Origin of the sequence: Shewanella acanthi, from assembly GCF_019457475.1 — a bacterium.
Taxonomy (GTDB): Bacteria; Pseudomonadota; Gammaproteobacteria; order Enterobacterales; family Shewanellaceae; genus Shewanella; species Shewanella acanthi.
In genome coordinates this window covers 461,374-519,044 of sequence record NZ_CP080413.1, presented here as the reverse complement: position 1 = coordinate 519,044, position 57,671 = coordinate 461,374, and the positions used below count along the sequence as shown (strand labels likewise).

The window sequence follows — 57,671 nt, the reverse complement described above, 5'->3', positions numbered from 1 at the left end:
GTCATTTCGAGATCGATCCAAATTAGATTGCTTGCATCTGCTGCCATAATTGCGCCTTAACATGTCAGATAGCCTAAAGTCAGGCTTTTTTATTCAAGAGCGTGTATCATACTGCTTTTTAAAACACAAAAAATCCTCTAATTGACGAAGACAACGCAGTGACTAAGAAGAAACCCCTAAGCCAAGGTCAATTACGCCGTATGCGTGCCAATCACGAGAAACGCTTAAATCGTGATAGTCGTGACACAAATACGCCTGAGTTACAGGATAGCTCACTCGGCCCGGAACAGAGCGGCACTGTGATTTCCCGTTTCGGTCAACACGCCGATATCGAAACCGAAGAGGGACAAATTGTACGCTGCAATATTCGCCGTACCATTAAAAGCTTAGTCACCGGCGACAAGGTCGTTGTACGTTTAGCCATTGAAACTCAAGCTAATAGTGGTATCGCAGGTATTGTTGAGGCGGTACATCCAAGACGCTCTTCGCTATCTCGCCCGGATCTCTACGATGGCGTAAAAATTATCGCCTCGAATATCGACCAAATTTTAATTGTGTCTTCGGTACTGCCAAGCTTTACCACTCAAATTATCGACCGTTATTTAGTCGCGGCCGAAGATACCGATATTCCGCCGATCATTATTTTAAATAAAATCGATCTGTTAACCCCAGAAGAAGCGCCGGCCATCGAAGCCGCATTAAAGCGCTACGAGGCCATTGGTTATCCGGTTTATAAAGTCAGTAGCAAATTAGGTGAAGGCTTAGATACCATTAAAGCCTTACTCAAAGACAAGGTCAGCGTATTTGCCGGACAATCCGGTGTCGGTAAATCATCACTGGTCAACGCCCTTCTCCCCGATGCCGACCTCTTAGTGGGCGATGTCTCCGACAACTCAGGGCTAGGGCAACACACCACCACCACAGCTAAATTATTACACCTCCCAAGTGGCGGCGATTTGATTGACTCACCAGGTGTGCGTGAATTTGCCCTCTGGCATTTACCCGCACAACGCGTGGGTTGGTGTTTTATCGAGTTCCGTGACTTTTTAGGTGGCTGTAAATTCCGTGATTGCAAACACTTAGACGATCCTGGCTGTGCCCTTAAAGCCGCCGTGGACCAAGGTAAGATCAGCGAAGATCGCTTCTACAATTACCACAGAATCATCGCCAGCCTCGATGAGCAGCGCCATGCCCGCTATTTCCGTGCGCAGGATGACGAATAAGTACGTATAAATAAGCTTGAAATAACAAAGTCTCAACACAATGAGCAATGGATTAGGAAAGGAATAGAAAGTGGACAAAGTTAAAATAGCGCTGCAGTACATGTTACCTAAGCACTTATTATCTCGTTTAGTCGGTAAATTCGCGGCCTCTGAATCTGGTGCATTAACCACGGCTTTCATCAAGTGGTTTATTAAGCAATACAAGATTGATATGAGCGAAGCTCTCCAAAGCGAGCCGGAAGCCTACAAAACCTTTAACGCCTTCTTCACCCGCGCCCTGAAACCCGGCATTCGCCCAGTAAACCACGCGCCGAACATCATGGTACACCCTGTTGACGGTGCCGTAAGCCAACTCGGTCCGATTAAAGAGGGTCGTATTTTTCAAGCCAAAGGTCATCATTATTCATCAAATACCCTGCTTGGCGATCAAGCCGAAGATGCTAAACGCTTCGAAGGCGGTGACTTTGCGACTATTTACTTAGCGCCTAAGGATTACCACCGTATCCATATGCCTATCAAAGGCACGCTTTCAAAAATGACCTACGTACCGGGTGAACTGTTTTCGGTAAATCCGCTGACAGCCCGTCACGTACCAGGGCTTTTTGCTCGCAACGAACGTGTTGTAGCGATTTTCGAAACCGAACATGGCCCACTGGCCATGGTGCTGGTTGGTGCAACTATTGTTGCGAGCATCGAAACCGTTTGGGCGGGCACTGTTACGCCACCTACAGGTAAGCAAGTATTTACTTGGGAATACCCAACCGAAGGAAGCGAAGCCATCACCTTAGAAAAAGGTGAAGAAATGGGCCGCTTTAAACTGGGGAGTACTGTGGTCATGCTTTTTGCTAAGGACGCCATTGACACCTTCGCCGAAGGCGTTGAAGCAGAAGCGGTGACCCGCATGGGTCAACCCTTTGCCAACCTTAAAAACGTGAGCATTGCAGACTAACTATTAGCGGCGATTTAAGAGTAGATGTCTAAATCCACAGGATTAGTTGAACTCCATTTAGCGGTGCTGATGTTTGGCGGCACCGCACTGTTCTCAAAGTTAATACCTCTGAGTGCGTTAGATATCACGTTTTTACGTTGTATCGTCGCCGCCGTGGTATTGGGACTATTTGTCAATTATCGCCGCAGCTTAACCCTAGGCAGCAAACAAGATTACCTCGTCGCCATTGGACTTGGGGTGATAGTGAGCCTGCACTGGGTGACGTATTTTGCCGCCATGCAGCTGTCATCGGTTGCGATTGGCATGATTGCCTTTTTTACCTATCCGGTAATGACGGTTATCGTTGAACCGTTACTGACGGGCAATAGAATAAAAATGCAGGATATGATTAGCGCTGTGTTGGTACTGTTCGGCGTTATCCTGCTGATCCCAGAAGCAAACTTAGGGAATGATACTACCCTTGGGATAATCGTTGGTATAGTCTCAGCCATGCTGTTCACCGCCCGCAATTTATTGCAGAAGCGCTACTTCTCCCAATATAGCGGCCCCCACGCCATGTTCTACCAAACCTTAGTGGCTGCGGTATTTCTTCTACCTTGGCATCAAACAGAGCTGTCTAGCATCAGCCTTCACACTTGGGGATTATTGGTGTTATTGGGGGTGATTTTTACCGCTGCACCACACGCCCTGTTTACCTCAGCCCTGCGCCAATTAAGTGCTAAAACCGTTGGCCTTGTCTCCTGTCTGCAACCCTTTTATGGCGCGGTGCTTGCGCTGCTTATTCTGGGTGAGGGACTCAATCTAAACACTATGATTGGTGGCACTATTATTGTAGCAACCGCCATTTTTGAGACTCATCAGTCACACCTAGCCCAAAGACGAAAAAAGGGCGTTTAAAACATACCAATTCAAGCGTTAGTTGGCTAAGATTAGCGCGTAATTCGCACTGAGTCTGTATCGCTGATATGTTACGTATTTTATTGTTAGTAGTTGCTTTTTTCTCCTTCTCCCTCTACGCCAACTCGGCACTTCAGTTGGATAAACGCCTTGGCTTAAACAACACAAATTCACAACAAAACCTTAGCATTGAACAACAAATCGCTGAGCTAAAAACCAACATCGATAAACTGGCCGCCAATGCCAATCATTTCCAGCAGTCCCTGCTTGATTTTGAAGATAATAAGAAGACCATTAATCAGGGGCTTATCGAAGCCGCAAAACCCCTTAAGCTAGGTAGCCAAACCGATTTAAACCAGCAGGCCTCAATGGCCTACTTACGACTATCCGAATTAAAAGACAGCGAAACCGCCCTTGGTAATCAGCTCAATGAGCTTTTACAACGCCATAACCAATTACCAAATGTGATAGCACAGGCGCGACAAAATGTGAGTCAAAACAAGAAGAGCGAGCTAGCACCACTGGACACTCCAGCGGGAGAGCTGCAACAGACTCAAAGAATGTTTTTCGAGCAGAGTCTTGCCACCAACGAGGCAGAAATTGCCAGCAGCCAAAAACGTATCGAACTCACCCAACTGCAATTGCAACTGGTGCGCCAGCAGCTTAGTCAACAGGAAGGCTTAATCGAGACAATTAACAAGGCGATGAATATACAGCGCCAACAGCAAACCGATGCGACCTTGGCCAAAAATGTTGTCGACTCCGATAAGGTTGTCGACCCCACGACCCGTAATATTGCCGATACGAATAATATCTATGGGCAAAAACTACAAACCCTGACTTTGCAAATCAACAATGTGGTCGAAGAACAGGAACAGGCTGAACTGCAATACCAATCCCAAGCCAAGCAGCTCGCCAACATTCAAGAGCAAATTACTTGGGTTAAAATGAATTCCGCCTTCGGCGATCGTTTTTTGCAGATGCTGCAATCACTACCCAAACCCCCTAACCATGAAAAATTACAAACCCTGATTGCCGATGCGCGTTTGGACAGATACCACATTGAACAGCAACAGGGTTTAAATGAGCAGGAGCTCGAACAAAATACTTACAACAGTGCCCAACTTAAGTTACTACGCTCGCAGCAAGTACTGCTAAAGCAGCTGTTACAGAGCTACGACCAATACCTCAGTGAGCTTGGCAAACTTAAAGTCAACTACCAGCAGCTCAGTCAGCAAAATCTAACCCTTAAAAACACCCTAAATGAACACTTATTCTGGGTACCCAATGCCGCCAGTATCAACAAACTCTGGTTGACTGATTTGCAACGAAGCACAATCTGGTTATTCCAGAAAGCGCAATGGGGACAATTAAATAAAGCCTGGCAGGAACAATCCGACTATTGGTCTTGGTGGATTATTTTAATGGTGCTGTGCCTCGTGGTGCAGGACCTGATGAGGCCCAAGTTAAACCGCCTGTTGGCCCACTATGTTACCTATGTTGGCAACGTGACCCAGGATAAATTCATCTTTACTCTCAAATCCCTAGGGATCAGTTTAGGCTACGCCCTCATTAAGCCCTTGCCCGTAGTCGCCGCAGGTTGGATTTTCTACCAATCGGAACGAAACTTTGTTCAGGCCATCGGCATGGGGATACTCGCCATTGGTTTGGTTTACTTGCTGTACCGCGTAATGTTTATTTTGGCAATCGATAAAGGGGTATTAGTCGGCCACTTTAAACGTCCCGCCCACCTTATTCAGGCGGGTAAACAGCGCTTAAAGCACTTTGTATTTATTGCTAGCCCCTTACTGGGACTCATGGGATTCACCGAAGTGTTAGACGCCTCGCTTGTACGTAACAGTATTGGTCGCGGTGCGTTTATCTGTTTTTGCATTCTTTTGTTCTTGTTATACAAAGACATTTTAATACTCAGCCGTCAAAACATCGGTAACCACCACAACGGCAAAAATAAACGCTTGATGCAAAAACTGCTGTGGGCATTTTTAATTCTGGTGCCACTCTCAAGTGCGGTACTCGCCTTTAGAGGCTATTACTTCACTGCGTTCCAAATGTTGCTACAACTGCAGCTCTCCATCGTATTAGGACTTGGATTTTTACTGCTGTATCAAGTCATTAAACGCTGGATGTTGATTGAACGCCGCCGCATTGCCTTTGATCGCGCTAAGGCAAAACGGGCCGAGCGACTTGCCCAGCGGGAAAAAGGCGAACATCAGGGCTCGACCAATGATGGCCTAGACACCTATGAAGAGCCCGTGGTCGACCTTGAAACCATTTCTAGCCAATCCCTAGGGATCGTTCGCTCGCTACTATTATTGGCATTTTTAGCGAGCTTAATTGGCCTATGGACCCAAACCCACGTAGCGCTGTTTTCCTTCCTCGACGGCATCACCCTGTGGACGACTAACACCAGCATCAATGGTGTCGAGCAGCAATTGCCAATCACTATGAAATCGGTACTCTTTGGCCTTGTGGTCGTTGGCTTTTCCTTGATGATTGCGACTAATCTTCCCGGTTTGCTCGAACTGATGATCTTGCAAAGGCTCGATCTTTCCCCCGGCACCGGCTTTGCGATTACAACCGTGAGCCGCTATTTAGTGGTCTTCCTTGGTTTACTTATCGGCTTCTCCAGCTTGGGGATGGAATGGTCGAAACTGCAATGGCTCATAGCTGCACTGTCACTGGGTCTGGGTTTTGGTTTGCAGGAAATCTTCGCGAACTTTATTTCGGGCCTGATTATTCTGTTCGAGAAACCCGTGCGGATTGGCGACACAGTCACCATTCGTGAACTCACAGGAACAGTAAGTAAAATTCAAATCCGTGCGACCACCATTATCGACTGGGATAGAAAGGAAATTATCATTCCTAATAAGGCTTTTATTACCGAGCAATTAGTCAACTGGTCACTTTCTGATCCTATTACTCGGGTGCGTGTGAATGTCGCAGTTGCTCGCGATTCCGATCCAGCCAAGGTCGAAGCGGCGCTGTATCAAGCGGTGCAAGAATGTGAAGACGCGCTGCAAAATCCAGAACCTGAAGTCTGGTTTGCAGGCTTTGGCCAACATACTCAAGACTATGAAGTACGCGCCTACGCTAAGGATATGTCGGCACGTTGGCCACTGCGCCATGATTTGCATAAACGCATCACGCGTAAACTCAAAGAAAACAATTTAGAACTGGCCTACCCGCAAATGGAGATCCATGTTAAAAATGGATCTAACCGCGAGCAGACTGGCATCCTTAGAAATTAACAGGTTAAGTTAATGCTTATTTTTGCACACCGTGGCGCCAGCGGTTATGTGGCCGAAAACACTCTAGCAGCAATGGCAAAAGCACTCGAGTTAGGTGCTAAAGCGATTGAGCTCGACGTACACAATGTTGAGGGCGAATTAGTGGTATTCCACGACCGTCGACTCGACAGTAAGAGCTCTGGTCAGGGGCTTATTCACTTAGTTAACCGCGAATATCTTTCGAGTATTCATGTGAAAGGCCATGCGATTCCGACCCTTTGGCAGGTGCTCGAATTGATTGCAGGTCGCTGCATCGTCAATATTGAGCTTAAGGGCATTAACACGGTTGAGCCGCTGCTAACACTTTATCCAAAGGCGATAAACGAACTTCGCTTTACCAGCGAGCAGCTGCTGATATCTTCCTTCAACCATCCCTACCTGCGTGAGGTCAAGCAAGCACTGCCAAATGCCTTAGTGGCACCATTGCTCGCGAGTATTCCCCTTGATGGCGCAGCGGTTGTGAGTGAACTTAATGCCTACTCAATCAACTTAGACATTAGCTTTATCAACCAAGCACTAGTGAATGACGCCCATCAGCGAGGCGCCAAAGTTTTTGTCTATACTGTTGATAATGAAGATGATATTTACGCCCTAAAACAAATGGGCGTTGATGGGGTGTTTAGCAATTTTCCCGATAAATCCGTACAGGCACTCCTTGCAATAACATCCAATGCACCTGCAACGGACTATACGGGATATTTTGAATAAGCCGAGTTAGGCTTGGCTATTACGCTGTGCCCAATAGCCGATAAAGATAAACATCGACACTATTAGTAGGAACATCCAATGGGATGGCATAGCGACAATGTGCCTTGCGACCCATGGGGTAGTCTTAACGATCAGCAGACCATAACCAAAGGCATTAATCAGAATAAATACTAAAGTACGCAGGAAAAACGAATGACCGGTTAATTGGCGCTTAATGAAGCGATTCACATCAGCGGAAAACACTAAAATCAAACAGACCACCATCGCGGTGGCGATATCAAAAGCCCAAGGACGAAGCATATTGCCAAGGTGACCAATAATCGCGACTAACTGTTCAAACATAAAGACTCAACCTTAAAATACTGCTGAACTCAGGGATTAGCTAAAACAGCATATTGAATAATAACAATAACTAAGCATAAAGGGAGACGCCATGGGGCACAAGTTACTCTTACTCACCCGTTCTAATGACGCCTATCGCCAATTAATTGAAGACCAGCAACTGCCGGGGCTTGAGCTGCTCGATGACCATCCAGCCAATATCAGTCTGGCCAATATCTGGCTCGCCGAACCCAAAATGGCTGCACCTCTTCTGCCCCATGCCCATAATTTGCAGTGGTTACAATCTACTTTTGCCGGCATTGAGGGCTTAATCAGCCCGAGGGGGAGAAAGGATTACCAACTGACCAATATTAAGGACATCTTTGGTCCTTTGATGAGTGAGTATCTGTTTGGTTATCTCCTCGCCCACGTTCGCGGCCACGACTTTTATAAGCAGCAGCAACTGCAAAAAGCTTGGCAATCAGAACCAGCAAAACGTCTGTCGACGCTACAGGGCATGAAGCTACTGCTATTAGGTACAGGCTCTATCGCGCAGCATATCGCAAAAACCGCCAAGCATTTTGGGATGCAGGTAACAGGGATTAACCGCAGTGGCAATCAACACCAAGGGTTCGATTACATTCTATCCATCAGTGAGTTAAATACTGCCCTATCTCAGGCCGATGTAGTGACAAACTTATTACCCAGCACTCCCGAAACTCGCGCCCTATTAAACGCTCAAAGATTAGCGGCACTAAAGCAAGACGCCATTTTAGTGAATGTCGGTCGAGGCGATGCCATCGACCTAGATGCACTTAATCAACAACTTATTGATAAACCTCAGCAGCGAGCGATTTTAGATGTGTTCCCACAGGAACCGCTCGATGAGAGTCACCCGATTTGGACGCGCAGCAACGCGATTATCACCCCGCATATTTCGGCGCCGAGTTTACCCGCACAAATAGTCGAGATTTTCAGTGAAAACTATCTCCGTTTCAGTGAGGCAGAGCCGCTTAAGTATCAGATTAATTTTGAAAATGGCTATTAACTGGCACATTTAAATGTCGTGAACAGGGATGTAAGTGATGACTCACATCCCTGAAAATCCCTAATGAATCGCCTCTTTTACTGGTCATTTTGATGGCTAGTTAAACCTACCATCCTCAGAAAATGTGCTCTTGCTAGCAGAATAAATAATCAGAAATCAAAATAGCGCAGCAATATTGCATTTGATAAGCGTTTTCATTTAGAATTAGCCCAATTCATTTTTGGAGTCTAAAAAATGTACGTTTGTCTCTGTCATGCCATTACAGATACGCAGATTAAAAACGCCGTTAGTCAGGGCGATACTAGCCTTGCGGATGTGAAAAAGCGTTTAGGCGTAGCCGATCAATGCGGTAAATGTGCGCGAATGGCAGTACAGATTATCCAAAATCAATTGGAACTCGAACCCAACTACTATGAAGTGGCGTAGGCGTTAAGTCGCTAAAACATACCTTGCCCATTAACATCGACTCAGCTTAACGCCCCACAAAATCCCCCATTCTTACTCTCTGCATCAAACAGTGCGCCGATAAAAAACGCACTGTCGATGATATATGTGACCGACTTAAGTCCTTTTTGCTATTTACGCTTCAACAAATAAGCGGCCTCGTTTAACCAAGGCACGGCCTTATTCACGAAACGCGGATTGTCGGCCAGTACATCTTGGCTCTCAAGAAGTTGGATCTCAAAATCGTCACTCAGATGCTGCTCCACCCAAGTTGGCGATACGGCAAACGGGGGACCGCTCAAGGCTTGTAGCGGGTAATCTAACGTCACTAATAACCCTACGCTCCCCTGAGGCAAAAGCTTGGCTAATTGTTTGGCGTACTTGGCTCGCATCGTTTCGGGCCAAGCGATTAATGCCGCTCTGTCATAGAAAGCATGAACATCTTTGGTTGTCTCGATGGGCAGCGTAAAAATATCACCTTGGTAAAGGCTAATCTGCTCGGTTTGATAGAGCCCATGCTCCCCCAATTTCGACTGCTGCACGGGTAATTGGTTATCGCTGAAAAACTGCTGCACTGCGAGTTCATTTAACTCGCAGCCAATGACTTGATGACCCTGTTCGGCTAAAAAGCACATATCCAAAGACTTACCGCACAGGGGAACAAAAACCTGAGTATCTGCTGCTAAGGCTAATTGGGACCAAAACTTAATGAGGAAAGGATTAATATTTTGTTGATGAAAACCAATCTGTTGCTGCTGCCACTTCTCGTGCCAAAAACCCGGTTCCATAGGACTATCTCATATGACTAAAAATAGCCTTACTCTAATGGGATTAATTAAGGGATGCAAAGCTCATGCGAGTATACTCACCGCGGAAAATGTAAAGACTTGCTGACCGTGCAGGTCATGCCAAGTCAAAGCGCACAAATGCAGTGCATATCTAACAAACTACTGCGACAACGCTTGCTGTACTTTTCGAAGCCATAGACAATTTTCACATTGACACTGACGGCGGGACAAATGATGTGGTGTCAGGGATGAATCGATAAAATCCACCGCTATCAACAGCTGCTGCTTAAGTTCCGCCACTGACTTTTGCTCCACAGCGACTAATTCGTCATTGTGGTTGATCCAGATGCATTCCATGCCCTGATGGCAGGTTAAACACTGTTCATCATTTTGGTTATAAAATACCGCATGTGGGCAATGGCGTACGTCCATCGATTGTAGGATTCGCTTACGCGGAAATTCCAATAATTCAATGAGTAAAGCTTTATTGGTGGGCATAAGCCCTCCTTAACGTCCACGTTAAATTGGGATTAAGAACTGCCGAAAATCCCCTCCGAATTACACTTAAGATTACCTAGACTCTATCTGTTTTAACTTGATATAAATCAAAGTCAGAGACGAAATGATGGGATAGGTGAGCCGTCAGTTGATGCTTATTCCTCGAAGTAAGCTAATCCCACTCCATCTAAGTTGCTTATCGGCACCGCTTATTGTTTAAATAGACAAAACAAGGAGCGTCACAGTGCAAACACCCCAGCTACAACACTTCTATATTTCCGAAGAGCAATCCATTTATCTGCTCAAAGCCAACGATGCCCGTAAACACAGAGCTTGGGTGCGTTTGTGTAAACAACAGCTCAGTAAGCTGGGTTATCGTGATATCGAGTTTATTGGAAAGGGAGCCTATGGGTTTGTGTTTGCAGGAATTAACCAAGCCGACGAGGCCCATGTTTTTAAATTTTCGCGGATCACCCTTCCCCAGCATGTGCAGGACAGGCTCGAAGAAGAAGCCTTTATTCTATCACTTTTAAAACACCCCAATATTCCCGCAGGAATTAAGTTCGAGCGCATCGGCAAACAGGGCATTCTTGTAATGGAGCGCGCCAAGGGGGAAGATCTTGAACAGCTCTGTCGCCGTTTAGGCGCCCTGCCAACGGCCATGGTGATGAGTATCGCCCGCCAATTAGCGGATATTCTCTATTACCTTCGCACCGGTAAACCACTCGTCCACGGTGATATCAAACCCTCCAACTTAGTCTATGATATTGAAACTAATCACTTATCCTTAATTGATTGGGGCTCGGCGGTCTTTGCCCAGCGCAATGAGCATAACAAGCCCGTCGAAGACAACGTGATGACATTAATGTCGAGCGATCAGCAGCACACCAACGCTCGCATGGGCGACGTGTATTTTATTGGCGAAGAGCAACTTAGCGGCGCGCTTTCAAGCCCTCGGTTTGACGAACAGGGCGTCGCGGCGACCCTATATGTGCTCGCCTCAGGTCAAGCGAGCCGATTTGGCTCTCAAGTAATCCCCCCCACCAGCATCGGTCTGCCCATCGAACTCGCCCGCACCCTTGAGGGCATGTTAAGCAGCGATGCCGATACCCGTAATAAAGCGGGAGATTACTTCCTAAAAAGCATGCGCCACAGCCATAGACTGCATTTACCTGAAATCGCCAAAGCCGAACTGCAAGGCGAAATTCCCGTTTGGGTGCAATCCCGTGAAAAGGACGTCGAAACCGTGAGCTACAGCTCTCGTAAGTCCTTCTTAAAGGAGCATAACGTTCAAGAGCCGATAGCTAAAATGGACGATATCCAGCTCGAAAAATACTACCGGAACTTCCTCGCGGGCATGGGGGATACTGAGAAGGGCTTTATTGCCGCCGTCGGGCGCCTCGGTCAATATCCTATTGTGGGTGGGTTAGCCATTCACTGGCAGGAAACCGGCGTCTTTATCGACTCGAATCTGGCAATTTACGATGCTAGCCAAAAGAGCGCACTGATCATCGCGGTTAATAATATGGTGACGCTGGCGCGGGGGATTAAGCGGATTGGGGTATTTAAGGCTTGCTTCTTTAACGCTAAAGACACCTTACATATCGAACGTGAAAACGCCCAAACGCCCTTTACCGCCAGCGCCGATTTACAACTGCCCTTCGAGGTCGGGGATGTGCCAACGCTTGAGGATCAATCCCGCCTACACTCCTACTTCGAGGACGGTAAAGATCCCGACGAGAACCTCGAACTGCCAATTGAAATCATGGATGAACTGGCGCGTATCAACCAAATTCACCATACGGGCTGCATCATTTTCGAGGCACTGCCCGATCACTTAAAAATCCACAGCTACCTAAAACTGCTCAACCCACGCAAACAGGCGGCCTTTAGGGCCAGCCTCGACCGAATACTGCACCATGTGGGTAAAATCCAAGGCCATGGGGTATCGGGCTTTATGAAACTGCCCTATAAAAATACTCGCCAATTTAGCCATATTGAGCGTAAACCCGAGTATTTCTATCCTAAGAATCCAAAGGAAATAAGTGCTTAGCAATAAGCACTTAAGCATAGGCACATAATAATTGGCGCTTAACCAATGCATAGGGAAGCGCCAATTAGGATTGACGAGCCAATTAAATCGGTGAACCCGGCGGCAAACTTAAGGGGTTGGCAATCAACTTAATCTTTTCATCTTCAATGCCTGCGGCTAAACCCTGTTGCAACCAAGTGTAGTGGGCGGCACGTTTAGCATTGGCGCGATTCGCCTTCGCTTTAAGCTGCTTAATCGCAAAATGCACTCGGTCAAGCAGCGCCGCTTTCACTTCGGGAGCAGTATCAGAGTTATGGTAAGTCGCAAGCACCTCGTCGATAACCACAGCGTTCACTCTCATCCACACGCCTTCAACCAACCCCAACTTATCCTCTTGGAATAGCGTCGCCGCAAAGAGTTTATTTAACAGTAACTCGACCGATAACTGCTCATTGTCGGCCATGGCAGCTTGGCTAACGCGATTAAGGCGTTTTGGCATCAGCATCAGGCTAACGGTGTGGCGGCTAAAGACTTCGGCCATCCCCAACGGATCGTTTATCACCCCTAAACCAGACTGGAAGGATTCCCTTGTTGGCTGATAGTTACCCGACTTTGGCACTAGACTGTCCAGTAATGGTTGCGGCAGTGTAAGACTCGCCGCGTCCAAGGTCTTAAGCAAAGCGTCGAGACCTGATGACTGTAACTGCGGCGCCACATAGCTCCAGTGGCTGCCTTCACCAAACGATAGGTAGCTATAGTCAGTGCCGCCGATAAACTTAGCGACCGCATCTATCTGGTATCGCGTTAGCAAATAGATAGGCACAAGGGCATCGGCAAGTTCACCTAAGGGCTCACCATCAAGCAGCGCCGAACTGGAAAAACCTTCAATCGCCTTAGTGCGAATACCATCTAAGATCCCAAGCTGGGCGATGGGATCGCTTCCCGTATCCCACAGACTCGCATAGGCCTGACTGCCGTCCTTCTGCCTTGAATCGGCCTCGCCTATATAGCGCAGTCCCTTTTTTGCCACATCGGCTAGCAATTGAGATTGTAGCGCCTGCTGCGCCTTGGGATCGCCTTCATCGCTATAGCCATAGGCAATCGTAAAGTTATCCCAAGCACCGACTCCCGTAGTGTAAGGGGCTGAAATATCGATGTCGTTTCCATTAAGCTGAATTTTAGGGTGGGGATAATCCATCACGGAAGCATCGCTGTTAGTCGATGCGGCAAAGTTATGATCGAGCCCTAGGGTGTGTCCTACTTCATGGGCCGCTAACTGCCGGATCCGCGCCAGTGCTAAGTCGTTTGCCGCTTTTTCGGCTGCGACTCTATCAGACCAGCCCGCGGTTAACCCCTTAGCAATCAGATAATCCTGACGTACTCTAAGGCTTCCTAGGGTCACTTGCCCTTTGATGATTTCACCGCTGCGTGGATCAGTTAGTGCCGCACCGTATGACCAGCCACGGGTCGCCCTATGCACCCACTGGATCATGTTGTAGCGAATATCTTGAGGGTCAGCGTCGAGCGGCAAAAGCTCAACCTTAAAACCGTTGATAAAGCCTGCTTGAGTAAAGGCGCTCTCCCACCAGCGAGCGCCTTCAAGCAGTGCGGAGCGAATCGGCTCTGGCGCACCCGGGTCTACATAATAGGTAATAGGTTTAACCACTTCGCTTGGCGCTGCACCGGGATTCACCTTCTGCAGGCGGTGGCGCAGAATAAAACGCTGCACCAACGGTTGGTCGATTGCCGTAGCGTAATCGCGGTACTCGTCAGACAGATAACCGCTCATTGGATGATAGGCGCGCGGCTGATAACCCTCCTCCGGTAATTCGATGAAGGAGTAACGCATTCTGACTGTCATTAAGGTGCCATCGGGTGTCACTTGAGCAACTTGCTCACCCGCAGTATCGCCCTTAAAGGTTAACTGCACATCCACATCGGCATTTTTAGGGAAGGATTTAACGCCCTTAGGTAACACCACTGAGCGACTCGAATCGACTCGATAACTCCCCTGCCCAGTGTGCTGCAGTACAGAGCTCACGCCGTGGAGATCGTTTAATACCAGATCGTTTATCGCCACCAGATCGTTGCTGCCATCGAGCAATTTGCCCTGCCACAGCACCGAATCGGCAAAGGCTTCATCGACTGCACGTTTTTCGGCAACATGTTGGGTCTCGGCGCGATATTGGGTATTGAGCTGCTTAAGCTGAATGAAGGGGCCTTGGCGCTCAAACTGCACCATACGGGTCTGCCCCAATTGCCCCCTATCGAGGCCTATATCGTTAGAGCCCACGCCCTCAGGCAGACTGGTGACCAACAGAAAAGGTTGATTGAGGCGACTTACCTCAAGGAATAATTCGCCGGACGCGGACTCGTAGTAAAGATTAAAAAACCCCTTTGCAGCTTGGCTTTGCTTCACTGCCTTGGCGCTTGGTTCACTGGCCGCAAGCCCAATGGTAGGCATTCCTAAAAGAACAATCGCTAAAGCAAGGCTATTGGGTTTCATCTTTCCTCCTGATGTCGCTGTCAAACTGACAACCAAGGGCCATCATTGGCACCAAGCAACTCATTAACTATGTTGATTTTTATGTTTAATCCAGTGGCTTAAGGTTTCAAATAACTCGGTCAGCACTATGGGTTTAGTGATGTGGGCATTCATCCCCGCCGCTAAACTCTTTTCCCTGTCGCCCGACATCGCATGGGCAGTCATGGCGATAATCGGCAATACATCTGCACTATAGCGTTCACGCAGGGCTTTTGCCGCCGTGAGTCCATCCATTACTGGCATTTGGATATCCATTAATACCGCATCGAATGGGCGTGAGTCGATAGTATCGAGGGCGATTTGGCCATTCCCAGCAACCACCACCTCATAACCCGCACTCTTAAGCAGCTCGGTCGCCACCTGCTGGTTGATAAAGTTATCCTCCACCAACAGCACTAGTCCCTTGTGTTCTCCCTCCTCAACTTCAATTTCATCCATTGGTTGCACTACATTGAGCCTTGGTTCATCGGCAAAAGCCGCGATGATTTCATCGAATAAGCTCGAGGCTTTAAAGGGTTTTTGTAGCACAGCAAACACATTGGCATTGTCGATATCCTGATGCAGCGGCTCAGCGGCATAGGCAGTCATCATGATGATCACTGGACGCTTAGTGATGCGGCCATCGTTCACCATAGTATCGATAGCGGTTATGACATCACTGCCATCCATTTCTGGCATCATCCAGTCGAGCAATATTAAGTCAATTGGCGTATTCAACAGCTTATAAAGGGCTTCGGCGCCGCTTGCGGCCGTATCCACCTCAAAGTGGAAGTCACGCATCACCGAGGAGTAAATTTGCAGTGCGCTCGGGTTATCATCCACCACTAACGTGCGCAGATTATTAAGCCGCTCAGGTACTACAAGAGGTTCAATTTTAGCTTCTTCGGCAATTTCGAAACTAATAGTAAAACTGAAGGTACTGCCAACGCCCAGCTCACTCTGCACTTGCATCTTGCCACCCATCATAGAGACAAGATGCTTACTAATAGATAAACCTAAGCCGGTGCCACCATACTTACGCGTCGTCGAGCCGTCAGCCTGCGCGAAGGCATCGAACAGTTTTTCCTGCTGATCCTTACCGATACCGATACCCGTATCACGCACCCAGAATTTCAGGGTAATACGATGATCTCTCTCACCTACGTCTTCGCAGCCTAATTCAATCTCACCCGACTGGGTAAATTTCACTGCATTGGACAGTAAGTTAATCAGCACTTGACCTAAACGCAGTGGATCGCCCTTCAGAATTAACCCTGCGGTCACGGGCGCATACAGGAGCAGCTCAACTCCCTGCTCCTGCGCCTTGAGGGCGTTAAGATCGAGGGCATGATCAAGTACTTTATCCAGCGGGAATGGCACTCGCTCAAGTTCGAGCTTACCGGCCTCAATTTTAGAGAAATCGAGAATGTCGTTGATAATCCTAAGCAGTGACTGCGCCGAGAAGCCCGCCTTTTCGAGGTAATCCTTTTGCTGAGCCGTCAAAGATGTGCGCTGTGCAAGCTGCAACATGCCGATAATGGCATTCATTGGCGTACGAATTTCGTGGCTCATGTTCGCCAAGAATTCACTCTTATAGAGGTTTGCTAATTCGGCGTCCTGCTTAGCCTCAAGCAGCGCCACTTCGTTGCTCTTATGGCGAGTAATGTCTTTATGGGTACCCACCATACGTTTAGGTTGGCCATCGGCGGTAAATTCCACCACTCGGCCACGCGACAGCATCCAGTGATAATTGCCATTTTTAGCCATCATCCTAAATTCAATCTCATAGGCATCGACCGGGTTTTGCAAATATTGCTGGCGATATTCAATCACCCGAATACGATCGTCGGGGTGAGTTAACTCATCGATGGTCGACAATAACGCAGGGAATTCATTGGTTTTATAACCCAGCATCGAATAGTAGGACGGGTTACAAATGATCTGCTCTGAATCTAAATACCAATCCCACAGACCGTCTTCTACCGCATCCATCGCCAGATGATAACGCTCCTCCGACAAACGCAGCTGCTCGGCGGACTCGTACTCGCGGGTTACGTCACGCCACACGGCAATCAAGCCCTGCAGCTCACCACGGCGATTATAGAAAGGCAACTTTAAGGTATCGAGCAGCACTGGTTTACCCGCCAGTTCGACTTTCTCCTGATATCTCAGCGGAGTGCGATCCTTTAATATTTGCTCATCTTCGGCACGGATCCTAAGCCCCATTTCAGGTGAGGTTAAGTCCTCTGAGGAGAGGCCAATCATCTCGCTTTCGGTATAGCCAAGCATTCGCTCAGCGGCCTTGTTACAACCGAGGTAATTACCTTCTTTATCTTTGAAAACAATCGCCTCTGGAATAGAGTCGAGCAATGAGCGTAACAGTGCATATTCCCGTTCACGGCGCTCGGTTGCATCTTTCAAACGTTCGGTACGGCGTGCCACCAACTTATCGAGGCGTTTATTTTGTTCTGCCAGATGGTGGGTATATTGCTTATTTTCTTCAAAGATTCGGCTCACTAGCTGGAACCAAGGCTCCCAACCCTGGGTAATTCTCTCAGGCGGCTTACGAGGCTCCTGTGAGCAGCGCTCGAGGTGCGATAACAACCGAGAGGCAGGGCTCACGAAGGAGCGGCGGGTCTGCCAATGCACGATTGTCACCAGCACAGACAGCGCAATCACCACCAGAATAAAGGTGAGCTGCAGCTTCTCGACCGAGTCTTGGAACAGGTCATCTTCGTTCTGCAGGTACAACAAGCGCCAAGGGGCGTTATGCAGGGCAACGGAGTGAATGTAGTAACCATTGCGGATAATGCCTTCGTGGGCATCGAAGAGCTCAGATTCGGGCAGTGAATGCAGCTCGGAAGGAATACGCTGACTGATATGGTAGACACGGTTTATGTCCGAACCATCAAAGTCACTATGGGACAAAATGTTGTTCTGCTGATCGAGCAGAATCACAGTGCCTGGCATCTTAAAGTACACCCGAATTTGCTTCGCCAAAGAGGCCAAGGTCATATCGAGGTTAATTGAGCCCATAAACTCATCGCCAAGGTATACAGGCACACCGAGTGTGGTCAACAGTCCCTTGCCGGTGGAGTCAACATAGGCTTCACTCCAAAACACGCTGCGCTGGGGATTCATTGCTGGTGTGGCGTATTGGAATTGTTTTTTATTCAGTAACTCGTCCCTAAAACGCTCATCGCTATCGCTCCAAGGGAAATAGGACATCATTCGCTGGCGCGAAAGATAATAAATAGCCGACGCCTTTGGTGCCGCCTCCTTTGCCACAGGGAAAGACAGCGACAGCTCAAATAGCATTTCAAGTTCTTGATAGAATTTATCACTGCGACCTTCGAGTGAACCCGCACCCGTGATCCGCCCCATATTGGTAAAGGGCTTACCGCCTTGGGCGTAGCTCGGCTCAAGGGTAAAGTATTGACCGCTGGCGTTAAATTTACCGTATTGGGGTAAGCGATCCTTACGCACTAACTCACCCAAACGCAGGTGATCGACCGCCACATCCCGTAAACTTTTTACCGCGCGAATGCTCGATTCGAGAAGTAGGTCAATCTGCAATACGTGACGCTCGACCTGCTCCTCACGCTGATCCATCTGCTGGTTCTTCTGACGATCGAAAAACACCCATGCGGTTAATAACGACATCACAATTACCCCGATGTACGTATAAAAAACAGCACGGTTATAGTTCTTTTGGATCGGCGATTTTAGCTGGAGATCCGGCTCACTCGATTTCATCCACTACCCTTGATTGCAGCGCTTATTTTAGCCATCGGCGGCACAAGCTTTAAGGCTAATATATTAGCAGGAAGAAACCATCAATCGCATCAAATAATTGCCGATTAATCACCACCCATGCCTATGATTCATCGCTGAAAAATATTGCCTAAAACAGGTCAATTCCTCGGCTTATATTAGCGATTTGCCTCACACTTTAAGCTCACCTTTAAACCGCATTCAAACCCCAATCACTTAACCCTAAAATACTAAGGCCTCTAAATTGAGGCCTTAGACTAGTTTCTTAAACAATTAATAATATTAGGTAAATAACAGATTTTTATAGATGTTCTTCCGCATATTCGGCCAGACGCGAGCGCACCACCCCGTTAAGGTAGATGTTGGCACTGCCTTCAAAGTCTTTAAAGCGCTCCACAATATAGGTTAAGCCCGAGGTTACCGCCGTTAAATAATTAGAATCAATTTGAGCTAAGTTACCGCAGCAAATCAGTTTTGTACCTTCGCCCATACGGGTGATCATGGTTTTGATTTGCGATGCCGTGAGGTTTTGACACTCATCCAGCAATACGATGGAGTTCTGAATCGAACGTCCACGCATAAAGTTAATCGACTTAAACTGGATATTGGCCTTCTCCATGATGTAATTCATGCTACCAGTTGGATTAACATCATGTTTATGCAGTACTTCTAAGGTATCGGTAATCGCCGCCAACCAAGGCAGCATTTTCTCTTCTTCGGTGCCGGGTAGGAAACCGATAGATTCGGCAATCTCAGGGGTGTTACGGGTCACAATCACTTTGTCGTAGCGATTGCGCTCGACCACAAGTTCCAGTGCCGCCGCCATTGCCAGTAAGGTTTTACCGCAACCGGCGGGGCCGGTTAAAATCACTAAATCAATTTCAGGGTCAAGCAAAGCTTGCAGCGCCATGCCCTGATAGACGTTTTTAGGTTTAACGCCCCAAGCCTCGAGGTTTTTCATTCGCTCACGGCCTAAGTCCAGAATGTGCAGATGGCTTTCGGTACGGGCGGTGACTCGACCACAGAAATCCGACTCGGTATCGATAAGATATTGGTTAATGTAGAACTGGTCGCTTTCTAAATCAGTTAAAGGAACCTCATGGATAGTGTGTCTGCCGTGACGCTCAGTAGAAACCCTATCTAAATGCTCCCAAAAGTTACCCTCAAACTGATAAAAACCCTTAGTTAAGAAGCGAATATCGTCAATCAACTGGTCGGTTCGATAATCTTCGACCAAGAGAATGCCCGCGCCCTTAGCTTTAAGACGCATGTTGATATCTTTGGTGACTAACACCACGGTGCGTGGCGTGTGGAGGTTTTGCAGGTGCAGCGCGGTATTGATAATGCGGTTGTCGTTACCGTCGCCGGGGAGGGAGCCTAAGGTAAATTCAACTAAATGGTCAGGAAAAATAGACAACGAACCTATGGCATCAGCATGTCCTTCCCGCATGGGTAATGGTACGCCGCTGATAATTTGCTCGGGTGTTGTATCACCGCCCAAGGTGTCTTCCAGTGCGCGAATAGCGACCCTGGCATCCCGACTCACATCACTCTTTCTATCCTTGATTTGGTCCAACTCTTCCAGCACTGTCATCGGAATGACCACATCGTGCTCTTTAAACGAATAGATCGCCAAAGGTTCATGTAGTAACACATTGGTATCCAGTACAAACAACTTTTTGTCGTTTTGCTCCATGGCGCCTCCAGAGTGCTCGATTTATTTGAGTTCTACATCTCGTCCCAGAAATTAGAGTAATTAGCTCCTTTTATGATTAATCAGCGTGTTAGAGGGGGATGGTTCTGGTCCTTGCAAACGGCTTCAAAATACGTCTTACAAGTGACTTAAAACCATACTGTCATCAATCAGATAAAACCACAATCAACTTTTTATGGTTTGATGGCACATGAGTTGTAGCCCCATAAGATGACACCCTAATGACATTTAGACCGCGAGTTGGTAGCAAAATTCTACCCTGTTCGATTTGTAATCTACCGTATGCAGAATTAGGCTCTAACAGGTATGGGAACGATTCAAATGTCCCTGTGATTGATATAACATACGCGCCCTTTGTTAGAGCCCCGCCAGAGATGAGAATTTAAGATGCCGTTTGCCTTAGGACAACGTTGGATAAGTGATACCGAGTCAGAACTTGGTTTAGGAACAGTCGTACAAGTTGAAGGCCGCATGGTCACTGTATTATTTCCAGCCACGGGAGAGAACCGCATGTTCTCCCGTAACGAAGCTCCTCTGACACGTGTTATCTACAACCCCGGCGATACGGTAGAAAGCCACGAAGGCTGGAGCCTAGCCATTGAGGAACTCACCGAAAAAGATGGCCTAGTGATTTACCACGGTATCCACAGTGAGAGCGGCGAAAAGGTTAGCCTGCGCGAAACTTTGCTTAACCACAACATTCGTTTTAACAAACCTCAAGACCGTTTATTCGCGGGTCAAATCGACCGTTTAGACCGTTTTGGCGTGCGTTACCAAGCCCAATTACTGCGCCACAAATTGGCGACCTCAGATCTACTCGGTCTGCAAGGCCCACGTGTAGGCTTAATCCCGCACCAAATGTGGATTGCCCATGAAGTGGGTCGTCGCTACGCCCCGCGCGTACTGCTCGCCGATGAAGTAGGTTTAGGTAAAACCATCGAAGCGGGTCTCATTATTCATCAGCAACTGCTCACCGGCCGCGCCGAGCGCGTACTGATCATTGTGCCAGACACCCTGCGCCACCAATGGTTAGTCGAAATGCTGCGCCGCTTTAACCTGCGTTTTTCGGTATTCGATGAAGACCGCTGCGTCGAAGCCTTTGCCGACCACGACAACCCCTTCTACACCGAACAATTAGTGATTTGCTCGCTCGAATTACTGCGTAAGAAAAAGCGTTTAGACCAAGCGTTAGACGCCGACTGGGATCTGTTAGTGGTGGATGAAGCCCACCACTTAGAATGGACTGAAGAAGCGCCAAGCCGTGCCTACCAAGTGGTTGAAGCACTTAGTGAAGTGGTGCCTGGCGTGTTACTACTCACCGCAACCCCAGATCAACTCGGCCACGAGAGCCATTTTGCCCGTTTACGACTGCTCGATCCGGATCGTTTCTACGATTACGACGCTTTTCTCAATGAAGAGAACAGCTACAAGGATGTCGCCATTGCCGCCGAAGCCCTCGCTGGCGTTGGCAAGCTACCGGATGTTGCCATAAACAGCCTAACCGAATTACTGAGCGAGAAAGATATCGCCCCAAGCATTCGCTTAATTCAAGCCGATGGCATCGACAGCGAACTGCAACAGGCCGCGCGTAGCGAATTATTACAAGAGTTGTTAGACCGTCACGGCACTGGCCGCGTGCTATACCGCAACAGCCGCGCCTCGGTTAAGGGCTTCCCCAAGCGTATCTTCAACGCCTATGCCCATGAAATGCCAGAGCAATACCATACCGCAGCCCGCGTTAACGATATGATGGGTGGCCGCAAAACGCCAGAGGCCAAGGCCGCTCAAGCACTAAGTCCCGAAAAACTCTATCAAGAGTTCGATGAGAACAGCGCCAGTTGGTGGAAGTTCGACCCACGCGTGGATTGGTTGATCGAGTTCTTAAAATCACACCGCAGCAAGAAAGTGCTGATCATCGCCAGCGGCGCCGAAACCGCCCTAAGCCTTGAAGAAGCCCTGCGTACCCGCGAAGGTATCCAAGCGACCGTATTCCACGAGGGCATGTCGATTATCGAGCGCGATAAGGCTGGGGCTTACTTTGCCCAAGAAGAAGGCGGCGCCCAGGCGTTAATCTGCTCAGAGATTGGTTCTGAAGGTCGTAACTTCCAGTTCGCTAGCCACTTAGTGCTGTTCGACTTGCCATTAAACCCAGATCTACTCGAGCAACGTATTGGTCGTCTAGACCGTATCGGCCAGAAAAACGATATTCAAATTCACCTGCCTTATCTTAAAGATACCGCGCAGGAGCGTTTGATGCAGTGGTATCACCAAGGCCTCAACGCCTTCGAACTCACCTGCCCAAGCGGTCATGTGCTTTACAGTGAATTTGCCGAAGAGTTACTGAATGTACTAGTGGGTGACGATGAGGACGAGCTAACCAATCTGCTCAACCACACTCAATCTCGCTATAAAGAACTCAAGCACGCCATGGAGCAAGGTCGCGATAAGCTGCTGGAAATCAACTCCCACGGCGGTGACAAGGCTAAAGCCATTGTTGAGCGTCTAGCCCAAAGCGATGAAGACACTCACCTTATCGGTTCGGTTATTCGTCTATGGGATATTATCGGTGTGGATCAAGAAGATAGAGGCGAGAATTCGATCATTCTGCGTCCAAGCGAACACATGATGTTCCCTACTTACCCTGGCCTGCATGAAGATGGCATAACTGTCACCTTCGATCGCGATACTGCGCTATCGCGCGATGATATTGCGCTGATCACCCAAGAGCATCCCTTAGTGCAAACGGGTCTAGACTTGATCACAGGCTCTGACACTGGCACCACCAGCGTGGCGATTCTAAAGAACAAGGCGCTGCCTGCGGGCACCCTCTTTTTAGAACTGATCTACATGGCGGATGCGTCTGCACCTAAGTCGAGCCAGCTGTACCGTTACCTACCACCAACACCAATTCGTGTGTTACTGGATAAAAACGGCAACAACTTAGCTGATAAAGTGGATTACGCGAGCTTCGATAAGCAATTAAGCGCCGTTAACCGCCATATTGGCAGCAAATTAGTTAACGCTTCTCAACCAATTCTGCACCCACTGTTTGCCAAGGGTGAAGAAGCGGCGCAAGCGGCAGTACAGGAATTAGTTGCCCAAGCTCGCGAGAAGATGACCACTCAATTATCGGCTGAGCTGGATCGTTTAGAGTCGCTCAAAGCGGTTAACCCCAATATACGCGAAGAAGAGCTGGAATACCTGCGTAACCAAATGCAGGAACTCGGCACTTACTTAGATGCGAGTCAGTTGCAACTCGATGCCATCCGTATGGTACTCGTAAGTCACGCTTAAGTGCGTTTGCTTACGAGCGTTTAGCCTAAATGCTATTCGCTTAAACTAGCTAAATAGACTTATCCCAAAGCCCAGCCACTGCTGGGCTTTTTTATTTCCCTTAAAAGGATTTCTTAGCGCAATCCCAATCTTTGGATAAATCTTGCCCCGCCCTAACACCTTAGCGTTATACTCAGACTAATCGAATTTATGATATGACTCAGCGGGTTATCATTTTATGGCACGATTGGCGTCTATAATCTTTACGCTTCTTATCTGTTTATCTGCGTTTAACGCCATCGCGGCAGAACCGGAACCCGCCACACCTGCAACCGCAGTAACAGAAGCTTCCTCTAAGCCTGCTTCGGAAAAATCTGATGCAACAAAAGCAAATGAGCCTATACCAGCTAAACCCAAAGCTAACTTTGGCTACCTTCCCACCAAGGAAGTGCAGCAGATCAAAGTCGATAATCAGCAGTTAGATTTACTGGTGCGCCCCTGGGAAGGTAAGAAAAAACTCGGCGCCGCGATTATTCTCCCCGCTACCAATGGCAGCGCCGATTCACCTGGGGTGATGGCCTATATCCGGCGCAATATCAATCCAGCTGGCTGGGCAAGTTTAAGTATCACGCCGCCCATTGACCCACCCTCGCCTAACTTTGCCACCGATGCAAAGGAGGTTGCGAGCGCAGGTGAAGGACAACTGACTAACCCCTCCAATAAACCAAGTCAAAAACGTAAACCAGAGGAGAGTGATAAACAGCTACAGTCGCAGGAATCGTTATTAGTGAAAAGCATGGAAAAACTCGCTGCCGTAAGCGACGAGTATCCCGGTAAACGGGTGCTCGTTACCGCAGAGCAAAGTGCCGCGCTGATTATCAAGCTACTGAGCGATAATAAGATAACGCCACCCGATGTACTGGTGGTGATTAACCCCTACAGCTTGGATGATAAACGTAATCAGGAACTCCCTGAAAAGCTTGCCAAACTTCAGCTACCTATACTCGATATTCAATCACCCGATGGTCATCCCGCCTCCCTTGAAACTGCAGAGCTGAGAAAAACCTTGGCCTTGAGTCTAGAAGCCCCCAATTATCGCCAAAACCAACTCGCACTAAACCTCGATAACGAGAGCGCTTGGCAGAATTGTTTGCAACTAATTAGGGGATTTGCCGCCCATGGGAGCGGCAAATAAAGAATTACCAACCAGAGCGATCTTGATAGGGCTTAGCCGGATCTTTCAGTTGGCGAATCGCCGCAATAGTGCGGTTTTTACCGAGGATAAGTTTGATTTGGCTCCATGACTCACGGCTCAGTAAGCAGCGCACTGAAGAAGTCCAGCTGCGGTTAATACTGAGCTTAATTGCCGCCGCCGCATCGGGTGAGGTATTGAGTAGCTCATTTGCCATCTCAACCGCAGCTTGCATCGGATTGTCATTTAATTCTGTCACTAAGCCTAAGGACTGCGCCTCTTCACCCTTAAGGATTTTCGCGGTGAGGGTCAATTGCATGGCTTTATCCTTAGGCATAATTTGGCGAAGCGCCGCTAAGCCCGCCATATCCGGCACCAGCCCCCACTTGGCCTCCATAATGGATAATTGGGTGTCTTTATGGGCGATACGAATATCCGCACCGAGGGCAATTTGCATTCCTCCGCCAAAGCAAATGCCATCGAGCACCGCAATCACAGGCACGGGCAAACGCTGCCAACCAATAGAGACGCGCTGGGCCAAATTAGCATTGCCGGGGAGCCACTTAAACAATAACTTGAGCATTTGCGATGGCGCCGACATGACGCTCTTAACATCCAGCCCTGAGCAAAAATTGCCATTCGCGCCCGAGAGGATCACCACTCGCACCTTACGATTTTTTGCGATAGCTTTGATGGTTTTATCCAGTTCGCTAAACATCAAGTAGTTCAGCGCATTGTATTTATCCGGGCGGTTTAAGGTGACGAAGGCGATGCCATTGTCGATTTTGAGTTGTACGCAGGGCTCAGTCATGGAGAAGTCCGTTTATTGTTATTATCATCTGAGCTGCATGGTAAATCGAAAATCCCATCAAAAACAAATTATGTCATCGATTAAACGGACTCACTTTCCATGAATAGCGCGATTGAGAGAGCGCAATCACAGCAAAATGCTGATAGCTACCAACTATCTTCAGGATAAGTGTTATCTTCTTATAGATAGATACGCGACATGGATACCTGAACAAGGAGCCTTAAACGGCATGACTATTTCAGTTCTCATTTGTGACGACTCCGCCATGGCGCGCAAACAAATGGCGCGCACTTTACCCAAAGATTGGGACGTTGACATCAGCTACGCCACCAATGGCGCCGAGGGGCTTGAGGCGATTCGCGCAGGCAAAGGGGAAGTGGTGTTCCTCGACCTCAATATGCCCGTGATGGACGGCTACGAAGTGCTGCAGACCGTGCAGCAACAGGATCTCCCCGCATTAGTGATTGTGGTGTCGGGCGATATTCAAATCAAAGCGCACGAGCGAGTTAAAGCCTTAGGTGCACTCGATTTTATTCAAAAACCCGTCAGCGCCGATGCCATTAGCAATATTTTGCAGGAATACGGCATCCTTACCCTAGCTCAGCACGAACAACCCAAAGAGGCAGAAATGCTTAAAGTCGACTTGCGCGATGCCTGCCAAGAAATCGCCAACGTCGCCATGGGACAAGCCGCCAATCTACTCGCTAAATTACTAGATGTGTTTGTGCAGTTACCGATTCCAAATGTGAATGTGCTCGAAGTGAGCGAACTCACCATGGCGCTTAAGGCCACCGAGGACAGCGCAAAAATTTCCGCCATTTGTCAGGGCTTTATTGGCGCGGGGATCGCAGGTGAAGCTTTGCTGCTATTCCACGATGCCAGCTTTAATGAAATGGCTAAACTCATGGGCCTAGCTAATCCCGAGGATAAAAACACTGAGCTTGAAGTGCTGATGGACACGGGTAACGTACTCATCGGTGCCTTTTTAAATGGGATTTCAGAGCAGCTAGATATGAAGTTCAGTCAGGCCCACCCCGTTGTGCTGGGGCGGCACTGCACAGTCAATGAACTTATCCACGACAACTCGGAAAAATGGCAACGTACCCTCGCGATGGAAATCAACTATCGGATTGAAAACCATGACATTCAGTGCGATTTACTGCTGTTATTTACCGAAGATTCCATTCCAACGCTCAGCTATAAGCTCGGTTATTTACTCGATTAATCGGTGGAACACGACCTATGTCAAACGATCAAAACGCCATGAACGAGCTGCACTGGCTAATCGAAATGGTGCAAACCATAGAAGTGGGATTGGTGGTATTGGACCGCGATTACAATATCCAGCTTTGGAATGGTTTTATGGAAAACCATAGCGGTATTTCGCCTAACTCCATAAAAGGGCAAAACCTGTTTAGCCGCTTTCCCGACTTGCCCGCCACTTGGCTAAAGCAGAAGATGGAATCGGTTTTTATGCTTAAAAACCGAGCCTTTATCAGTTGGGAGCAGCGCCCCTATGTGTTTCAATTTAAGAACTATCGCCCCATCACGGGCCGCGCCGACTTTATGTACCAAAACGTGACACTGCTGCCGCTGGCATCGCTCACGGGTCAAATCACCCATATCAGCCTGATTATTTACGATGTCACCGATATCGCGGTGAATAAACTGCAACTTAAGGCCATTAACGAACAACTAGCAAAGCTCAACCAAACCGATGAGTTAACCCAACTGAGTAATCGTCAGTATTGGCTACAGAATCTTGAGCAGCGCTTTACAAGCCTTAAACCCATTGCCAACAACATGACGGGTAAAGTCAGCTTAGTCATGCTCGAAATTGACCAATACAAATCAATAAACGAACAGATGGGTCATAGCGCAGGGGATAAAGCCATTCAGCATATCGGCTACCTACTTAAGCAATTGATAAGCAACCATCCTGCGTTAGCAGGCGACATAGGTATGGCCATTGATCTCACTCGAGATGTTGCCCGCTATGCCGGTGAAGAATTTGCGATAATTCTGCCCTTAACGGGTGAAGATGCTTTGGAAATTGCCGAACGGCTGCGCATTAACGTCGAAGAATCCAGTATGGTTTACGAAGGTAAAAGCGTGCAGCTCACTATCAGTGCTGGCATATATGAACTGGATGCCAACACCACCTCGGCATCCAAATGGATATCACTTACCGAAAAGGTGTTAAGCGATGCCAAATTCAACGGGCGAAACCGCTGCCAGCTTTAGTGTCACAATAGTTTAATCGCACATAGCGACAGATAAAGACTTATGCAATCTTCTGATTTTAATATGTCTATTCACGATAGGAGCTGTTTAAGCAAAGGGGGGAACTAAGCAACCGTGGTATCCATATACGCCAGCACACAGTTTCGTCCAGCCGCCTTAGCCTGATAAAGCGCGGCATCTGCCGCATCAAACATCGCTAAACCGCTAGCAAAATTGCCTGCGCTTAGGGTGGCATGACCTATGCTCACACTAAGATTGAAGCGCCCCACCGTTTCTTCTTCTACCTTAGCACGAATGCGCTCGGCCAAAACGGCCGCCTCATGCGATGTCGCCCCCGGCATAATCAAACTAAATTCCTCTCCGCCATAACGGCAGGCCATGCCCGGCTTACGGGTCGATGACCTAAGCACCTTAGCCACGGCCCGCAGCGCCTTATCCCCCTGAATATGACCGAGGCTATCGTTGTAAGCCTTAAAGTTGTCAATATCCATTACCAGCAGCGAAAGTGGCTGCGAGCGACGCAGCGCCTTTTGATATTCCTGTGGCAACTGCTCATCGAAGAAACGGCGGTTATAGAGTCCGGTAAGCTCATCGATATGATTGCGACGCTTAATATCCCCCATGCGACTGCCAAGGGCGAGACTCAGCAGCACCATCTCCACTAGTGAACCTATCTGAAACGCATTTTGGGTAAAGGCATTGTGGGGTAATAACCCAAAGCTCTTCATCATATAGGTGAACGCGCCCAGCAGTAGCGCCAAAAAGGCCACCAGAAAATAGCGAGCCGGACGCGAACCGCGCAGTAGCGCCAGCACGCCCATCACAATCAGTTGCACGCACAGCAAGGTGGTCAGCAGTGATAGGGGCACTATCACTAAGTGATAACTAAGCACTGGGCTTAGCATCATGGAAATGACCGCAACCCATTCCATCACGGCGGTAAGGCGATCGGCACGAGGCAACAGCTGCGCCGAGCCTAAAATCTCGCGGGTAAAACGCAACGCCCCAAACAAAGATAGCGCCAGCAAAAACAGCAGACTCTTATTTGCCAGCCAACTGTTATCTGGCCAGAGGAATTGGAAGCTCAGGCCATTATGCACTGACATATAGAGGCCATAACTGAACACATAGAGCACATAAAAGATGAAGGCGCGCTCACGTACCGTCATAAAAATAATTAGGTTATAGACCAGCAGTACCACAAAGCCACCATAGTAAATGCCCATAAACAGGTATTCATGGCCGACTTGACTGATAAGCGCTTCGGTCGAATAGGCTTCAAGCCCGATATTGAGCGAGCCCTCGGTCTGGTAACGTAAAAACAGGCTTTTGGTTTCCCCTGGCGCCAACGTTAGCGGAAACACAAAGGTACGGTTTTCTAGTGGACGGCTATTAAAGGGGTGACGATCGCCTGTAGAGATCCGTTGCCAGTCATCGATGTTCATTTGCGTTGAATTGCCACTTGTCAGCCCTACCTTGGGCTGCCAAAGGTCGAGATAATCGATGAGAGGATAATCCTGGCGCAAATACCATTGTTGGCTTTGCTTAGTAGGATTGTGCAAAGTCAGCATTACCCACCAAGCTGAGGTGGTAAAACCAAAGTTAGGTTGTTTATCCCCCAGTGTCTTAAACTGGCCAAGATTTGCCTTATCCAGCACCTGCTCGAAACTCAGCTCGCCCTGAGGATCTTCCAGCAGAGTGATAAAGGGCGTGAGATCTTTATGCCCGGAATGAAGCTCAGAATTAAGCTCGGCGACAGCTGTAGAAACTGGGATCTCACTGATTGCGATAGGTGAATAGGGTTCAGATAAGCTGTCAGCTTTGACGGGGAAGCAAACTAACGCTTGCACGAGCACTTGTACTAGCAATAGCAAAAAAGGGGTAAGAAATGGGGCTTTCATGGGGCGGCAGCTCTTATTATTTTTAGGATGTCAGGTCCATGACTTTGCGCTTACTGTAACGATCCTTAGGCGAATTTTCCACCAGTAAAACATTGATGTCCTAATAGTCGCAAAAGACTTGGGATGAATTAGAAAGATTACTTGCACTGGAGTAAACAGAAATAACCGAACCCATACAAACAAAAAGCCCATCTAGGATGGGCTTTTTATTGAAACGAATTTTGTGGGGGATTAATGCGGAAAACCGTCGTCCTCTTCTTCCTCATCCTCTTCATCGTCGATTTCATCACCCACGAAGTAGGTACCCCAGCCGTCGTAATCCACTTTTTGTTTAGTGGCGAGCTGTAATAACTGCTCGGTTGCCTTGTCGAGTAAGGCCACATCTAACTTGTGGTAGGCAATCGCATCGAAGCAAAAGATCACGGAACCGTCTTCTAATTCCATTTCTTCGGCATCATTCACTTCGAAACCTAATTTAAAGGCATCCACCGCCGCTTTTTCTAAACGGTCAAAGTTGTGCGAAGAGAAATGATGCTCAATGGTGTATTCAGCATCAGGCTCTGAACCATCATCAAGCAGGGCTTGTACTATGTCGCGATTCTCAGCTAGTTGGGCTTTTAACAGACTTTCAATCGACATGGGTAGTCTCCGTGAGTAAATAGGCCGTTTAGTAAAACTGGCTCAAATTGACGCTATTATACGTCATCATTCGGGAGAGTTTTACCCATTAATGTTGCCGCTTCGCGATTTAACTCGTTATATTTTGCCGACATAATCCCATGCACCTGAGCACTGAAGGCTTTGACATCAGCTTTATCGATACCCGTCGTTGGGATCGGGGCCATGGTTTCGATGATCACCACGCCGTTATTCCAACGATTCAGATTGATATGGCTCTGACAGGATGCCAGCACAGGCACAACAGGCACGCCCGCGGCAATCGCTGTATGGAAAGCACCCGCCTTAAAGGGCAGTAAACCACGGCCACGGGAGCGAGTTCCTTCAGGGAAAATCCACACAGATAAACGATTACGTTTAATCTTTTCTGCGGTCTTAGCCATAGTGTCGAAGGCGCTGCTCCGATTCTTTCTGTCGATTAAGATATTGCCCGACAGCCAATAAATTTGGCCAAAGAGCGGGATCCAAACCAAGCTCTTTTTTCCTAGGCTTACAGTGCCAGGCGGAACAGCTTTAGTATGGGTGAATAAGTCGAAATTATTCTGATGGTTACCGAGATAAACATAGGGGCCATCCTGCACATCTGGGTGGCGACGAAGTATCACTTTGAGCCCAATAATAGAGGCAACTAAAGCAAAGATCTTGGCGAACATATGTACATTGTCACGGTGACGGGGTCTTAAAACACACACCAAACCACCGAAGATAAACGCGAGAAACAATGACACCGCCAACAACATAGACCTGACGATTAAAAGCACGACATACTCCGAGAATAAAAGTGGCGACAGTATAGCCACCCAGCCCTAGGGACTCAATACATTGTTTACATCTGTACGCTGAAAGCGCCAAGATAGCCAAAAGCCCACCAAACAGCCTTTTTGTTCGGCAATTTGATGGGCTGCTTTGATGAGCTAGATTGATGGGCTTTTAAATCAATAACTAAGCTTTATTTTTAATGTTTCACAGCCATTTCAGCCTTGATATTCACCGTTTGGAGCTGGTGCAAACTTCAACAATACTAAACGAAATACCAACGCACTTAACGCCAATGTCGCCACAATGGCAGCGCCGCTCGGTAAGTCCATCGTCGCCGAAATCACTAGACCTAACACATAACCCGCTAAGCCCACTATATAGGCGTAAAATAAGCTGTTTTTTCCTCGATATTTGTTTAGTGCCAGAGCAGGCAAAATCAAAGTACTGAACACCAAATATACGCCAACCAGTTCAACCGATAACGTAATCACTATTGCAAACAAGAGGTAAAATCCGGCGCCATTTAGGATTTGTGGACGCAGGAAAATCGTTGCCAGCACTGCCGTATACACCACAGCAGGCAGAATTAACTGCGACCAGCTTACCCACAGGATCTGACCTGACATCAATTGCTTCAGCAACTCAGCGCCATGGGGATCATTAGCGAGCAGCAGCATGGCGGCGACAGCGGATAGCACATAGAAGCAACCAATCATGGCCTCTAATTCACTCGCCATTCGCTTTGACAACCAAGCAATAAAACCTGCCCCGCCGATAGCAAATATCGCCGGCATCCACACCTCTGAATAGGGCATTTCCTCTATTGTGTGGTCCATGTGCGCCACGATGGCGCCAAGGGCCGCGACCTGCGCAATGGCAAGATCGATAAAGATAATCCCGCGCTTAAGTACTTGTTTACCTAGCACTATATGCGTTGATAATACTAAGATCCCCGCCGCGAGTGCTGGCAGTAAAATCGACATCAGTTCCAGATCGAACATAGGACTATTTCACCCCGTTGAGCAGCGCGATGACGCTGTCGTAGAGGCTAAACAGATCCGGACTAGCATCATTCCCTCCAACGGACATTGGCAGGGTCAAGACAGGCAAGTTTGCCTTCTCCCCTAACCATTTAGCACCACGTTCATCCTGATAGGAAGCGACGATCACCGCCAATATATCCCCCTGCTCGGCGCGGCTTAGCAGCATAGCTAAGTGAGCACTGGTCGGTGCTAAACCCGGCTTAGGCTCAAGATCGGCGACTTGCTCTATCCCTAAGAAGTTAAATAGGTATCTAAAGCTTGTGTGGTAGGCAATGACCTTTTTCCCCTTAAGCCCTTGCGCTTGTTCTTGCCAGCGCGGAATCGCCGCTTCCCATTTTTGGGTAAAGTCAGCTAATGACTGCTGGTAAGTTTCCGCACTAGATGGATCGAGTTGTACCATCTTGGCACTTAAGGCCTTGGCAACATTTAAGAAGCGCACGGGGTCGAAGTGAATATGTGGGTTACCCTTGGCATGCACATCGCCCATACTGCGGTCGACATTATCGATCTTATCTAAGGTATCGATTTGATCTGCCGCGAAAAACAGCCCTTTATCCGTCGAGCGAACATTCGCATTAGCCGACTTCATTTGCAGCATAGGCAGCCAGCCGATTTCGAGATCCGCGCCTGCGCACACGACTAAATCTGCCTGACGCATCTTGGCGATTAAGCTTGGACGCGCCTGCACTTGATGGGGATCCTGCAGCGCGGTAGTAGCCGTGTAAATTTCAGCATTAGGGGCTAACTCCTTAGCCAGCGCCGCATACTCAGGTTCACAGGCAAACACATTCAGCTCGGCATGGGCAAAGCCCGCGCAACTGAATGAAAGCACAACGAAGGCGCTTTTTAGTAAATTGCGGAGCGATTTAGCAAACAAATTAGAATTGATGCGCACCGTGGGCCCCCAAAGACATTATGTACTGAACGGTGAAAATATTGTCGTCTTCGATACCGTCGAAATTCTTACCCTCTTGACGGGTATATTGGAAACGAACCGTTGAGAAATGGCTAGAATGCCAAGCTAAGCTAAACTCGGCTTCCTTGAGCTTTTGGGCATCAAAGTGCTCGTCGTGCAGCTCTTGCGTATCCACTTGGCCATAACGTAACCCCGCCGACCAATTTGGGGTAAATTGATACACACTGCTTAAGTACCAACCTTGGTGATAATCTTTGCTCGGCGCATCCTCAAGTGCCAATTCGCTTGGCACGAAATCGCTGACACGGAAATACTCACCACTCAGGGTTAAATTTTGGTATTTGTAGTTGCCGTTTGGTGCCCATTTATAGACAAAATCAGCACCATAGGTGTTTTTACCTGTGTAGGATGCAGCATGGCTGTGGTCGTGAGCATGTTCCTCTACGGTTTCATCTTCATGGTCTTCATGGGCACTGAGCTGACCGTTCTCGTTACGCAGGTAGCTTAAACCCGCCTGCCACGAACTGTTGTCGCCAATATCGCCACCGATTTTTGTGTAGAAGGTATAAACACCGACGTTTTTAACCTCTCTATCAGCATCAATATCGGCGGCGCGTAGGCTATCCCCCTTAAACGCTTCAAGGCCTAAGGTCCAATAGAGATCCGTTGGCGCAACATAGTTTAGGCGCACACCATCATCGAAATAATGGCCACCTAAAAACGCACGGTAAGCAATCGGGCGATCGGTAAAGGCATCTGTGTGTAAATGCTGGTTATTTAGGTAACCGATATCCGACAGGAAACGGCCACCGCGCATCGAAAACCCCGCAGGCATAGCGAGTGTTTGGATAAAGGCTTCTTCAAGATTGAGCTCAGTTTCGCCGTCGTGGATTTCAACCACGCCAGTCACTTTGCCGTAGAACATATCATCGATATTGGCACTGATTGCAAGCTCAGTTTCACCTAGGCCAAAGCCGTCTGGACTTTCTGCTAATGGGCGCTCACCCGTCTGATAATAACCATTTAAAACCGCACTAATAGAAGGATTTGTCAGGCTCGAATCCTCTGCAAGCAGAGTCGGTGAAACAAAGGCGCACGCCAACGCAACCAATGAAATTCGGTTGTTTACCACAGTCATGTTAACTCCAAAATACAACTAGCACTCGATTGGCTAACGCCCTCGAGAAAAATAAAAGAAAAATGTTAAGTTGATTTAGAGCTGCACAGGTGGCGCGCGGCTTTGGTAAACACTGGTGTGTTCAAAACGAGTAGCGGGTGATGCAAATTCTGTAACGTCAATGCGCTGCTTGGCTATATCAAGCGTCGGCGACGCCGTTAACAAAATCTTATTGAACTGATGTTGATGGAAACACAGGGTACAGTGAGTCTGCGCCCCATCATCAAGGTGGGTCACACTATGGGCAGAGGCAACAAAAGACAGCAGCAACAATACGGCTGAAAGCCATACCGATATCGCGCGTCTCATGTGACTATTCAGTCTCACTCTGTCGTCCCCATAGTTAAAAAGTGGCCTGATTTTATGCTAGGCAGCTTACCAGTTGCAATAAGTGAGTCTCTACTCAATGCGTTACAAGATGTTTTCAATCAGCAATAAATTCAACAAACCTAATGGATTAGAAGAGTAAAGTGCTAGAAAAATAGGCAGTTTAAGCTTAGCTTAAGTCGATAAAACTAAGATGTTGACCGTGTTTGCGGGCGTAATCGACAACTAACGCATTAAGCCCTAGTCCATTTCAATCCACCTGAGGCACTCATATGCTGACATTTTTCCGTGAAAACTTAGGCTTAATCCTAGGCATCATTATTTTCGGCGCATTGATATTTGGCGGAATTTACTACGTTGAACATTCTCTCGAAAGCCAAGAGCAAGTCGTACAATAAGCCTTTAATCGGCAGCTACAAATTCCCACAACCGCTGCGTTAGCGGTACTTTTGTCTTTGATCGCTGTCGTCGGTTTTTTCAGGTGCTTCTATGGTTTGTAGATGATCCATAAAATTACTCACCAGTAATAGCATCACACTGAAAATCATCACAGGGAGCATGATGTGGCTCATCGAAGTATCGAAGTAACTATAAAGTCCTGCCGCTAAACTGCTGTAAAAAGCAAAGACTTTAAGCTTCATCAATGTTGGGCTTCGACCTAACCAAGCTCTACAGTGCGGACATTGGATTTGGGCATTAAAGCCGCTGCCGCGCTGAGACTTTACTGCGGCGACTTTGATCACTTGATGACAATGGGAACACAACATAGAACACACTTCCTGAAAATGGGGGCACAGTTTACCAGAAGCCACTGGCAATCAGTCGAATTAATTAGCCTTTTGGGTTAGAAACACCATACAAGGGAACTAACTTGTCATACAGCGCACAACTTATGCCTAAATACGACATATAGTGCTGCAATCATTTTACAGTCGATCCCGAGACTCCTATTATATATCCATCTATTATAATTGAAGATAACGCCTATGTTCCGTTCGCTGTGCTTACGACTACTCTGCTGCTTACCTCTGATATTCACACCTCAACTTTTTGCCGCCGATGACCAAGCTCTTGCCACTACACCCGAGGCGCAAAAGCTTGTTGATACTCAGAATGAACTCATCAGCCTGCAAAATACCATTAAGGCTGATATTGCCAGATTGCCTCAATCCGAAGGCGAAGTGCGCACGATTATCGAATATCGCATTCAAACCAAGACATTAACTGTTAGAAATAAAATTAAAGCGCTACTTGAAGACGGCAATATCGACAAAACACAACTGCTCGCCTTAGTGCAACAGCAATTACAGTTCAACCTTAAGATAGACAATTACTATAACGACAGCGTCAATAAGCTCTCTAAAAAACTGGGTAGTGCTGATGATGAAGCCACACTACTGACTATCTCAAAGCGAGAACTCGATAAGGACAAAAATTACAAACAAAGACTCGAAACCTACAATTGGCTGGAACAATTAGGGGAAGATGTCAGTGCAGAAAAAGCGGAATTTACCCAGTATTTACTCGCTCGTGCTGACAACTTTGACAGCTTCGTGACCTACAACCAGCAACAATTGCAAAAAGCAGTCACGGTCGCTACCGATGCGGGCAAAGATGTTACTTCGGCGCAAACAGCGCGCGTGATGCAGCTTAAAGAACGTTTGTCGCAAAATAGCCAAAGCCTGAGTATCGATATCGATTTGCTTGATGCTCTGGGGCAAAACACCGCCAGTTTGAAGAAAACCCTGTTTAGTGTTTCAGGGGATATCACCCAAGATGTACTGAGCATAGATGTTGCTTCAAGCTTACTTGAACAGTGGCTACATACCGCTACAGATCAAGCGGTTAACCATGGCCCTACGCTGATATTCAAGCTGTTTTTCTTCTGCCTTATTCTGTTTATTGCCAGTCTAGCAGGCAAATTAGCGCGGAAAATCGTCAGAAATACAGTGAGTAATTCGAAGCTGAATTTCAGTAAGTTATTACAGGATTTCTTTACTTCGTTGTCCAGCAAAGCCGTGTTTACTATTGGTTTACTGGTGGGGCTGTCGCAGCTTGGGATTGAACTTGGCCCACTACTCGCAGGTTTTGGTATTGCCGGTGTGATCATAGGTTTTGCGCTGCAGGATTCACTGTCTAATTTCGCCTCGGGGATGATGATCTTAATTTATCGCCCCTATGATGTGGGTGACCTTATCAGCGCTGCTGGCGTGACGGGTCGTGTAAGTCATATGAGCCTTGTGTCGACCACCATCAAGACGCTGGATAACCAACGACTGATTATTCCCAATAACAAGATTTGGGGCGATACCATTAACAACATTACCGCAGAGCATCAACGACGAGTGGATATGACCTTTGGTATCAGTTATAGCGATAGCATCGAGCACGCCGAAACGGTGCTGAAGGAAATTGTAGAGAACCATCCTAAAGTGCAAAAAATGCCTGCGCCTACCATTAAATTGCATTTGCTTGGCGAATCTTCGGTGGACTTTATTGTGCGCCCTTGGGTGAGACCCGAAGATTACTGGGAAGTGTATTGGGATATCACCCGCGAGGTGAAAATGCGCTTCGATGCCGAAGGTATCAGCATTCCTTTCCCTCAGCGCGATTTACATATCTATCGCACCAGTAAGTAATCGCTCAAAGTAGATTAAAAAGGCGTGTCGATATACACGCCTTTTTTATTGTCCATTTTTGTCTTGGTTTCATTATGCTGGCAGCTTTTTAGGGTTCCGATTTACACTATAGGCAACGAGGAAGTGTCATTTTAGCGCTCAGATTTATTTCCCATTGAGCATCCGCCTCACTTCCACTCACTTGGCCAGCGCAAAGGAGCCCTATGAACACAGCCCATTTTACCTTTTCAGAATTTGTAGCCGGATTTTGGCGACTGGATAGCTGGGATATGACACCAGTTCAACGCCTTAATTTGATTGAGCAATATCTGGATTTAGGCGTGACAACCATGGATCATGCCGATATTTATGGTCAGTACCAATGCGAAACCTTATTCGGGGAAGCCCTAGCACTCAATCCTGCCATTCGGCAGAAAATGCAACTCGTGAGTAAATGCGGCATTAAGCCTGCGTTTGATTGTCGCCCCGAGCGTTACGTCAATCATTATGACACTTCAAAAGCGCATATCTTGGCCAGTGTCGACAACTCACTGAAGCAATTAAAGACGGACTATCTGGATCTACTGCTTATCCATAGACCCGATCCCTTGATGGATGCGGATGAAGTTGCAGAGGCATTTAATGAATTAAAACAGGCAGGTAAAGTACTGCACTTTGGCGTCTCGAATTTTACCAATGCACAATTCTCCCTGTTAGCGTCAAGAGTTGATGCGCCCTTAGTGACTAATCAGGTGGAGATTTCACCACTGGTGATGAATAGCCTGCACGATGGGACCTTAGATTTGTGCCAGCAACAACGCATCCGCCCCATGGCTTGGTCCTGCCTTGGGGGAGGCTCATTGTTTGGGCGCACCGATCCGCAGGCAACCCGTCTATTACAAACCTTAGCCGTGATTGCCGATGAAGTTGGCGCACTCGATATCAGCCAAGTGATCTATGCTTGGGTGCGCATGTTACCGAGCAAACCTGTACCTATTATTGGTAGCGGTAATATCGACAGGATTAACAGTGCGATTGCCTCTGAGCGCATCACGCTCGATAAGCAACAGTGGTTTAGTATTTGGCAGGCATCTACGGGACACAGCGTACCTTAGGCAACGCCTTAAAGAACATCATCCTCACTGACTATCAATTAAATATCAGCACCTTAAACGATAAACGGCACCATGGGCGCCGTTTATCTTTGCGTGCTTGCTATTAAATCTTAGAAGTGCACATCACCACTTAAGTGCGGCCTACGACCTTTGCTATCACGTAATTCGAATAACCACTTGTCTTCGGTCTTTTGAAAACCGAATCCCACTTCGGCAGGCATCAGCAGCGGCAGCTTAAAAGCCACATCCACAGTAAATGGACGATCGCCAATCTCAGGCATTAGCTCAGCTAAACAGCGCGCCTTTGACCACATGCCATGAGCCAATACACGCTCAAAACCGAAGCGTTTTGACAGTACTGGATGTAAATGGATCAAATTATAATCGCCTGAGGCTTTAGCATAACGGCGACCTAAGTCTTCACTCAACTCTAAGGTTTTAGGTGAATCCCATTCCATCTCGATAGCCTTAGGTGGACGCACTCTGCGACCCGCAGACTCGATACGATATAGGTAAGTAGACAGTGATTCCCAAACTAATTCGCCATCGACAAACACCTTAGAATCTAGCTCAAACTCTAATCCGGAATCCGTTTCGCGACTGCTGGTTAATATGCATTCTAGGGTAAATGACTCATCGACCTTGGTCGGGCGAAATACTTGAATACGATTCTTTAGGTGGATCAAACCAATCAGCGGAAACGTAATGGCCTCATGGGTAAAAATCATCGCATGCAGACGAAACGCCAAAGTATATAAATAGGTTGGCGGTAGCGTCTGACCATCGAATTGAAAACCGCACACTTCGGCATACTGGCTTACATTGCTGGCATTAACCCCCACGTTTGCCGTGGTAATCTTAATGCAAGGTAGGGGCTGCTGATCCCAACCAGGTTTACGGCCAAAGAAAATCTTGCGATACAGCGAAAACAGCGACGGCATCGCATTCAATTCAACACTAAAAGCATTATTCAAGTCTGAGTACCTTTAAATTAACTATGCCCTGCAAGTATCAAACGGCAATACACAATGCAGATGACAAACATCTGTAATACAAACCACACAACGAAAATAAAACCGAAAAACGTCGTCTTAACAGGATGAAGCTGACTCAACGAATGGAAAACTTAAGAGTCAGAAAAATCAAAAACCCAACAATTATACCCTAGAGCCCAGATATCTGGGTATCCCAAGTTGATGAACAGAATTTAACTCATGCACTATGACTCAGCGGCGACAAATCACAGACTTAAAATCCGCATTTGATTCTGCATGGATGCGAAAATGTCGCGCCTGTGCCACACTATCGCCCCCACTCTTTACTGTTAGTTAGCCGTGCAAGACAAGAATTTTGACAAACTCGCGCAAAAATTTGCGAAGAATATTTATGGAACCCCAAAGGGTGAAATCCGTGCCGCCGTGCTGTGGCGCGATATCAGCCCTGCATTAGCACAATTCGGTGAGCAAAAACTGCGGATTTTAGATGCGGGTGGCGGCTTTGGTTACTTCAGTCAGAAACTGGCTCGCTTAGGTCACGAGGTCGTTCTGTGTGATATCTCCGCCGAGATGCTCGCCCAAGCTAAAGCACAAATTGATGCCTCTGAAACGCTATTAAATATTCGTCTGGTACATGCGCCTATTCAGGAGTTGTCGGTCGCTGAACATGGTATGTTCGATGTTATTCTTTGCCATGCAGTGGTGGAATGGTTAGTCGATGCCAAAAGCACGATGGAAGGCTTGCTTGAAATGCTTAAGCCCAGCGGACTGTTTTCGCTGATGTTTTACAATAAAGAAGCCATGCGATTTCATGCCTTAGTGTCGGGAAATTTCGATTATGTGGCCGCAGACCTTAAGGTGAAGAAAAAGGTGCGCTTAACTCCCACCCATCCCTTATACATTCAAGACGTTAACCAATGGTTTCAAGAATGGCGAATGGGACTCATCACCCAATCGGGGGTTAGGGTAATCCACGATTATCTAAAACAAAATCGTGGCACCGATATTGATTATGACAAGCTGCTGACAATGGAGCTCGAATATTCCCAGCGTGAACCTTATATTTCCCTAGGCCGCTATGTGCACTTTCTGGGGCAAAAAGCGGCTAACTAGGTAATAGCTATTCGCAAACCTCTTGCCAACAGGCGGTAACTTTCGCACCCGCCTGTTTTAGTCGCTGTACCACGCTCTTATCACCAACCACATGCCCCGCGCCAACTACCACAAATAGCGGCGCCTGTATCGATTCAGCCCCGAGTAACTTAATAATGCCATCGGCCATAGTGTGATTACGTTGCCAGAGTATTTTATCAAGCATTTCATCGCCACCTTGCTCAGCAAATTGCTCCTGCATTAACCCATCGAGCGCAGTCTCATCCCCCGAACGCCAAGCACTAATCAGCTCGAGTAATTCATCATCGGGCAAGTTGATCGCATCGCGCACCATGGCCCACTGGGTTTGGCTATTAAAGGATGACAGCATCTCAAATTGCGACTGCGCCGTTTCTAATTCAAACACAGGCATATTGGTAGCACGCCCCAAAAACTGCATATCGACACCATATTCAGCACTATAACCTAGGTCTTTATAACGGAATAAATTCACTTGAGTTGCCTGTAACCAAGGAGCAAAGGATTGAAGAGACTGACAAAGGCTAACTTTACCAATGCAATACTTCTCCATAGTCTCAAGGGTTTGCGTATCGCGACTCTGCCAATCGAGTCCCTTTGACTTGTCCGCCATTGCATATTGTTGTAGCAGCGTACGGCCATCGATCTTACTGAGATCGATTTCAAGTACCAGCCCCTTAGCCTTAGAGAGTGCGGTTTCAATCTGGGCCGGCATAGGATAAAAATCGGCGCGACCAATATGAATAGAACCAAGAAGATAAGCGGTTTTCCCTTGCCATTGCACCTGATAAAAAGGCGGCTTATCGCTCGGCATTGCCCAACAAGAGGCAATACCACTCAGCATCAACGTGCCCAGTGTGAGTAATCGGCGCCATCGACTTGTTGCCATTTCCTTTGCCCCTTATAATTCCTACAAATTTTGTAATGAGACGCTGTTATGCCACACACTAAGGTTATAGAGCAACTGAAAGAAAGCCTTCAAACCGCCTATCGCCAAGCCATCGATGCCGACGCCAAGTTAGATGAATTGAAAAAAGCGGGTCATGGAAAATTCACCAGTATCTTCACAACCGATCAAGGGTTTATCGTATCGAGCAATCGCTTTTTGCCCTATGTGCAAGAGCTAGTCGACGATCTCACTAAGTTGCAGCAACAATCAACTTTAGATCCTGTCACCCTAGAAACCCTTGTTCGCCAACTGGCAACACTGCTGAAAACCCTGCAGGCCTTTAAAAAGCAGAGTTGATTGGTTTGGACAGTCGCTCAATCTCAATAAAAAAGCCAAAGCTGTGATGAACGGCTTTGGCTTTTTTATGAGAACAAGAGTTAAGAAAAGGCTTATCTCTTTTTAACTGGGCTGCCTTAAATCTGTGGCGCTATGGTCTTTTTCAACCAATCCCTAAGCATTTCAGTCTCATAATTAAACGGCTTATCACTCAATGACGGTGAACTTGTCATAAATCCCATGTCGGTGAGTTTTTCATCCCCTGCAACAATGACTTTATCATTTTCAATGACTTGATATTTAAAGGTCATGCGCGGTGGATAAAGATCTTTAATCACCCGCAGATCATTTGCGGTAGCGCCAAAGGTTGGACGCATATCACCGGCTAGGTCCACATCGGTCACTGTCATTTCAAGCTTTTGATTAGGCTTTAAAATCTTTGATGCTTCCTTGTTGATATTCGCTGTTAGCGTTTCGAATAGACGCGCTTCATAACGGGATTGAATATCTCCCGATGACTTAACATCACGGTAATCTTTAGGATTTTGCCACAGGATCTTAACCACACCGTCCTCAGTCATAGGATCGGGTTTCACTTCTTCGGCTGCCCACGCAGCACTCACACTCAATACGCTCGCGAGTAAAAGAAACTTAACTTTCATACTTGCCTCCTGGGCCAACACACTGAATAGCCGATACCGTACAAAATCTAACCTGAACTCTAGCTTAATGCAAAGGGGGGATAAATCACTCAGTGGTTATTAAGCTTTTGTATTTTTTAATAATAGATAATTAATGTCGCCAAACATGTCACAAATTTAATCTTAGGCTCGCACTAATCCGGTGCAAAGTTAACAAATTGTGAGCATTTCACGCGCATCACGCGAAAAAAACCGATATCCTTCACTTCACCATTTATGACCACGAATGAAAAATGAAATTCCCTGTTTTACCTGTGTTTGTGTTGATCCTGTTTAGCTGTTTTATCAGTGCAATTTGGTTTATTTCATCCTCAGAAAAAGATACCCGTCCAGAGACCTGGTCGTCTTTTATCTATACCCATGGCTTCGATTCGGGTAAATATAAAAAAACGGATAATTTTAATAGTTATGAGTCTTGCCGAGATTTTTCTAAAGAACAATCCCAGCTCTTTGATGCCGCACCATGGGAATGCGGTTTGAAGTGTGAATTTGACTCGCGTAAACAGGGATTTCAATGCCTCGAAATGCGTAACGAGCAATAAGCTCAACTTGGAAGAATGGTATTCACGGATAGGTTATTAACGAGTCTCCTAAGCCCAAAAACAAAAAGCCGCTAAATCGCAGCTTTCATCTCCACATCTAACCCCTTGCGACTTAAACCAAAGCCCGCTTTAAACACACTTTACGGCTAAGTTAGCCAGCTTTTTAAGCTCTTAAGCATCCAGCCTAAAAAGGAAATCTAGCACTTAATAGGGGATATTGCTGCCTTAAGTCCTTAGGTTTAGTGCTGAACTTTTTACCTACTGGTGTTGCTTTACCCGATGGCATAAAGGGAAGCTCTTTACCGGTTCTGTCTTCAAATAATTGGCCTGCGATCAAATCATAATCTTCAATAAATGGATAGGCATAACCGTCTTTTTCCGGCCAGACACTGAGTTGACCTAAGCTGTCGGGATTGGCAATCACTTCGTCGTATTTCGCTTGGCCAAGGGAGATAAGAAAACTACGAAACTCAGCAAAGGCATAGTCTGAGTCACAGCCTGTAATGATGTAAGCCGCTCCCCACAGGGACCAAAGATAACTGCGACGCATTTGTTGACCGAACATTTTATCGAAGGCCTTTAATTCCTCGTCATCCAACACGGACAGCTTGTCTTTTAAAGACTGCCCTATAGATTCTTGCGATTGCGCAGCTTCGGTACGGGTTACCAGCGCCCAAAATTCAACTTCAGTCATTACTAAACCTATATTATCCTGCTTCAGCAAAGGCACTATTCTACATGATATTCGGCTTATGCTGGACTCGATTAGGCTCTTTTCCTACACTGACTCATCCTTAAATATCCTAAACGATTTAAGCTATGCCAAAACGCCTGCTACTGTTAATCCTTCTCTATACTCTGTTCGCTATTGTGGCCCTATGGCGCGCCGTTGCCACCGCATCCTTCGATTTATTCACCCTAGGGGTGTTGCCCGTATTAGCTGGCATTATGATGCGTGCTCCTTGGGCCAGCGTAGTGCTCAAGGTCTATCTTGCACTGCAAACACTGGGCTTTACGGCATTGGGAATTACCGCCATCATCGCCTATCGAGTCACTCCAGAAGATGTTAAGGTCATCTTGGCAGGGCATAACATCCCGATGTTACCGCTAGTTGCCAGTATTATTTTGCTATTACTTATCCAGTATTGGATTGCCTTCTCGAAAGTGAGTCATCGATATTTACGCCAGAGCACGAATCAATAAACCTAGGTTGCTAAGCGGTAATTTCTGTCCTAAGTTAACAACTTAACTAAATTTTCAGCGTGCGTCCTGGCCACTATGACCCAGTTATCCCCCGATGAATTATCCATATTGATTGTCGAACCCTCGGAGATCCAGCGGCGGATCATCATTAAGCATCTGCAGCAGGAAGGAATCATCAGCATACAGAGTGCCGCCAATATTACCGAGGCTAAAGGACTGATAGAAAGGCATAAACCTGATCTTATCGCCAGTGCGATGTACTTTGAAGATGGTACGGCGAAGGAGTTTTTAGACTACTTACACGCCCTTCCAGAATGCAAAGATATCCAATTTATGTTGGTCTCCAGCGAGTATCGCCGCGAACAATTAGAAGTGTTTCGCCAATCTGGTGTTGTCGCTATCCTGCCAAAACCTTTTAATGCCGAGCATTTAGGCAAGGCACTCAATGCCACTATCGATTTTTTAAGTCACGATGAATTAGATTTAAGCCACTTTGATGTGAAGAGCTTACGGGTATTGGTCGTTGATGATAGCCGCATGGCCCGTAACGTGATTAAGCGGACAATTGCCAATTTAGGCATCGAGCATATCACCGAGGCGGAAGATGGCGCACAGGCGATTGAACTTATGCGGGACCAGCTGTTCGACTTAGTCATCACCGACTACAACATGCCCAGTGTCGATGGTCTCGCCCTCACCCAATATATTCGTAACGAAAGCCAACAATCCCATATTCCCATTTTAATGGTGTCCTCCGAAGCCAACGAAGCCCACCTGAGCAACGTCTCACAAGCGGGGGTGAATGCCCTATGTGACAAGCCATTTGAGCCCAAATTAGTTAAACAAATACTGTACCAACTCCTTGAAGAATAAAACCTAACTCGCATCTAGTGTAAAAATTTAGCTTTTTTGCTACACGGATTACACTCCCATGCAGTAAAGGGCTTTCCAACTCCAAATCCTTGTGGCATGTTAGGTATGCTTAATTAACAAATCTACGGAAAGAAGAGACAACACAAATGAACAAGACTGAACTTATCGCCAAGATTGCTGAAAATGCCGATTTAACCAAAGTTGAAGCAGCACGTGCATTAAAATCATTCGAAGCAGCTATTACTGAATCAATGAAAAACGGTGACAAAATTTCTATCGTTGGATTTGGCTCATTTGAAACCACTACCCGTGCAGCTCGTACTGGCCGTAACCCACAGACTGGTAAAGAAATTCACATCGCTGAAGCCACTGTACCTAAGTTCAAAGCGGGTAAAACATTGCGTGATAGCGTTAACTAAGTCTATAAGACACTAATTTGAGAAAACGCCTCCCCCAGTGTGAGGCGTTTTTTTTGGTCAAAATGCTTAAATATTGCACGCCCGCAGTGCATTAACGCTCTATTTTAGAGCAATTAAAAACATTTAATTAACACAAAAATGTTTAACGCATTGTTTTTTAAGAAATTGAAATAGTGGCATGTGATTAGCAGTTCACTCCTCAGAAAAAACCATGATGCACCAATGTCAGCAAAGCGCCGACATGAGTGAATCGATAAATAAGTCAATCGAGGGGATGAAGATGAACAAATCACTGTACAGCGTGTTGGCATTATCGACGGGACTGTTAATGACGGCCAATGCCTTTGCGGCCGTTTCAGGCAATATAGGTGGAACTTCTAACTATTTGTGGCGCGGTGTATCACAAACGGGCAATGGTGCAGCGATACAAGGCGGTATCGACTACAGCCATGACTCTGGTTTTTACGCTGGAACTTGGGCATCGAACGTTGATTTTGGTGACAGTACTAGTTACGAGCTTGACCTCTATGCCGGCTATAGCGGCAATATTACCGAGGAGTTAGGCTTTGATGTTAGCTACTTATACTATGCCTACCCTGATTCAGACAGCAGTATCGATTTTGGCGAGCTGCATGGCGCATTAACTTGGAAATGGCTCGAAGTCGGTTATTCCCATGTGATCAACGCGGGCAACGATGTGGCTGCAGCCCCATTAGATGAAAAGGATATGAGCTACTTTGAAGCGAACGCTTCATTCCCTGTGACTGAAAAGCTCAATCTGTCATTCCACTACGGTTACTCAAGCGGTGATGTGGTTGAAGGCTGGTTCGATGAAGACAGCTACTCAGACTACAACGTGACCCTCAGCACGGACACAACTATTGGTACAGTGTCCTTTATGGTGTCTGACACCGATTTGCACGGTGACGACGCTAAAGTCGTGTTAGGTTACTCTTTCGGTTTCGATCTCTAACTCGTTAACCAACGAATAAAAATGCCACCCTAGCGTGGCATTTTTATGGAGAATATCCGTTTAAGCAATAATGGGGCGTTTCGATTTATTATTCGCCGCCACCATTTTCTCTATATATTCGACAATCGGCTCAGTGACAGAAATGCCCGTCGTTTGCTCAATCCCCTCTATACCAGGTGCTGAATTCACCTCTAGAATCAGCGGCCCACGGTTTGAGCGCAAAATATCCACCCCGGCAACGACTAACCCCATTGCCTTAACCGCAGCCACAGCCATCTTACGCTCCTCTGGGGTAATTTTTACTTTCTCACCGCAACCACCTAAATGTAGATTAGAGCGGAAATCCCCTTCGGGTCCTTGGCGTTTCATCGAGGCGACCACCTTATCCCCAACAACAAAGCAGCGAATATCACTGCCGTTGGACTCTTTGATGTATTCCTGCACTAGGATGTTTGCCTTGAGCCCTAAAAATGCCTCAATAACACTCTCTGCCGCTGTTTTCGTTTCGGCGAGTACCACACCAATACCTTGTGTGCCCTCCAGTAATTTGATCACTAAGGGAGCACCACCCACCATATTAATAAGATCGGGTATGTCATTGGGTTTATTGGCAAATCCCGTAATGGGCATGCCTATGCCCTTCCGAGATAACAACTGCAGCGCTCTTAATTTATCACGGGAACGGGCAATGGAAATGGAGTCATTTGCAGAGTAAACGCCCATCATTTCGAACTGGCGCACCACGGCACAGCCGTAAAATGTCACACTGGCATGAATACGTGGGATGATGGCATCAAACCCAGTTAAATCTTCACCTTGGTAATGAATACTAGGCTTAATGGAATTGATGTTCATGTAGCAATTTAAGGTATTAATCACCACCGCCTCATGCCCACGGCTCTCACAGGCCTCGACTAGGCGACGGGTTGAATACAACTCGGGGAACTGAGAAAGAATACCTATTTTCATGAAAAAATGACCAAGTTAAACACGCAAAATGAAGGCTCTACGCAATAAATGCGGCGCGGTAAATCACATTCCAAATGCTATATGCACCAGAAAGGGGCGCTGATAGTTGTCTATTGCTCAGTGTAAAGCAAGTAAATAATCCTCACCAGACGAAAACCGCCCTGCGAGATCTCAGGATAGCGTAAATTCACTTAGCATCGAGTAATGGAAGGATGAACTTGGCTTCAAATTCACTGGCATCGATCGGACGGGAAAAAAAATAACCTTGCAGCACATTACAACTACGCTCGGTACAAAAGTTCGCTTGTTCAAGGGTTTCAATACCTTCGGCAACAGCCATCACATTAAAACCCTGGGCGAAGTTTAAAAGTGCGGCGAGCAATCTCGTGTCTTTTTCATCGTGATCATAGGAGGCGATGAAACTCTTATCGATTTTCAAGATACTAATGGGAAAGTGTTTTAAATGCTCTAGGGTTGAGAATCCTGTACCAAAATCATCTAAAGCAAAACGAACACCTAAGTCATTAATTAAATTGAGTACCCTAGCGCGCTCACTGGGCTCCTCAATCAATCCACTCTCAGTAATTTCCAATTCCAAAGCTTCAGCAGGCAGTGCGGACTCCCTCAATGCGTGCAGGATTTTGTCGTAAAGATGCGCATTTGCTAGTTGGGAAGCTGATAAATTAACTGCAATAGTCAATTTGTGCCCAATCGGTTGCAGCATATCCAGCCAGCGCTTGGCTTGCTTGCAGGCATCGAGTAAAACCCAGTCACCAATTTCTTCCATAAAGCCGATTTCTTCTGCAATCGGTAAAAACTGATCAGGTGAGATTAGGCCATCCTCTGCATGCTCCCAGCGGATCAGCGCCTCCATACCTACCAAACAATGCGTTTTGGCATCCACTTGTGCTTGATAAAAAACCCTAAACTCTTGCTGTTTTAAGGCAATACGTAGACTCGATTCGATATGGTTACGATAGCGAACCTCCTTGTCTAGTGCCTCTGAGTAAAACTGAATTTGGTTCCGGCCTAATTTCTTGGCGCGGTACATGGCAATGTCAGCACACTTCATCAATTCAGAACTGTTGGAGGCAGCATCATTATAAAATGCAACACCAACACTCGCGCCAATCATCACTTCATTAGGACCGAGTTGAAATGCCTTTTCAAAGGCTTGCAGCAAACGTTTTGCCACTACCATGGGGAAATACTTATTGTCTGTCTCGGTAACCAACACGACAAACTCATCCCCACCTAGACGAGCAATTAGATCTCCATCGCGTAAAACAGTACTGAGACGTGCGGCAACCTTCACCAAAAGCACGTCGCCAGTTTGATGTCCGAGTGTGTCATTAATTGATTTAAAATCATCGAGATCGAGTAGAATTACCGCTAAATAGCCCTGGCCTCGACGCGCCCTTGCAATGGCTCGATTAAGGCAAAGTTCAAATCCATAGCGATTGACTAATTTAGTGAGGGAGTCATGTTCTGCTAATTCCTTTAGTTTCTCGTGACTACTTCGAAGTGCTGTTGCCATGGAAGAGCGTTGTTTCGCATAGCGAATTGCCCGACTTAAAATGCGAGGATTAACCTCATCCTTGAGTAAAAAATCTTGGGCGCCATACTCGATACAGCGCTGCGCTAACTTTTCATCTTCATACCGGCTTAGCATGATCACCGCCGACTGCTCAGTGGACATAGAATTAAGCTTTATTAGCACGTCTAAACCATTAGCATCGGGTAACATGTAATCCAGCAGAATGCCATCGAAATGGCGCTCAACAGCCAAGCTTAGGCCATCGAAAGCACAGTTCGCCTCGACTACATTGAAGGCAGTTTGTGATTGCCGCAACGCTCTAATGATTGCGGTTCTATCAACTTCATCATCATCTATGAGTAGCAAATCCATAGATTTACCTACACTTTTGGCAATTCAACAATCCGCCAGTAACCTTCCAACATATTTAAAATATTGTTGAACCCATCTTTCATTTCTGTCTTAACCATGTATCCCGCAACATGGTGGCTATAGGCCTTCATCCGATCTTCATCAGCCTTAGAAGTGGTCAACATAAACACCACACAGGATGATAAAACGGGATCTGAACGAATACGTTCAAGAAACTCAAAACCATTCATTCTCGGCATATTCAGATCGAGCAGGATCAAATAGGGTCCTTTGATCGCATTGGGATCGGAGAGAATGCTCAAAGCCTCGAGTCCATCCTTCGCCCTCACCACGGGATTAAGCAACTTCAGCTGCTGCATCGCCCGCTTTACCGCCATATAGTCCACATCGTCATCATCAACGAGGAGGATTGTCACCTGATTGTATTGGTCTTGGGTGTTCATGCTGCCTCCTTGCCTTTTATCTCAATAGGCCAACTGAAGCGGAAACAACAGCCCCGCCCCTTTGATACTAATTGAACTTCGCCCTTCAAACTCTCGACGGTTTTCTTCACTAAAGACAATCCTAGACCGCTGCCTTCCACCTCATCCCTTGGTCTTAAGGTCTGAAACATTTCAAATACCTTGCTGTGAAATTCGTCCGAGATCCCTGGGCCATCATCTATAACACTAAACCATAACCTGTCCTCCTGCCGCTCACAGGTCACTTTTATCACGCCTTCGCCGCGATCATGGTGCTTGATAGCGTTACTTATCAAATTTCGAATCACTAATTCGAGTAAGGTCTTAAAGGTCGAAAAATGGGGAAAATCCCCTTCGAGCTGTAAGCTGAATCCTTGAGAAGGAGCAACAAGCGCAAACATATCCTCCACCAATAACCTGCTATCTATCTGCACGATTTCAGTCTGAACCCGACCGATGCGCGAGAACATCAGCAGTCCATCGAGTAATAACACCATCCGCTGAATTCGACTTTGGATAAGACCCAAATACTTCTGTACATTTTCATTAGTGTTATCTGCGAGATCTTCACTCAACCAACTAGTCAACTGTTCAATCCCCCTTAAGGGGGACTTCAAATCATGGGAAGCAATGTAGGTAAACCTATCCAACTCCTGATTAATACGCTCAAGTTCCTCGGTATGCAGAATTCTCTGGGCTTCGATTCGCTTTCGCTCAGAAACATCATGGATGGTTGCCAGAATAAACACCCCTTCACTCATGTGTATCGGGGTGAGCCCCACCTCAATAGACAATCGCGTACCGTCTTTGCAGAACCCAAAGAGTTCATCCCGCATCGACATACTTTTCGCAAAGGGCTGGGATAGATAGTTACTCATGTGCTTTTGATGCACAGCCTTAAGGGATTGGGGCAGGAAAATATGAATAGGCTGGCCAATAAGTTCGGCCTTGGAATAACCAAACAATTGCACTGTCTGAGAGTTAGCTTGGGTAATCAACCCTTGGTCATCGACCATTAATAGTGCGCTAGGAGAAGATTCAATAACCAATTTGAATCTGTCTTCGTTAGCCATTAACTCATTGTTGATAATGGATTCTTGCTGACGTTTGCTTGCGATTGTGAGAACCGAATACATCAAGACCAACATAAAACTGCAACCGATAAATTGCAGTAAAAACCTTTTATTTTCTTCATCATTCGACACAAAGCTCGCATCCGAGGAAATATCAATTCGCAAGACTTGGCCGGCAATCATCTCAGTTTTGGATTGGTAAAAAGAATCCTGAGCCGAAGGCAACACTTGGCTACTGGAAAACATTAAACTTTTGGCATCAGCAAGATCGCTAGCATATAACGCCAGTCTTAAACCCGAATGTTGCGACGCCAATACCCCCTGCATTAAATCATCTATTCGTATTACCACGTAAACCAATCCTATCGCCTGCAGCCAACGCGCAGACACATCATCAACTGGTTGTCGATACACAGGGAAATACATTAAAAATCCAGATTGCGCCCCATGTTCTGTGCCATCTTCTAAGAGCTTTTCCCCAGTCATAGTTGCATTACCATTATCGATAGCAGTGAATATGACCTGCCGATATTTTTGCTCAGAGCACATATCAAAGCCTTCGCTCTGTTGAAGCAGTGTTTCAGTGGAATCAATGAATTTAACAACGCAATGAAAATTGCTTTGCTGTTGAGAAGGACTATTCAGTTGATTGCCCTGCGGTATTGGGTCTTGTTGATAGACTGGACTTGACGTATCAGCAACCAATTCGATATAGCCAAAGCTATGAATACCCTCATAAAACTTGGATAACTGACTATTTTCAGCATAGGTTTTCCAATCATTAGCCGTCACATTTGGCGACGCTAACATTAACCCTACACCTCCCCTAAGTAACTGCTCATAGGAAACCATCCTGATATGAATAGTTTCTGTAATTTCCTGTACGCTATGATCAAAGCGCTCTTCACCCCTACCCTTTAGATAGTCTTCGAGGATGTACCATGCCGCGCCCATAAAAAGCATTAGGGTGAAAAACATCATCCAATTTGAGCTCAGTACACTAAAGTAAAGATTTTGAGATCGACCAGCGGACTCTAGAGAAACATCCCTGTGCATATCATCCTGACCCAAAGCGAAGTGAAAAGGGTAATTTCCTCACAAAGTGTTGTTCGGTAAATGCATTATTTCAAGTTTCTACAAATAATTAGCACAAACATCAGAAGGGCTTTTAAATTCGATGATGCAATTCAACCAAGATGACCAGCAATAACTTAATAACTGACAAATCACCGCCAAACTTGCGTCTACGCGTTAACCTCAGGGCTAATGATGGGAAGAATTTTTTTCCCTAATTCGTAAAATATTTTGCTTTTCTGTCAGACTCTTTTTAGATAGAAAGAATTTAGGTTCAACAAGAGGAATTCGTTATGGCTCATATTACTGAAGTCGTGCCCAACGATACTGAAATTGAGGCGATGACTACCCCTAGAAATAGTAAAGCTGCAGAGGCAATGCAACATAAGCGTGAGATCAAAAAACGCTTGGAAGACTATCTCGAACGTGCCGAATTAAGACGCGCATTAGGAGACGATGATTTCTTTTAATTCAATGCGTACCAAGAGCATTAAGTGACTAAGTTTTAAGGTTTATACATTAGCACTTAACGCTTTCATTCCTAGGCCTCACCCAGCACTCTTGGGCTGGGTGACAACCTTCACTGACTATTTTATTTCCTCATTTGCTCGCAAAGTCTTTAAACCCGCAACTCAATGTTGCTACTTGGCGCTATTTTTCCCAGTCTTGTAGGTTTGGGTTTTAATCAGTAACCATTCGGCTTTTGCCCCCAGATATACATAAGCTCCTAATCCGACTAATAAACCTACCACCGCCAACATCATCCATATTGCAGGCTCGATATATTGCTTTTCTCCGAGGGAGGCCTTGAACATGGTCAGCAGTGCCTCGATGGAGATCGCAATCAGAATCGTTGAAACGAAACGGGTAATGGTTCTGCGGGTAGAACTATGGCGAAAAATATCCTTATGCATCAGCACTTCTTCTTCGAGAATCGTTTTACCCAAATCAAAGATCGCTAATGCTAAAGTAATAAAAATGATGATCCCAAAGGGCTGCAGTGGATCTTCCCCAGGATTTGCACCACAGAAAAGCCCATAAATATCCCTAAGCGCTGTCCACAACAGCACGGCCACTAGCACAAAGAGCCCAACCACGATCAGGGCATAAACGGCCTTAAAGGCGGGAGTTACTCTGCGTCTTGCGCTATCCCCCATCATAAATTCAATCAGCCGAGTTAAATCCACATCAATAACCAGATAACCGAGTTTTTGATCCTGCTTAAATATTGCCATAGAGGCCGACAGACAGAGATTACCACTGGCATTAGAGAGGTAAGGACGGGTGATATTCACCCCATCGGATTCATCACGATTGATAAAATAGGGGCGCTGACTGCGATCCATATTGCCGCTAAGGGGAATCAACTTTAGCTGGTTTTCGATCACAGCAATATTTTGGCTTATCTGAACCCCTTGGGTATCGAGTAAATACATCAGTTCAACAAAGGGATAGCTGCCTGCAAGACCTTTAATTGCCTTTAAATCCACCTTGGGCTGATTAAACAGTTCCACATCGGCAATCCCAGTTAAAATGGATTCCATCAGTTCGTGTACCGTGGCTTCATACTCGTGATAACGCTCTATCACACTCAAATAGCTCATTGCAGCCATAAAGCCTCCATGACACCTCTATAATCGACATCTTAGCCGAAGCAGTTTTAGTGCCACAGTCGTAATCCATTAGATTACAATTACTTGCTAAAACACAAACGCACTAACGCGCTCAAAAAGATACATCCTCGCACCAAATTGATTCATTTCATCGATACAACAAAAATTCTTTAATCGACAATTTTTTTCAATTCCTGCCCTCACCATATAAAAATCGAGGCTTTACCGCTATGATTAGGGCTATTTCAAACGCTTAAGTGTTAGCAGGATTTCGGGAATGTCAGAGTCGTTAGCCCAATATCAAGAAGATTTACGTCGTTTTTCCGATGAGCTTATTCGCATTCAAACACCGATCAAAATTCTCGATGCCATCAAATGGCCAAGGGAAATGGAAGAGCGCTTCCTTTCCAGTAAGGGCACTGTACTCCCCGCGATCCAGCAGGATTTTTATCAAAATATTGCCCTGCCCTTCGATCCCACAAAAACCCAAGAAGAACTAGTTAGCCTAAAGCTTGAGATCCAGCGTCGCCTTGGTAAAAAGGACAAACTCGGTAAGCTGCTGATTGCTAACGTCGACCAGTATCGCTTGGTGATTGAAATGCTCGAACACCGCGGCACGCCAACTTTTGGCAAATTCAGTCAAGAACTTTACGGCAGTGCCAGCCACCGACTCCATGGCGATCGCCATACCCTACGCCAATTGGGCGATAAGCTCAGTTATATCTTTTCCCTGCCCGCTGCGCGGCATATGAACAAGCATCACCCTAAGATCATCACCGCGCCCGAAGCCGTTCGTGTACTAAGTCAAAGACTTGATAAATACTTCCATAGCGATGATATGCGGGTGCGATTGAGCGACGGTATCGTTTCCGACGCTGCCGTGGGGGGGGATACCGTCAAACTGAACAGTAAAGCCATGTTCAGCGAGTCAGACCTTAATGTTTACGAAGTGCATGAAGGTTGGGTACATGTGGGTACAACGCTCAATGGTCGCGCCCAGCCCCACGCCAAATGGTTAAGTGTGGGCTCACCAAGGGTGGCGGCGACTCAGGAAGGCCTTGCGGTATTGCTTGAGATGCTGACCCTGAGTTCAAATCCGGGTCGTGCACGTCGTATTAGCGATCGCGTCGCCGCAGTCGATATGGCGGAAAATGGCGCTGACTTTATTGAAGTTTTCAACTATTTCAGAGAATTAAACCTAAGTGCAAAGGACAGTTACCGCGTAACACAGCGGGTCTTTCGCGGCGGTATGGTGCAGGGGGGGAGCTGTTTTACCAAGGATATTTCCTATGTGCGCGGCTATGTTGAAAATATCAACTTCATCCGCAGCGCCATCACCTCGGGGCTACCCGAACTTATCCCTATGTTATTCTTAGGTAAACTGGCAATCGAAGACATTCCTGTGCTCTATCAAGCTTGTCAGGAAGGGATTCTCACACCACCGAAATACCTGCCACCGATGTTCGATAACTTCAGTGGTTTATATGCTTGGTTTGGCTTCGCCTCGGGATTAGCGGGTATCGACCTGAAGGGCGTACAACGTCACTTTACGCGCCTATTCAAGGATGTACCCAATGTCGCGCCAGCAACTGAACTGCTTGATGACACCGAGTTTGACAATAACTCGGACTAATGAGCCAATGCCTAGACCCACACCAATTTGGGTAGGGCATTAAGGTCGAGTTTATCCCCGAGGGTCGCAATCGCTATAGCTTGGGGTTTAGTCTTAGGATCGAGATTTATCGCATCGACTAACCCCTGCTGGGCTTCACGCTCACCATGCACCAGTACCAGCGGTGGTTTATCCTCAAAATGACGATACCACCGCAGCAACTCGGCCTGATCAGCATGGGCCGATAAACCGCCAACCGTATGCAGTTTGGCGGCAACCTGCACTTTATTGCCATGAATTGTCAGGTAATCTACGCCATCCACCAGCGCCCGACCGGGCGTACCTAAGGCCTGAAAACCACAGATAATCACATCGCATTCGGGGCGCCAGAGATTATGTTCTAGATGGCTGCGAATGCGACCGCCGTTACACATGCCGCTCCCTGCGATAATAATCAGCCCCTTATGCACCTCATTAAGCGCGATAGATTCCTCTGAAGTTTGCGTAAACTCCACATTAGAAAGCAAAGGATGTTGCCCCGGATGCTGGCGGGTGAAACGCTTAAAATCATCGTCCATCAAGGGATAGTTGTTCACATATACTTGAGTCGCCTCTATGGCCATGGGGCTATCTAGACAGATTTTCCAGCGGGAAAGATCCCACTCTTTGGCATACAAATGAAACAGATACAGCAGCTCCTGTGCCCGCCCGACCGAGAAAGCAGGCAAGAGAATATTGCCGCGACTCTCGGATACCGCCTTGGCAAAGATGGCTTTTAATTCCGCGAGGGTTTCGGTCCAACTGCGGTGAAAACGGTTGCCATAGGTACTTTCCATTAGCACGAGATCGGCTTGATCAACTAAAGTAGGGTCACGTAGAATTGGCATCCCCTCCCTGCCGAGATCGCCACTAAACACCATCTTTTTCTGTTCACTCCCCTCACCTAGCCACAGCTCGATAAGTGCCGAGCCCAAAATATGCCCCGCATCGGACATACAAATATCCACATGGGGAATTACCTGTACCACTTGTCCATATTCAATGGTCACAAACTGCTTTACAGCGAGCTCGGCATCTTCAACAGTGAATAGGGGTTCCAGGGGCTCAAGTTCATGTTTGGCGCGTTTTTTATTGGTTCGCTCGATATCCCGCTCCTGTAAAATCGCCGCATCCTTTAGCATGATAGCGCAAAGATCGGCAGTGGCTTTATGGGTATAGATGGGGCCATTAAAGCCCGCCTTAACCAAAAGGGGTAAGCGGCCCGAATGGTCGATGTGGGCATGACTTAGCACAACAGCAGCAATATCCTTTGGCTCGAAGGCGAAGGGGTCACGATTTCTCATCTCATCTTCTTTTCGGCCTTGAATGAGTCCGCAGTCGAGTAGCATTTGCCGCCCAGCAACGGTGAGTAAATGGCAGGAGCCCGTTACCTCCTGAGTCGCACCGAGAAACTGCAATGTCATTTGCATGATTCGCCTTCCGCGCCTTTCCATGGGATGTGTTACTTAAAGATAGACCATGCAAAAGCCCCTAAAACGAAGAATTGATAAAGAATGATGTCCAATGATTTAAGATGACTCAAATAAAAATCAATAACCTAACATAGGGTATAACTTGCCCTCTCGTACCCGTTTATCGGCACCGCCAATAGTGCCATCCTTCTGCCATCGCTGTATTAGTTGCTGCAATATAGGCTTGGCTTCTGCCGCCGTCATCCCAGGTTTGATTGCATCGCTATAGAGGAGTTTCAACAGAATATAATCGAGCCCCGAGAGTAAATTCTGTGGGGTTTTATCGTTGAAGATGGAGGGGAAAACCTTCTCAGAATCATTCGGTAGCCCCAAGGTTTGTGTGATTTCTTCTACCACACAGGCGACTAACTTACCATGCATCTGCGCTTGGTCGACAGGGATAACAATCCAAGCCCGATTGATTTCACTCTGGGCATTTAAGCCAAAGGTGCCCATACAAACTGAGCCGTGAATTTTATCCACCGCGCTCTGCCCCATTAACCGCGCCACATCCTCCGCCCACAGAGATTGGCGGGTAAATACCAGATGTAGATTGGCATCACTGAGTTTATCGACCACTGAAAAAGGATGGCCGGTAATCTCCGCAAGGTGCGCTAAATGCATTTGCACTAACTGGCGATGTAATGCCTGAGCCCCCACCCTATGCTCGATAAAAACCCTCACTGGCTCACGCCACTTTCTGACCCTGTGGTTATCGCGATCATATTCATTCTTAAGAGCGACCTCATCGAAGGCTCGCAGGATAAAGGCAGGATTTTTCCAATCCGTAACCGCTGTGGCGGTTTGTTTAAACGAGGAGGGTGATTCTGCAGCAAGGGAGGAACAAACACTCAATGGCAAGGCCATTAAAACCAGATTAAAACCTATCTGTTTCAATAACCTTTGCCATTTTAACATTCGTCTACCTTGGTAATTTAATGGAGATGATTGCCGTGGTCGCAATCAGCAGCGTCGATATCCACAGGCAAGCCGCAAGACCATAACTCTGATATACCCAACCCGAAAGCACTGTGCCGATAAGGCGCCCCATAGCATTGGCCATATAGTAGAACCCGACATCTAAGGACACCGCCTCATCATTGGC

Annotated in this window: 52 protein-coding genes (2 of these 52 only partly in view); 24 read left to right on the top strand and 28 right to left on the bottom strand. The window is 47.0% G+C overall.

Features of this window, described 5'->3' with window-relative positions:
* Nucleotides 1-47, bottom strand: partial view of an oligoribonuclease gene (gene orn, locus K0H61_RS02235; RefSeq protein WP_220051153.1) — the start only. The gene continues 499 nt to the left of window position 1, outside the view; 47 of the gene's 546 nt are visible here — the first part of the coding sequence; the start codon lies at nucleotides 45-47; its stop codon lies beyond the left edge, outside the window.
* A gap of 111 nt (nucleotides 48-158) precedes the next feature.
* Between orn and rsgA the strand changes: the two genes are divergently transcribed.
* From rsgA to K0H61_RS02210, 5 genes are all read left to right on the top strand, one after another.
* Nucleotides 159-1,223, top strand: a complete 1,065-nt coding sequence (gene rsgA, locus K0H61_RS02230; RefSeq protein ID WP_220051152.1) for a small ribosomal subunit biogenesis GTPase RsgA — start codon at nucleotides 159-161, stop codon at nucleotides 1,221-1,223.
* Between the two features lie 70 nt (nucleotides 1,224-1,293).
* Nucleotides 1,294-2,172: an archaetidylserine decarboxylase gene (gene asd, locus K0H61_RS02225; protein ID WP_220051151.1), complete on the top strand. Its 879-nt coding sequence runs from the start codon at nucleotides 1,294-1,296 to the stop codon at nucleotides 2,170-2,172.
* A gap of 24 nt (nucleotides 2,173-2,196) precedes the next feature.
* A complete protein-coding gene (locus tag K0H61_RS02220; protein WP_220051150.1) occupies nucleotides 2,197-3,069 on the top strand; it encodes a DMT family transporter in 873 nt (290 codons plus the stop codon).
* A gap of 68 nt (nucleotides 3,070-3,137) precedes the next feature.
* Nucleotides 3,138-6,338, top strand: coding sequence for a mechanosensitive ion channel domain-containing protein (locus tag K0H61_RS02215; RefSeq protein ID WP_220051149.1), 3,201 nt, complete (start codon nucleotides 3,138-3,140; stop codon nucleotides 6,336-6,338).
* Between the two features lie 12 nt (nucleotides 6,339-6,350).
* On the top strand, nucleotides 6,351-7,085 hold the full coding sequence (locus tag K0H61_RS02210; RefSeq protein WP_220051148.1) for a glycerophosphodiester phosphodiesterase: 735 nt from the start codon (nucleotides 6,351-6,353) through the stop codon (nucleotides 7,083-7,085).
* A 6-nt stretch (nucleotides 7,086-7,091) separates the two neighbouring features.
* Here the strand turns inward: K0H61_RS02210 and K0H61_RS02205 are convergent, their stop codons facing one another.
* The gene (locus K0H61_RS02205) at nucleotides 7,092-7,427 is read right to left on the bottom strand and encodes a DUF3392 domain-containing protein (protein WP_220051147.1); all 336 of its coding nucleotides are present in this window, start codon (nucleotides 7,425-7,427) and stop codon (nucleotides 7,092-7,094) included.
* Between the two features lie 91 nt (nucleotides 7,428-7,518).
* Between K0H61_RS02205 and K0H61_RS02200 the strand changes: the two genes are divergently transcribed.
* The gene (locus tag K0H61_RS02200) at nucleotides 7,519-8,454 is read left to right on the top strand and encodes a D-2-hydroxyacid dehydrogenase (RefSeq protein ID WP_220051146.1); all 936 of its coding nucleotides are present in this window, start codon (nucleotides 7,519-7,521) and stop codon (nucleotides 8,452-8,454) included.
* A gap of 234 nt (nucleotides 8,455-8,688) precedes the next feature.
* Nucleotides 8,689-8,880: a bacterioferritin-associated ferredoxin gene (locus tag K0H61_RS02195; protein ID WP_220051145.1), complete on the top strand. Its 192-nt coding sequence runs from the start codon at nucleotides 8,689-8,691 to the stop codon at nucleotides 8,878-8,880.
* 149 nt (nucleotides 8,881-9,029) lie between these two features.
* Here the strand turns inward: K0H61_RS02195 and K0H61_RS02190 are convergent, their stop codons facing one another.
* Nucleotides 9,030-9,686, bottom strand: a complete 657-nt coding sequence (locus K0H61_RS02190; RefSeq protein WP_220051144.1) for a thiopurine S-methyltransferase — start codon at nucleotides 9,684-9,686, stop codon at nucleotides 9,030-9,032.
* A 159-nt stretch (nucleotides 9,687-9,845) separates the two neighbouring features.
* The gene (locus tag K0H61_RS02185; RefSeq protein ID WP_220051143.1) at nucleotides 9,846-10,184 is read right to left on the bottom strand and encodes a hypothetical protein; all 339 of its coding nucleotides are present in this window, start codon (nucleotides 10,182-10,184) and stop codon (nucleotides 9,846-9,848) included.
* A gap of 244 nt (nucleotides 10,185-10,428) precedes the next feature.
* Between K0H61_RS02185 and K0H61_RS02180 the strand changes: the two genes are divergently transcribed.
* Nucleotides 10,429-12,237, top strand: a complete 1,809-nt coding sequence (locus tag K0H61_RS02180; RefSeq protein ID WP_220051142.1) for a protein kinase domain-containing protein — start codon at nucleotides 10,429-10,431, stop codon at nucleotides 12,235-12,237.
* An 82-nt stretch (nucleotides 12,238-12,319) separates the two neighbouring features.
* Here K0H61_RS02180 and K0H61_RS02175 read toward each other — a convergent pair whose 3' ends face one another.
* From K0H61_RS02175 to K0H61_RS02165, 3 genes are all read right to left on the bottom strand, one after another.
* On the bottom strand, nucleotides 12,320-14,722 hold the full coding sequence (locus K0H61_RS02175) for a zinc-dependent metalloprotease (protein ID WP_220051141.1): 2,403 nt from the start codon (nucleotides 14,720-14,722) through the stop codon (nucleotides 12,320-12,322).
* Nucleotides 14,723-14,785: 63 nt separating this feature from the next.
* Nucleotides 14,786-18,496 carry a response regulator gene (locus tag K0H61_RS02170; protein ID WP_220051140.1) on the bottom strand — a complete coding sequence of 1,237 codons (3,711 nt, stop codon included), beginning with the start codon at nucleotides 18,494-18,496 and terminating at the stop codon, nucleotides 14,786-14,788.
* 319 nt (nucleotides 18,497-18,815) lie between these two features.
* Nucleotides 18,816-20,210 carry a PhoH family protein gene (locus K0H61_RS02165; RefSeq protein ID WP_220051139.1) on the bottom strand — a complete coding sequence of 465 codons (1,395 nt, stop codon included), beginning with the start codon at nucleotides 20,208-20,210 and terminating at the stop codon, nucleotides 18,816-18,818.
* A 405-nt stretch (nucleotides 20,211-20,615) separates the two neighbouring features.
* Here K0H61_RS02165 and rapA point away from each other — a divergent pair, with 405 nt between their 5' ends.
* Together rapA and K0H61_RS02155 are read left to right on the top strand one after the other, a co-directional pair.
* Nucleotides 20,616-23,522, top strand: coding sequence for an RNA polymerase-associated protein RapA (gene rapA / locus K0H61_RS02160; protein WP_220051138.1), 2,907 nt, complete (start codon nucleotides 20,616-20,618; stop codon nucleotides 23,520-23,522).
* Nucleotides 23,523-23,739: 217 nt separating this feature from the next.
* The gene (locus K0H61_RS02155) at nucleotides 23,740-24,696 is read left to right on the top strand and encodes a DUF3530 family protein (protein ID WP_220051137.1); all 957 of its coding nucleotides are present in this window, start codon (nucleotides 23,740-23,742) and stop codon (nucleotides 24,694-24,696) included.
* Between the two features lie 4 nt (nucleotides 24,697-24,700).
* Here the strand turns inward: K0H61_RS02155 and K0H61_RS02150 are convergent, their stop codons facing one another.
* Complete coding sequence (locus K0H61_RS02150; RefSeq protein ID WP_220051136.1) at nucleotides 24,701-25,504, bottom strand: crotonase/enoyl-CoA hydratase family protein; 804 nt, start codon at nucleotides 25,502-25,504, stop codon at nucleotides 24,701-24,703.
* A 229-nt stretch (nucleotides 25,505-25,733) separates the two neighbouring features.
* Here K0H61_RS02150 and K0H61_RS02145 point away from each other — a divergent pair, with 229 nt between their 5' ends.
* Nucleotides 25,734-26,729, top strand: a complete 996-nt coding sequence (locus K0H61_RS02145) for a response regulator (protein ID WP_220051135.1) — start codon at nucleotides 25,734-25,736, stop codon at nucleotides 26,727-26,729.
* A 17-nt stretch (nucleotides 26,730-26,746) separates the two neighbouring features.
* Entirely contained in the window at nucleotides 26,747-27,748 is a 1,002-nt protein-coding gene (locus tag K0H61_RS02140) for a GGDEF domain-containing protein (RefSeq protein ID WP_220051134.1), read from the top strand.
* 104 nt (nucleotides 27,749-27,852) lie between these two features.
* Here the strand turns inward: K0H61_RS02140 and K0H61_RS02135 are convergent, their stop codons facing one another.
* The 7 genes from K0H61_RS02135 to K0H61_RS02105 form a co-directional block, all read right to left on the bottom strand.
* Nucleotides 27,853-29,649 (bottom strand): diguanylate cyclase, encoded by a 1,797-nt coding sequence (locus tag K0H61_RS02135; RefSeq protein WP_220051133.1) that lies wholly within the window; start codon nucleotides 29,647-29,649, stop codon nucleotides 27,853-27,855.
* 231 nt (nucleotides 29,650-29,880) lie between these two features.
* Complete coding sequence (rraB, locus tag K0H61_RS02130) at nucleotides 29,881-30,288, bottom strand: ribonuclease E inhibitor RraB (RefSeq protein WP_220051132.1); 408 nt, start codon at nucleotides 30,286-30,288, stop codon at nucleotides 29,881-29,883.
* Between the two features lie 56 nt (nucleotides 30,289-30,344).
* Complete coding sequence (locus K0H61_RS02125) at nucleotides 30,345-31,088, bottom strand: 1-acylglycerol-3-phosphate O-acyltransferase (RefSeq protein WP_220051131.1); 744 nt, start codon at nucleotides 31,086-31,088, stop codon at nucleotides 30,345-30,347.
* 213 nt (nucleotides 31,089-31,301) lie between these two features.
* Nucleotides 31,302-32,087, bottom strand: coding sequence for a metal ABC transporter permease (locus K0H61_RS02120; RefSeq protein WP_220051130.1), 786 nt, complete (start codon nucleotides 32,085-32,087; stop codon nucleotides 31,302-31,304).
* Between the two features lie 4 nt (nucleotides 32,088-32,091).
* Complete coding sequence (locus K0H61_RS02115; RefSeq protein ID WP_434086599.1) at nucleotides 32,092-33,024, bottom strand: metal ABC transporter solute-binding protein, Zn/Mn family; 933 nt, start codon at nucleotides 33,022-33,024, stop codon at nucleotides 32,092-32,094.
* On the bottom strand, nucleotides 33,008-34,183 hold the full coding sequence (locus K0H61_RS02110) for a porin family protein (RefSeq protein WP_220051128.1): 1,176 nt from the start codon (nucleotides 34,181-34,183) through the stop codon (nucleotides 33,008-33,010). Before K0H61_RS02110 ends, K0H61_RS02115 begins: the two co-directional genes overlap by 17 nt.
* 75 nt (nucleotides 34,184-34,258) lie before the next feature.
* Nucleotides 34,259-34,549: an ABC-type zinc uptake system zinc chaperone gene (locus tag K0H61_RS02105; RefSeq protein WP_220051127.1), complete on the bottom strand. Its 291-nt coding sequence runs from the start codon at nucleotides 34,547-34,549 to the stop codon at nucleotides 34,259-34,261.
* 272 nt (nucleotides 34,550-34,821) lie between these two features.
* Here K0H61_RS02105 and K0H61_RS17765 point away from each other — a divergent pair, with 272 nt between their 5' ends.
* Nucleotides 34,822-34,947 (top strand): hypothetical protein, encoded by a 126-nt coding sequence (locus tag K0H61_RS17765; protein WP_258405990.1) that lies wholly within the window; start codon nucleotides 34,822-34,824, stop codon nucleotides 34,945-34,947.
* Between the two features lie 39 nt (nucleotides 34,948-34,986).
* On the opposite strand, the gene K0H61_RS02100 is transcribed toward K0H61_RS17765, so the two are convergent.
* Entirely contained in the window at nucleotides 34,987-35,316 is a 330-nt protein-coding gene (locus tag K0H61_RS02100; protein WP_220051126.1) for a hypothetical protein, read from the bottom strand.
* Between the two features lie 219 nt (nucleotides 35,317-35,535).
* Here K0H61_RS02100 and K0H61_RS02095 point away from each other — a divergent pair, with 219 nt between their 5' ends.
* Together K0H61_RS02095 and K0H61_RS02090 are read left to right on the top strand one after the other, a co-directional pair.
* Complete coding sequence (locus K0H61_RS02095) at nucleotides 35,536-37,188, top strand: mechanosensitive ion channel family protein (protein ID WP_220051125.1); 1,653 nt, start codon at nucleotides 35,536-35,538, stop codon at nucleotides 37,186-37,188.
* A 203-nt stretch (nucleotides 37,189-37,391) separates the two neighbouring features.
* The gene (locus K0H61_RS02090; protein ID WP_220051124.1) at nucleotides 37,392-38,282 is read left to right on the top strand and encodes an aldo/keto reductase; all 891 of its coding nucleotides are present in this window, start codon (nucleotides 37,392-37,394) and stop codon (nucleotides 38,280-38,282) included.
* 110 nt (nucleotides 38,283-38,392) lie between these two features.
* On the opposite strand, the gene K0H61_RS02085 is transcribed toward K0H61_RS02090, so the two are convergent.
* Complete coding sequence (locus K0H61_RS02085) at nucleotides 38,393-39,223, bottom strand: MaoC/PaaZ C-terminal domain-containing protein (protein ID WP_220052410.1); 831 nt, start codon at nucleotides 39,221-39,223, stop codon at nucleotides 38,393-38,395.
* A gap of 393 nt (nucleotides 39,224-39,616) precedes the next feature.
* On the opposite strand from K0H61_RS02085, the gene K0H61_RS02080 reads away from it, so the two are divergent.
* The gene (locus K0H61_RS02080) at nucleotides 39,617-40,390 is read left to right on the top strand and encodes a methyltransferase domain-containing protein (RefSeq protein ID WP_220051123.1); all 774 of its coding nucleotides are present in this window, start codon (nucleotides 39,617-39,619) and stop codon (nucleotides 40,388-40,390) included.
* A 7-nt stretch (nucleotides 40,391-40,397) separates the two neighbouring features.
* Here K0H61_RS02080 and K0H61_RS02075 read toward each other — a convergent pair whose 3' ends face one another.
* Entirely contained in the window at nucleotides 40,398-41,297 is a 900-nt protein-coding gene (locus tag K0H61_RS02075; RefSeq protein WP_220051122.1) for a TraB/GumN family protein, read from the bottom strand.
* Between the two features lie 48 nt (nucleotides 41,298-41,345).
* On the opposite strand from K0H61_RS02075, the gene K0H61_RS02070 reads away from it, so the two are divergent.
* Complete coding sequence (locus K0H61_RS02070) at nucleotides 41,346-41,654, top strand: prephenate dehydrogenase (protein WP_220051121.1); 309 nt, start codon at nucleotides 41,346-41,348, stop codon at nucleotides 41,652-41,654.
* Nucleotides 41,655-41,770: 116 nt separating this feature from the next.
* Here the strand turns inward: K0H61_RS02070 and K0H61_RS02065 are convergent, their stop codons facing one another.
* Nucleotides 41,771-42,295, bottom strand: a complete 525-nt coding sequence (locus tag K0H61_RS02065; protein ID WP_220051120.1) for a DUF3016 domain-containing protein — start codon at nucleotides 42,293-42,295, stop codon at nucleotides 41,771-41,773.
* A 272-nt stretch (nucleotides 42,296-42,567) separates the two neighbouring features.
* Between K0H61_RS02065 and K0H61_RS02060 the strand changes: the two genes are divergently transcribed.
* A complete protein-coding gene (locus K0H61_RS02060; protein WP_220051119.1) occupies nucleotides 42,568-42,876 on the top strand; it encodes a hypothetical protein in 309 nt (102 codons plus the stop codon).
* A 184-nt stretch (nucleotides 42,877-43,060) separates the two neighbouring features.
* Here K0H61_RS02060 and K0H61_RS02055 read toward each other — a convergent pair whose 3' ends face one another.
* Nucleotides 43,061-43,570 (bottom strand): DUF4240 domain-containing protein, encoded by a 510-nt coding sequence (locus K0H61_RS02055; RefSeq protein WP_220051118.1) that lies wholly within the window; start codon nucleotides 43,568-43,570, stop codon nucleotides 43,061-43,063.
* Between the two features lie 125 nt (nucleotides 43,571-43,695).
* Between K0H61_RS02055 and K0H61_RS02050 the strand changes: the two genes are divergently transcribed.
* The 4 genes from K0H61_RS02050 to K0H61_RS02035 all read left to right on the top strand — a co-directional run bounded on the left by K0H61_RS02050 (nucleotide 43,696) and on the right by K0H61_RS02035 (nucleotide 46,344).
* Nucleotides 43,696-44,079 (top strand): hypothetical protein, encoded by a 384-nt coding sequence (locus tag K0H61_RS02050; RefSeq protein WP_220051117.1) that lies wholly within the window; start codon nucleotides 43,696-43,698, stop codon nucleotides 44,077-44,079.
* A gap of 75 nt (nucleotides 44,080-44,154) precedes the next feature.
* Complete coding sequence (locus K0H61_RS02045) at nucleotides 44,155-44,952, top strand: response regulator (protein ID WP_220051116.1); 798 nt, start codon at nucleotides 44,155-44,157, stop codon at nucleotides 44,950-44,952.
* Between the two features lie 146 nt (nucleotides 44,953-45,098).
* The gene (locus tag K0H61_RS02040; protein WP_220051115.1) at nucleotides 45,099-45,371 is read left to right on the top strand and encodes an HU family DNA-binding protein; all 273 of its coding nucleotides are present in this window, start codon (nucleotides 45,099-45,101) and stop codon (nucleotides 45,369-45,371) included.
* Between the two features lie 280 nt (nucleotides 45,372-45,651).
* Nucleotides 45,652-46,344 carry a TorF family putative porin gene (locus K0H61_RS02035; RefSeq protein ID WP_220051114.1) on the top strand — a complete coding sequence of 231 codons (693 nt, stop codon included), beginning with the start codon at nucleotides 45,652-45,654 and terminating at the stop codon, nucleotides 46,342-46,344.
* 60 nt (nucleotides 46,345-46,404) lie between these two features.
* Here the strand turns inward: K0H61_RS02035 and rimK are convergent, their stop codons facing one another.
* From rimK to K0H61_RS02015, 4 genes are all read right to left on the bottom strand, one after another.
* Entirely contained in the window at nucleotides 46,405-47,313 is a 909-nt protein-coding gene (rimK, locus tag K0H61_RS02030; protein WP_220051113.1) for a 30S ribosomal protein S6--L-glutamate ligase, read from the bottom strand.
* 187 nt (nucleotides 47,314-47,500) lie between these two features.
* Complete coding sequence (locus tag K0H61_RS02025; protein WP_220051112.1) at nucleotides 47,501-49,222, bottom strand: putative bifunctional diguanylate cyclase/phosphodiesterase; 1,722 nt, start codon at nucleotides 49,220-49,222, stop codon at nucleotides 47,501-47,503.
* Nucleotides 49,223-49,230: 8 nt separating this feature from the next.
* Nucleotides 49,231-49,665, bottom strand: a complete 435-nt coding sequence (locus K0H61_RS02020) for a response regulator (protein ID WP_220051111.1) — start codon at nucleotides 49,663-49,665, stop codon at nucleotides 49,231-49,233.
* Entirely contained in the window at nucleotides 49,662-51,812 is a 2,151-nt protein-coding gene (locus K0H61_RS02015; protein ID WP_220051110.1) for a CHASE domain-containing protein, read from the bottom strand. Before K0H61_RS02015 ends, K0H61_RS02020 begins: the two co-directional genes overlap by 4 nt.
* A 311-nt stretch (nucleotides 51,813-52,123) precedes the next feature.
* On the opposite strand from K0H61_RS02015, the gene K0H61_RS02010 reads away from it, so the two are divergent.
* Entirely contained in the window at nucleotides 52,124-52,300 is a 177-nt protein-coding gene (locus K0H61_RS02010) for a PA3496 family putative envelope integrity protein (protein ID WP_011621344.1), read from the top strand.
* Between the two features lie 171 nt (nucleotides 52,301-52,471).
* Here the strand turns inward: K0H61_RS02010 and K0H61_RS02005 are convergent, their stop codons facing one another.
* Nucleotides 52,472-53,443, bottom strand: coding sequence for a PDC sensor domain-containing protein (locus tag K0H61_RS02005; protein WP_220051109.1), 972 nt, complete (start codon nucleotides 53,441-53,443; stop codon nucleotides 52,472-52,474).
* A 277-nt stretch (nucleotides 53,444-53,720) separates the two neighbouring features.
* On the opposite strand from K0H61_RS02005, the gene K0H61_RS02000 reads away from it, so the two are divergent.
* A complete protein-coding gene (locus K0H61_RS02000; RefSeq protein WP_220051108.1) occupies nucleotides 53,721-55,076 on the top strand; it encodes a flavohemoglobin expression-modulating QEGLA motif protein in 1,356 nt (451 codons plus the stop codon).
* 11 nt (nucleotides 55,077-55,087) lie between these two features.
* On the opposite strand, the gene K0H61_RS01995 is transcribed toward K0H61_RS02000, so the two are convergent.
* The 3 genes from K0H61_RS01995 to arsJ all read right to left on the bottom strand — a co-directional run.
* Nucleotides 55,088-56,524: an MBL fold metallo-hydrolase RNA specificity domain-containing protein gene (locus K0H61_RS01995; protein WP_220051107.1), complete on the bottom strand. Its 1,437-nt coding sequence runs from the start codon at nucleotides 56,522-56,524 to the stop codon at nucleotides 55,088-55,090.
* Between the two features lie 120 nt (nucleotides 56,525-56,644).
* Nucleotides 56,645-57,484, bottom strand: a complete 840-nt coding sequence (locus K0H61_RS01990; RefSeq protein WP_220051106.1) for a DUF2927 domain-containing protein — start codon at nucleotides 57,482-57,484, stop codon at nucleotides 56,645-56,647.
* A 4-nt stretch (nucleotides 57,485-57,488) separates the two neighbouring features.
* Nucleotides 57,489-57,671: the final stretch of an organoarsenical effux MFS transporter ArsJ gene (arsJ, locus tag K0H61_RS01985; protein WP_220052409.1), read on the bottom strand. It continues 1,071 nt past the right edge of the window; only the last 183 of its 1,254 coding nucleotides appear in the window; its start codon lies beyond the right edge, outside the window — the gene reads right to left on this strand; its stop codon occupies nucleotides 57,489-57,491.

Excerpts from the sequence above, each read along its gene's own strand:
- K0H61_RS02220 (WP_220051150.1), top strand. The coding sequence starts at position 2,197 with ATGTCTAAATCCACAGGATTAGTTGAACTCCATTTAGCGGTGCTGATG.
- K0H61_RS02215 (WP_220051149.1), top strand. The coding sequence starts at position 3,138 with ATGTTACGTATTTTATTGTTAGTAGTTGCTTTTTTCTCCTTCTCCCTC.
- K0H61_RS02210 (WP_220051148.1), top strand. The coding sequence starts at position 6,351 with ATGCTTATTTTTGCACACCGTGGCGCCAGCGGTTATGTGGCCGAAAAC.
- K0H61_RS02205 (WP_220051147.1), bottom strand. The coding sequence starts at position 7,427 with ATGTTTGAACAGTTAGTCGCGATTATTGGTCACCTTGGCAATATGCTT.
- K0H61_RS02200 (WP_220051146.1), top strand. The coding sequence starts at position 7,519 with ATGGGGCACAAGTTACTCTTACTCACCCGTTCTAATGACGCCTATCGC.
- K0H61_RS02195 (WP_220051145.1), top strand. The coding sequence starts at position 8,689 with ATGTACGTTTGTCTCTGTCATGCCATTACAGATACGCAGATTAAAAAC.
- K0H61_RS02190 (WP_220051144.1), bottom strand. The coding sequence starts at position 9,686 with ATGGAACCGGGTTTTTGGCACGAGAAGTGGCAGCAGCAACAGATTGGT.
- K0H61_RS02185 (WP_220051143.1), bottom strand. The coding sequence starts at position 10,184 with ATGCCCACCAATAAAGCTTTACTCATTGAATTATTGGAATTTCCGCGT.
- K0H61_RS02175 (WP_220051141.1), bottom strand. The coding sequence starts at position 14,722 with ATGAAACCCAATAGCCTTGCTTTAGCGATTGTTCTTTTAGGAATGCCT.
- K0H61_RS02170 (WP_220051140.1), bottom strand. The coding sequence starts at position 18,496 with ATGAAATCGAGTGAGCCGGATCTCCAGCTAAAATCGCCGATCCAAAAG.
- K0H61_RS02165 (WP_220051139.1), bottom strand. The coding sequence starts at position 20,210 with ATGGAGCAAAACGACAAAAAGTTGTTTGTACTGGATACCAATGTGTTA.
- rapA (WP_220051138.1), top strand. The coding sequence starts at position 20,616 with ATGCCGTTTGCCTTAGGACAACGTTGGATAAGTGATACCGAGTCAGAA.
- K0H61_RS02155 (WP_220051137.1), top strand. The coding sequence starts at position 23,740 with ATGGCACGATTGGCGTCTATAATCTTTACGCTTCTTATCTGTTTATCT.
- K0H61_RS02150 (WP_220051136.1), bottom strand. The coding sequence starts at position 25,504 with ATGACTGAGCCCTGCGTACAACTCAAAATCGACAATGGCATCGCCTTC.
- K0H61_RS02145 (WP_220051135.1), top strand. The coding sequence starts at position 25,734 with ATGACTATTTCAGTTCTCATTTGTGACGACTCCGCCATGGCGCGCAAA.
- K0H61_RS02140 (WP_220051134.1), top strand. The coding sequence starts at position 26,747 with ATGTCAAACGATCAAAACGCCATGAACGAGCTGCACTGGCTAATCGAA.
- K0H61_RS02135 (WP_220051133.1), bottom strand. The coding sequence starts at position 29,649 with ATGAAAGCCCCATTTCTTACCCCTTTTTTGCTATTGCTAGTACAAGTG.
- rraB (WP_220051132.1), bottom strand. The coding sequence starts at position 30,288 with ATGTCGATTGAAAGTCTGTTAAAAGCCCAACTAGCTGAGAATCGCGAC.
- K0H61_RS02120 (WP_220051130.1), bottom strand. The coding sequence starts at position 32,087 with ATGTTCGATCTGGAACTGATGTCGATTTTACTGCCAGCACTCGCGGCG.
- K0H61_RS02110 (WP_220051128.1), bottom strand. The coding sequence starts at position 34,183 with ATGACTGTGGTAAACAACCGAATTTCATTGGTTGCGTTGGCGTGCGCC.
- K0H61_RS17765 (WP_258405990.1), top strand. The coding sequence starts at position 34,822 with ATGCTGACATTTTTCCGTGAAAACTTAGGCTTAATCCTAGGCATCATT.
- K0H61_RS02100 (WP_220051126.1), bottom strand. The coding sequence starts at position 35,316 with ATGTTGTGTTCCCATTGTCATCAAGTGATCAAAGTCGCCGCAGTAAAG.
- K0H61_RS02095 (WP_220051125.1), top strand. The coding sequence starts at position 35,536 with ATGTTCCGTTCGCTGTGCTTACGACTACTCTGCTGCTTACCTCTGATA.
- K0H61_RS02090 (WP_220051124.1), top strand. The coding sequence starts at position 37,392 with ATGAACACAGCCCATTTTACCTTTTCAGAATTTGTAGCCGGATTTTGG.
- K0H61_RS02085 (WP_220052410.1), bottom strand. The coding sequence starts at position 39,223 with ATGCCGTCGCTGTTTTCGCTGTATCGCAAGATTTTCTTTGGCCGTAAA.
- K0H61_RS02075 (WP_220051122.1), bottom strand. The coding sequence starts at position 41,297 with ATGGCAACAAGTCGATGGCGCCGATTACTCACACTGGGCACGTTGATG.
- K0H61_RS02070 (WP_220051121.1), top strand. The coding sequence starts at position 41,346 with ATGCCACACACTAAGGTTATAGAGCAACTGAAAGAAAGCCTTCAAACC.
- K0H61_RS02065 (WP_220051120.1), bottom strand. The coding sequence starts at position 42,295 with ATGAAAGTTAAGTTTCTTTTACTCGCGAGCGTATTGAGTGTGAGTGCT.
- K0H61_RS02060 (WP_220051119.1), top strand. The coding sequence starts at position 42,568 with ATGAAATTCCCTGTTTTACCTGTGTTTGTGTTGATCCTGTTTAGCTGT.
- K0H61_RS02055 (WP_220051118.1), bottom strand. The coding sequence starts at position 43,570 with ATGACTGAAGTTGAATTTTGGGCGCTGGTAACCCGTACCGAAGCTGCG.
- K0H61_RS02050 (WP_220051117.1), top strand. The coding sequence starts at position 43,696 with ATGCCAAAACGCCTGCTACTGTTAATCCTTCTCTATACTCTGTTCGCT.
- K0H61_RS02045 (WP_220051116.1), top strand. The coding sequence starts at position 44,155 with ATGACCCAGTTATCCCCCGATGAATTATCCATATTGATTGTCGAACCC.
- K0H61_RS02040 (WP_220051115.1), top strand. The coding sequence starts at position 45,099 with ATGAACAAGACTGAACTTATCGCCAAGATTGCTGAAAATGCCGATTTA.
- K0H61_RS02035 (WP_220051114.1), top strand. The coding sequence starts at position 45,652 with ATGAACAAATCACTGTACAGCGTGTTGGCATTATCGACGGGACTGTTA.
- rimK (WP_220051113.1), bottom strand. The coding sequence starts at position 47,313 with ATGAAAATAGGTATTCTTTCTCAGTTCCCCGAGTTGTATTCAACCCGT.
- K0H61_RS02025 (WP_220051112.1), bottom strand. The coding sequence starts at position 49,222 with ATGGATTTGCTACTCATAGATGATGATGAAGTTGATAGAACCGCAATC.
- K0H61_RS02020 (WP_220051111.1), bottom strand. The coding sequence starts at position 49,665 with ATGAACACCCAAGACCAATACAATCAGGTGACAATCCTCCTCGTTGAT.
- K0H61_RS02015 (WP_220051110.1), bottom strand. The coding sequence starts at position 51,812 with ATGCACAGGGATGTTTCTCTAGAGTCCGCTGGTCGATCTCAAAATCTT.
- K0H61_RS02010 (WP_011621344.1), top strand. The coding sequence starts at position 52,124 with ATGGCTCATATTACTGAAGTCGTGCCCAACGATACTGAAATTGAGGCG.
- K0H61_RS02005 (WP_220051109.1), bottom strand. The coding sequence starts at position 53,443 with ATGGCTGCAATGAGCTATTTGAGTGTGATAGAGCGTTATCACGAGTAT.
- K0H61_RS02000 (WP_220051108.1), top strand. The coding sequence starts at position 53,721 with ATGTCAGAGTCGTTAGCCCAATATCAAGAAGATTTACGTCGTTTTTCC.
- K0H61_RS01995 (WP_220051107.1), bottom strand. The coding sequence starts at position 56,524 with ATGCAAATGACATTGCAGTTTCTCGGTGCGACTCAGGAGGTAACGGGC.
- K0H61_RS01990 (WP_220051106.1), bottom strand. The coding sequence starts at position 57,484 with ATGTTAAAATGGCAAAGGTTATTGAAACAGATAGGTTTTAATCTGGTT.